Raw genomic sequence first — 55,639 nt, 5'->3', positions numbered from 1 at the left:
ACCCCGGGAGGGTACGCGGCGAACCACCGAACCGGCTGCGAGTCGCGCGACGTCCGAGGGGTCAGGAGACGCGCTGAGCCGAGACGACGACGTTGTCGACGTAGTGCCCGTAGGAGTCGTCGAACACCCCTCCACACGTGATCAGCCGCAGCTGCGCGGTGGGGGTCGGGCCGTAGACGTCCTCGGTCGGGAAGTCCTCCTTGGGCACGCTCACCGAGCCGGTCACCTCGAAGGTGCGGGTGCTGCCGTCCGAGAGCACGACGTCGACCGTGTCGCCGGGGACCAGCGCGGAGAGGTCGAGGAAGACTCCGGGGCCGATCCGCGAATCGACGTGGCCGGCGATGACCGCGGGCCCGATGTCACCCGGGACGACTCCGTCCCGGTACCAGCCCGCCCGGTCGACGGCGACGGGCGGCTGGATCCAGCCGGTCCCGTCCCGCGTCAGCGACTCCAGCGACGAGTCGACGCCGATCGCGGGGATGACCACGCGCTCGGGCACGACCGCCGAGCGGGCCGGAGCCGCGGCGGCGACCGGGTCCTGCAGGGCCGCCGCCGCGCCGGCGCCGGGGGTCGACCGCGCGGTCGTGGAAGCCGTCGCCGGAGCGGAGGCGGCGGGTCCGCCCTCATTGGCGGGCTCCGCCGCCGAGCAGCCGGCCAGCGCGAGCAGGGCCGCGAGGACGATCGCCGCGCGGGGACCGCGCCGCATCAGCTCGCGCGTCCGCCGACGCTCGAGCGCCGGGCGATCAGGGCGACCGCTCCGGCGATGAGGCCGTACACCGCCAGGACGGAGACCACTCCGAGGGCCCCGGAGACGATCGGAGCCGCACCGGTCGACGCGACGTGCACGGCGGTCGCTCCTCCGCCGGTCTGGATGCCTCCGGTGGGCAGATCGCCCACGGCGGCGGAGTCGAGCACGGGAGAGAGCACGAGGCCTGCGTTCGCGTCGTCGAGGACGAAGAGCGAGGCGACGGATCCGGGAGCGAGGTCGAGATCGGAGGTGGCGGAGACGGAGCCGGCCGAGACGTCGAGGCCGGACGGGCCCGCCGGCACGCTCGTGTAGGACGAGGCCGTGCCCTGCGCCGCGCCGGTCGCGAGCGGGATGCCTGCCGCGGTGGAGACGTCGACCCGGGACGCGGTGGTCGAGGCCTGGATCACGCGGACGCGGGCCTGCCCGTCGGCGGGCGGGGTGAGGTCGTCGGTGAACACGGTCGTGCTCAGGACGGCGTTGCGCCCGAGGGCCGCGACCGTGAGCGGTGTGCCGCCGGTGACGTCGACCGCCTGCTCGATCACGGGCGCGGTCCCCTCCGGAGCGTCCGAGGGGACCATCGAGACGACGTACGTCCCGGTGTCGAGAGTCCAGTACGGCGAGACCGCCCCGTAGGCGACGTCGTCGAGTTCGAACGCGGCTCCGCCTCCCGAGAGCGACGTCAGGGTCACGTCGACCGCCTTCGTGTCGGGCGAGAGGTGCGCGACCCGCACCCATCCCGTCTCCTGCTCGGCCGCCGAGGCGGGCGCGGCGCCGAGTGCGGCCAACGCGGACGCGGCGGCGAGGACGACCGCGGCGCGCGAGACGCGGCGGGGACGGGAGGAGCGGGTGGTCGGGAGCATGGCGGGTCCTTCGGGTGGAGGGGGACGTTCAGGGGGCGCCCGGGAGCAGCCCGGACGGCTCGTCGAGGTCGAGGGTCACGAGCAGGCCGGCGTCGGTGGACTCGACGGAGGTGGGGACGAAGTCGCCCGTCTGGCTGTCGAGCCACGCCCTGGCGGACGCGGTGGCGGCGGCGTCTCCGGGGAGATCGGCGCCGTTGAAGCCCGAGAGCAGCATCTGGTGGCGCACCCCGTCGGGCTCGCCGGCTGCGGCCGGGAAGTCGGCGACCGACAGCGGCGAGGCGGCGAGCTGCTGACCGAGCAGGAGGAGCAGACGGGAGTCGACCCGTCCCGCCTCGAGGAGCTCGCGGGCGGCCGGAGTCGCGGCGAGGGCGGGGTTCGTCGCCAGCTGCCCGCCGGCCGACGCGCGCGCCGCCGTGAGGACGGCGTCGTCGGCGGAGGCCTGATCCGCGCCGTCGGCGAGCACCTGGCGCACCTCGACCGCGGAGTCTCCGCTGCCGAAGCTCACGACCGCCTCGGAGTTCTCGAGCGCGGTCGCGGTCTCGCCGGACGCATCCGCGAGCAGCGCGGGGGTGGCGAGGACGTACTCGACCACGCGCCAGGCGGAGTCCGGCGCGGCGGCGGCGAGTGTCGACTCCGCGACGATCGTGTCGGCGGGGAACCCGGCGGCGGTGACGTCGGACACGAGGTCGTCCTCGACGAGCAGCACGGAGTCGGGGTCGACCGTGGAGGCGATCCAGGCGATCGCCTCCACGGTGGCGGCGGGGTCGCCGGCCGTCCCGGCGGTGCCCACGGCGTCGCCGTCGTCGGGGAGGAGGAGCGGGACGGCGACGAGGGCGCCGCCGATCACGAGGACGCCTGCCGCGATGCCGGCGCCGATCAGGAGGCGGCGGCGGCGGGGGCGGACGGGGACGACGGTGCCTTCGTCGTCGGAGTCCTGCTCCCTGCCGTGCCAGCGGTGCTCGGAGGCGGGCACGGGAGCGGGGAGGGCGGAGCGGTCGCCGCGATCGACGGGAGGCGCCGCGGGCGCGGCGCGCGGAGCGGGAGGCGCCGCGATCGGCAGGATGGGAGGTGCTGGGGGCGGGGGTGCGACGGGGGTCGCGGGCTCGGTCTCGGGCTCGGGCTCGGGCTCGGGCTCGAAGATCTCGATACCGATCGTCGTGTCGTCACCCGGAGACGTCTCGACCGGCGCGACCTCGGCCGGCTCGTCGTCGACCAGTTCGTCGTCGATCGGCTCGGCCTCGATCGGCTCGGCCTCGGTCGGCTCGTCGTCGATCGGCTCGGCCTCGGTCGGCTCGTCTTCGATCGGCTCGGCCTCGGTCGGCTCGTCTTCGATCGGCTCGGCCTCGGTCGGCTCGTCTTCGACCAGCTCGGCCTCAACCAGCTCGGCCTCAACCAGTTCGGCGTCGATCGGCTCGGCCTCGGCTGGCTCGGCCTCGACCGGATCGGCGTCGATCGGCTCGGCCACGATCGGGTCAGGAGACATCGGCTGCGCGTCGGAGGGCGCCTCCGACACGGGCTCGTGCACGGGCTCGTCTTGGGGAACCGACGCGACCGCGGGCGCAGAGGCGGCGGGCGGCTTCGGCGCGAATCGCGACTCCGGCCGGTGCGTCAGCGCCCCGAAGGGCGGAACCGGGACCGCCATGACGGGCGGCTCCGGCTCGGGCTCGGGCTCGGTGAGCGGTCCCGGCGGGGGTTCGATCGGCGCAGTCGGCTCCGGTTCGATCGGAGGAGCGGGCTCAGGCTCCGCGGGAGGGGTGGGCTCCTCGACTGGCTCGACGTCGGGCGACGTCTCCGGCTCGACGACCGGCGCGCGCTGGGGCTCGACGACCGGCGGAACGACCGACTCGGCGTCCGGATCGGTGTCCGGATCGGTGTCCGGCTCCTCGGCGGCGACAGCAGGCTCGGCGTCGGGAACCACGAAGGGTGCGAACGACTCCGCACCGGGACGTCGAGCGAGGGTGCGGTCGAGATCGGGCTCCTCGGGTGCGGCGTCAGTATCTACCTCGCGGGGTGGGGCCTCGGTCCCGGCTGCAGCGGACCGCGCGGCGGCGAGGTCGAGTTCGCGGGCGCGGCTCAGCACCGGAACGGCACTCCTGGGCAGGGTGTCGTCGGAGAGCGGCGACGCGGCCGTCTCGTCGGCGACCTCCTCCGTCTCGACGGGCTCCTCCGACGCGAAGATCGGCTCCGGATCGGCGGGGATCACCTTCCGCGTCGGCACCATGGTGATCGGCGGCGCCGCCTCCTCGCGGCCGCCGGTCAGGGACTGGACCTTCGAGAGCAGTCGCCGGGCCGCGGACGTCGGGCGCGCCATCAGCGCACGCTCCGTCCGGGCACGCTCGCGCGTCTGATGGTCATGACTCCTCTTCGGAGCCCTCGGCCCGATCGGATCGGTCCGTCGTGCGGTCGGGAAGCGCGCGCCCACGTGTGCATGCGCCCAGTCTCGCGGTGCAGTGGCGCAGAACGAAAGCCGAGTGGCGCGCGGGTGGCGGTGTCGGACGCGCCCGAAGGGGGTGCGCCGAGCCGGGGCGCCCGGGATGATCGCAGGATGGACCTCCCGTTCCCCCTCCCGATCGCCCCCATGCTCGCCAAGGCGGTGGCCGCCGTCCCCGCGCAGGACAGCGTCGCGGGCGGCTTCTCCTACGAGCCCAAGTGGGACGGCTTCCGCGCGATCGTCTCGGTCTCCGACGGCGTCGTCGAGATCGGCAGCCGCGGCTCCAAGCCGCTCACCCGCTACTTCCCCGAGCTCGTCGAGGCGCTCGGACGCCTCCTCCCCGACGGCTGCGTCGTCGACGGCGAGATCGTGCTGGCGACCGGGCCCGACGGCGCGCAGCGGCTCGACTGGGACCTCCTCTCGCAGCGGATCCATCCGGCCGCGAGCCGGGTCGCCACGCTCGCCGCCGAGACCCCGGCGATGCTCGTCGCCTTCGATCTGCTCGCCGTCGCCGGGCGCTCGCTGCTGGAGGAGGCGTACTCGGCCCGCCGCGCGGCGCTCGCCGACCTGTTCGAGGGCGTGCCGCATCCGCTGCACCTCGGGCGCAGCACCGACGACGAGGCCCTCGCCCGCGACTGGCTCGAGCGGTTCGAGGGAGCGGGCCTGGACGGAGTGATCGCGAAGCCGCTCGCGGCCCCGTACTCCCCCGGCAAGCGCACGGTGCTCAAGATCAAGCACCACCGGACGGCCGACGTCGTCGCGATCGGCTACCGCGAGCACACCTCGAAGCCCGGCGTCGGCTCCCTGCTGCTGGGCCTCTACGACGACGACGGCCAGCTACTGCAGGTGGGCGGCGCCTCCGCCTTCTCGGACGCGCGCCGGATCGAGCTCGTCGACGAGCTCGCGGACGCCGTGGAGCGCGACGAGTCGGGCGACCCCGTGCGCGGCGACGGCGAGCGGAGCCGTTTCTCGGGCGCCAAGGACACGTCCTTCGTCCGGCTGCGACCGATCCGCGTGCTCGAGGTGCGCTACGACCAGCGCGAGGGCGACCGGTTCCGGCACACGGTGCAGTTCGAGCGCTGGCGCCCGGATCGCGAGGCGCGCTCGTGCACGTTCGAGCAGCTGGAGCAGCCGGTCGCCTACGACCTGCAGGACGTCCTGGGCTGAGGGGCGGTCAGCCGACCGGCTTCTTCGCGCGGCTCGGCTGCACGCGCGGCGGCTCCCCCGGCATCTTCGGGAAGTCGGGCGGGAAGGGCAGCTCGCCGAGCCCCTCCGACACGTCCCGCTCCCACCAGCCGAGCAGGGTCTCGAGCGTGCCCGCGGTCTCGTGCATCCGCGCCCACGGGTCGCCCGTGGAGCGGAGGCGGTCCGGTACCGTGCGGATCGTGAAGGCGGCGGGGTCGACGCCGTCGAGCTCCTCCCACTCCACGGGGCACGACACCGGCGCGTGCGGCAGAGGACGCGGACTGTAAGCGCCGGCGATGGTGCGGTCGCGGTTCGCCTGGTTGAAGTCGACGAAGAGGCGCTCGCCGCGCTCCTCCTTCCACCATGCCGTGGTGACGTCCTCGGGCATCCGCCGCTCGAGCTCCCGGGCGGCGGCGATGACCGCGTGGCGCACCACGAGGAACTCGTGCTCGGGCACGATCGGCGCGAACACGTGGAGCCCGCGATTGCCGGAGGTCTTCACGAACGCCTCCAGCCCCGCCTCGCGGAGCACCTCGCGCAGGACGTGCGCGGCCCGCACCGCCTCGGCGACGCCGGTGCCGGGCTGCGGGTCGAGGTCGATGCGCAGCTGGTCGGGGTGGTCGGAGTCCTCCGCCCGCGAGGCCCACGGGTGGAAGACGAGCGTGTTCATCTGCGCGGCCCAGACCGCGACGGCGGGCTCGTCGATCACGAGCTGCGGATGCACGCGTCCGCTGGGGTAGGTCACCGGCACCGATCGGACGTACTCCGGTGCGCCCTTGGGCGGGTTCTTGGAGAAGAACTGCTCGCCGTCGATCCCGGAGGAGAAGCGCTGCAGCGAGATCGGGCGGTCGCCATTGGCCGCGACGAACGCGTCGCCGACGGCGATGAGGTACTCGGCGACCTCGCGCTTGGTGATCCCCGGCGCGGGGTAGAGCACCCGGTCGGGGCTCGAGAGCCGCACCTCGCGATCGCCGTGAGGTCCGGGGACGGTGAGGACGACGGCGTCACGGGGCATGCCCACACGCTAGCCCGCGGTGCCTCCGGGCGACAGGGGCCCTCCGCGGCGCCGTCGGAGCCGGATCGGGCCCTTCGCGCGCGACGGATCGACGACCTGCCCGCCCTGCACTATCTCGATCTCGCCGCGGTCGACGAGCCGGCGCGCCGCGCGGCGCACGGGCTCCATCAGGGGCCGCCAGTCCTCGCCGCCGACCTTCCGCGCGACCTCCGACGGGCAGGCGGTCGAGGACGCCGCCCGGGCGAGCAGGACGGTGCGGATCTCGTCCTCCAACCGCGCCTCCTCCGGGCCGACTCCCCGGCGACGGCAGGCGTCGGAGCAGTACTTGACGTCCTCCCAGTCGCGCGCCCACTTCGCGCGCCACTGGATCTCGCGGCCGCAGGAGGCGCAGACCTTGCTCTCGGGGCGGGCGGAGGACTCGCGGACACGGTGGGCCATCCTCCGAGTCTGCGCGGGCATCCGGTCTTCTGCCACCGGTTGCGGGATGCCGAGGGGACCTGCAGGCGCCGGTGTCATACTCCGCAATGCGGCCGAGGTCCCGGGGTCTGTACGACAGGCTGGAGGGACCGTGCTGCGGCACGAAGGCGGGCCGTCCCGGTCGCCGCGCCGCACCCCGAACGATCAGGAGTCTCCGATGAGCCGTGAGAACCTCGCCACCACCTCCGACGCCGACGCCGGCGCGCACCACCGCGCGGCCTTCGCCGGCCTGTCCCCGGAGGAGTTCAAGCTCGCGTTCCGCAACCACGCCGCGGGCGTCGCGCTGATCACGGCCGACCCGGGCACCGGCCCGGTCGCCCTGACCGCGACCTCGGTGTTCTCGGTCAGCGCCGAGCCTCCGCTCTTCGTCTTCTCGCTGTCGGCGGCCTCCTCGAGCACGCCCGCGATCCGCGCCTCCGAGACGCTCGTCGTGCACCTGCTCGGCGCGCAGCAGCTCGACCTCGCGCGGCTGGGCTCGACGAGCGGGATCGACCGCTTCGCCGACACGTCGCTCTGGTCGCGGCTGCCGACGGGCGAGCCCTACTTCCCGGCCGCCGCGGCGTGGATCCGCGGCACCGTCATCAACCGGATGGAGGCGGGCTCGTCCACGATCGTGGCCGTGCACGCCCTCGAGGCGCACGTTCCCGAGGACTCGGACGCCACGGCGCCGCTGGTCTACCACAACCGCACCTGGCACCACCTCGGCGAGCACTCGCGGCTCGGCTGACCTGCTCGAACGACGGAGCGGCCGTCCTCGGGATCCGAGGGCGGCCGCTCCGTCGTTCTGCGCGGCTCAGGCGTCGCCGACGGCGACAGGGCGGCCCGGCGTGTTGGACCACTGCGACCAGGAGCCCGGGAACACCTGCGGGGCGAAGCCCGCGAGCGTGAGGGCGACCGCATCGGCTGCGGCCGTCACTCCGGAACCGCAGTAGACGCCGACGGGCGCGTCGCCGGTGACGCCCAGGGACTCGAAGCGGGCGCGGAGCTCGTCGCCCGGCAGGAAGCGGCCGGAGTCGTCGACGTTCGCGGTCGCCGGAGCGTTGCGGGCGCCGGGGATGTGCCCCGCCCGCGGGTCGATCGGCTCGACGTCCCCGCGGAACCGCTCGGGTGCACGGGCGTCCAGCAGCACGCCGTGCCCGGGCAGGGCGGCGGCGGCGTCGATGTCGAGTACGGGCAGCGCGCCGTAGCGCAGCTCCACGTCCCCCTCCGGATGCTCGACCGGCCCGGTCGCGAGCGGGCGGCCCGAGCCGGTCCACGCGCGGAGCGAGCCGTCGAGCAGGCGCACGTCCGCCACGCCGGCGTAGCGCAGCAGCCACCAGGCACGGGCCGACGACAGGTTCTTGAGGTCGTCGTAGACGACGACGGACTGCCCCTGCCGCAGGCCCCAGCGGCGCGCCGCCTCCTGCAGCCGCTCGACGGAGGGCAGAGGGTGCCGTCCCTGCTCCGGTGCACCGTGCTCCGCCAGCTCGTGGTCGAGGTCGACGTAGACCGCGCCGGGCAGGTGGCCCTCCAGGTACGCCGGGCGCCCGTCGGGGCGGTCCAGCCGCCAGCGCACGTCCAGGACGAAGGGCGGCTCGGGCGAGGCGAGGGCCGCCTCGAGCTCGTCGGGGGCGACGAGGACGTCGCTCCGGGCGGGGGTGTCAGTCATGACGGTCCTTTCGAGGGGGCGCTCACAGCGCTGTTCCGGGATTCAGGATGCCCTGCGGATCGAAGGCCCGCTGCACCGCTCGCTGGAGGGCGACGACCTCGGGTCCGAGTTCGCGGCGGGCCCACTCGCGTTTGAGGGCGCCCACGCCGTGCTCGCCGCTGACGGTGCCGCCGAGCTCGAGAGCGAGGGCGAAGACCGCCTCCGCGGCGGCGTCGGCCTGCAGGCGGGCGGTGTCGGAGTCGTCGCGCACGCGGATGATCGGGTGCAGGTTGCCGTCGCCCGCGTGGGCGAAGACGTAGACGTCGGCACCGGTGTCCTCGGCGATCGCGTGCACCCGCCGGATCGCCTCGGCGAGCCGGGACCGCGGCACGGCGATGTCCTCGATGAGGACCCGGCCGCGCGCCTCGATCGCGGGGAGGGCGTCGCGGCGAGCGGAGGCGAGCGCGAGTCCCTCCGCGGGGTCGAGCGTCGTCTCGACGCTGAGGGCGGTCTCGGCGAGGACGGTGCGGACCGCCTCGATCTCGTCGGCCGCGCCGAAGCCGTCGGTCTGCACCAGGAGGAACGCGCCGCCGCGGAGGGCCAGCGCGGTGCCGCGGAGGGCGTCGATCGCCCCCAGCGTGCGGTCGTCGACCAGTTCGAGGACGCTCGGGCGCAGGCCCGCACGGGCGAGGGCGGTGGCGGCCTCGGCTCCGGTCGCGACGTCGGCGAAGTAGGCCGCGGCGGTGGCGACGGACCGGGGCCGCGGGAGGAGCCGCAGCGTGGCGCCGACGACGACGCCGAGACTCCCCTCCGAGCCCACGACGAGTGCCGTGAGGTCGAGACCGACGACGCCCTTCAGGGTGTCGCGCCCGAGGTGCACGAGCGATCCGTCGGCGAGCACGACGTCGAGGGCGAGGACCGCGTCGCGGGTGACCCCGTACTTGGCTCCGCGGAGGCCGCCGGCGTTCGTCGCGATGTTGCCGCCGACGGTCGAGATCTCCACGCTGCCGGGGTCCGGGGCGTAGAGGAGGCCGTGCTCGGCGGCGGCCCGGTCGAGATCGGCCGTGATCACGCCGGGCTCGACCCGCGCGACCTGGTCGACGGGGTCGATCGAGAGGATGCGGTCCAGTCCCGAGACGTCGAGGATCAGCGAGCCCTCCCCGGCGCTGGCGGCTCCCGCGAGCCCGGAGGCGGCTCCCCGCGTCACGACGGGGATCCCCTCCGCGGACGCCCGGGCGAGGGTCGCGCGCACCTCGTCGACCGAGCGGGCACGGACGACCTCCGCCGGGACTCCGCCCGGGGACCAGCCCGAGCGGTCGGCGCGGAGGGAGGGGAGATCGGGCGCGAGGGCGCTCACGCGTCGAGCCGCTCGACGATCGGCGCGGCACCCGCCGAGGCCCTGACCCGCTCGAGGAAGAGCACGACGGTCGCGGCGACGGAGCGGTGCGAGACGTCGTTCAGGACGTCGTGCCGGCCGCCCGCGACCAGATGGATCTCGGCGTGCGGGGCGGTGCGGTGCACGGCGACCGCCTCCTCCACGGGGCTGACCGGGTCGGCTTCGCCGTGCAGGGCGAGCAGCGGCACCGCGACGGCGCTCGCCGCCACCGCGAGCAGCTCGGGCGGCAGGACAGCGGTGGCGACGGAGCCGGTCTCGCGGGCGAGGACGCCGGCGTGGGCCGGGCAGGCGGTGCGATCGGCGACGGCCGCTCCCTCGGGGCGGACCGGGAGGCCCGCGACCACGACGGCGTCGACCGCGGTGGTGGCCGCGATCTCGAGCGCGATCGCCGCGCCTGCGTCGGAGCCGACGAGCACGACGGGGGCGACGAGGGACGGATCGGCGAGGAGCGCCCGCGCGGCATCGGCGACGCCGTCGGCCGTCGCCTCGCCGAGCACGCGGACCCGGTAGGCATCCCGTGCGAGGCGGGAGCCGAAGCGCTCGTAGACGGCCGGGGTCTCGCCCCGGCCTGCGAGCACGACGAGCGTGCCGCGCGGGGCGATCCCGTCGGGCTCGTCGAAGGCGAGGGGAGCGGGTGCGAGGGAGGGGGCGGTCATGCGGGAACTCTCTCTGAGGGAACGTTGTGGGGATGCAGGAGCTCGGCCAGCGCGAGCGGCGCGCGGGCCGCCTCCGCTCCGCGTCGGCCGAGGAGGGACTGGAGGCGCTCGTTCACGGGCGCGGGCACGCCGGTGCGCCGCGAGAGCAGCACGATCTCGCCGTTCAGCAGATCGACCTCGCTCCCGGCGCCGCGGGCGAAGCTCTGCCAGGTGGAGAGGCGCCCGGGGACGTGCCCGGGGACCGGATCGACGACGAGGCGCGTGCCGTCGTCCTCGGCGATCGCGCGGCCGTCGGCGAGCAGCACGGCCCGCGCCTCCGCTGCGAGCGCCGTGCGCGCCTGCGCCCTCTCGTCGTCCGTGCCGGCGAAGAGGTCGAGGCCGTTCGCCGTGTTGACGACGAGCTTCCGGGCCTTCCAGCCGCTGATGTCGCCGACGGCGCGGGCGGCGAATCCGGCTCGGCGGAGGATCGCGGCGTACTCCTCGGCGCGCGGGTCCTCCGCGTCCGGGTACCGGCCGATCCAGAGCACCCCTACGGTCGGGAAGGACGGCGAGACGACCTCGCCGGGCTCGAGGAAGCTCGCGGCGATGCCGATCGAGACGCCGAAGACGTCGCGGTAGCGGCGCAGCGCCGCGTCCTCGGCCGCGAGCCCGTTCTGCAGGGTGAGGACGGGCAGGTCGGCGCCCGCTCCCCCGTCGACCAGCGGTGTCCAGGCCCACTCGGCGAGCGCCGCCTCGGCGTCCTGCGCCTTGACCGCGAGCACGAGCACGTCGCCGCGGGTCGGCGCGACGCCCTCTGGGCCCGCGGCCACCGGCACGGCGACGGTCTCGTCGCCCGCCGGCCGGCGCACGGTGAGCCCGCTCCTGCGCAGCACGCGGAGCTGCTCTCCGCGGGCCACGAGGACGACGGGGTGTCCGGAGAGGTGGAGCTGCGCGGCGAGGACGGAGCCCACGGCGCCCGCTCCGATCACTACGAAGCGGCCGGTCATGCGACGGCTCCCGCGACGGTGGTGCCCGGCACGGCGGCCAGGAGCGCCCGGGTGTACTCCGCCTGTGGCGAGCCGAAGACCTGCCCGGTCGTCCCCGCCTCCTCGACGCGTCCTCGGTTCAGCACGACGACCTCGTGCGAGACCTCCGCGACGACCGCGAGATCGTGCGAGACGAACAGGTACGCCACTCCGAGGTCCTGCTGCAGCTCGACGAGCAGGTCGAGGATCTGCGCCTGCACCGACACGTCGAGCGCCGAGACCGGCTCGTCGAGGAGCACGAGGTCCGGGCCGAGGGTGAGAGCCCGGGCGAGGGCGACGCGCTGGCGCTGGCCGCCGGACAGCTCGACCGGCAGCCGGGAGAGGGACGACTCCGGCAGCCCGACGCGCTCGAGGAGCTCGCGGGCCCGCTGCAGCCGGGAGGAGCGGTCCCCGATGCGGAACGAGACCAGCGGTTCGATCACCGACTCGAGCACCGTGAACCGGGGGTCGAGCGCGGCGAACGGGTTCTGGTGCACGAGCTGGATCCGGCGGCGCAGCGGCCGCCACTCCCGCTCGCGCGCCCGGGTCACGTCGACGCCCTCGACGAGCACGCGTCCGCTCGTCGGCGCGACGAGTCCGAGCGCGATCCGCAGGGCGGTCGTCTTGCCCGATCCGGACTCCCCCACCAGGGCGAGGGTCTGCCCGGCGCGGATCGAGAACGACACGTCGTCCAGCGCGCGGAGGTCGGCACGGCGGCCCGGCAGGGCGAACTCGTGCACCACGTTCTCGATCCGGAGCACCTCCGGAGCGGGCTCCACCCGCGTGAAGCGCGGCACGATCGCGCCGCCGTGTCCGAGGCCCGGGGCGGCGGCGATCAGCGCCCGGGTGTACTCCTCGCGGGGAGCGACGAGGATCCGGGCGGGTGCCCCCTCCTCGACCACGCGGCCCGAGCGCATCACGAGCACCCGGTCGGCCCGGTCGGCGGCGACGGCGAGATCGTGGGTGATGATCAGGAGCGAGATGCCCTGCTCCCGGACCAGCGACTGCAGGTGGTCGAGGATCCGCTTCTGCACCGTGACATCGAGTGCCGAGGTGGGCTCGTCGGCGATGATCAGCCGTGGCTTCCCCGCGAGCGCGATCGCGATGAGCGCCCGCTGGCGCAGTCCACCCGAGAGCTCGTGCGGGTACTGCCGGGAGCGCAGCTCCGGGTCGTCGATGCCGGCCTCGGCGAGCGCCGCCAGCACCTCCGCGTCGACGGAGCGGCGGTCGACTCCGCGCAGGCGCACCGACTCGGCGACCTGCGCGCCGATGCGCAGCGTCGGGTTCAGCCCGACCATCGGATCCTGCGGCACGAGGGCGACGACCCGCCCGCGGAGTCGGCGCAGCTCCTTCTCTGACGCGGCGGTCACGTCGGAACCGTCGATCGTGATCGATCCGCCCCTCACGCGGCCGTTCGCCGGGAGCAGGCCCAGCACGGCGTTCGCGGTCGTGGACTTGCCGGAGCCGGACTCGCCGACCACCGCCACGATCTCGCCCGGGGCGATCTCGAGCGAGACGTCGTGCACCACGGGCCGGCCGTCGTAGGAGACCGAGAGGCTCTCGAGCCGCACCAGCGCGCTCATCGCTGCACCTCCTCGATCGTCTTGGCGACGTGGTTGAGCGAGAACACCAGCAGTCCGACGAAGAGGCCGGGCAGCAGGGACAGCCACGGGCTCGTCACCAGGTAGTTGCGGCCGGTCGAGATGAGCGTGCCCCACTCGGCCGCGGGCGGAGCGGCTCCGAAGCCGAGGAAGCTCAGCGCCGCGACCGCGATGATCGCCGTGCCGAGATCCAGGACGGCGAGGACGGCGACCGGGCCCCAGGAGTTGGGCAACACGTGCCGCACCAGCACCCGCAGGCGCGTGGCTCCGCCGGTGCGCGCCGCCTCGACGTAGGGCAGCGTCTTCACGCGGAGCACCTCCGCCCGCGTCGTCCGCGCGAATCCCGGCAGGATCCCGATCCCGACCGCGAGGGCGACGGGCAGTGTCCCGAATCCGATCGCCGTGACGATCGCCAGCGCGAGCAGCAGGCCCGGGACGGCGAGCAGGACGTCGACGATCCGCATGATCACGGCGTCCACGACTCCTCCTGCGTAGCCGGAGACGACCCCGAGTGTCAGACCGCCGACCAGCGCGATGGCCAGGGCGATCACGGTCGCCTGGATCGTGAGCGCTCCGCCGTGCAGGACGCGGGCGAACAGGTCGCGGCCGAGCTCGTCGGTGCCGAAGAGGTGCGCGGCGCTCGGCGCCTGGAGCTTGTCGATCGGAGCGGTCGCGTACGGATCGTACGAGGTGAACAGCGCGGGAGCGATCGCCGACACCAGCACGAAGACGGCGAAGGCGAGGGCGATCAGGAAGCCCGGTCGGCGCAGGAGCAGGCGGAGCGTCCGCCGCCGCCGCGCCCCGCGCCCGTGCGCGGTCGCGACGGGAGTCACGACGGGCGGCGCGGCCTCGACGGAGGTGTCGGGACGGGTGAGTGCGAGCGTCACGGTCGAGCCGCCTTCGGGGTGTAGGTGATGCGCGGATCCAGGAGCGGGTAGAGCAGGTCGACCAGGAGGTTCGCGCCCACGAAGACCGCGGCGGCGAGCACCACGATCGCCTGGACCACCGGCACGTCCTGGGTGAGCACCGACTCCTGGGCGAGAATGCCGATGCCCTGCCGGGCGAAGATCGTCTCGGCCACGATCGCCCCCGTCACGGTGTTGCCGGCGAGGACGCCGAGGATCGTCAGCGTCGGGAGCGAGGCGTTGCGGAACGCGTGCCGCCACTGCACCGCCGCCCGACCGAGCCCCTTCGCCCGCGCGGTCGTGATGTACGACTCCGCCTGCACGTCCGCGAAGCTGCGGATCAGCACCTGGGCGAGCATCGCCGAGGTCGGGATCGCCATCGTGACCGCCGGCAGGATCAGGCTCGCCGGCGTCGCGCTGCCCGTGGACGGCAGCAGGTGCAGCGTGAAGGCGAAGAACTGGATGAGCAGCAGCCCGATCCAGAAGCCCGGGAACGCCACTCCCGCCGAGGGGAGCCTCCCCAGCACGGTCTTGAGGGGCCGCCACTGCACGAGCGCCGCGAGGTATGCGAGCGCCGTGCCGCCGACCAGGGCGAGGCCGATCGCCAGAGCGCTGAGCTGCAGCGTGCCCGGCAGCTTCTCGGCGATCAGGTCGGTGACCGGGATCCCCTTCGTGATCGACGTGCCGAAGTCGCCCCGCAACGCGCTGCCGAGCATGCCCGCGTACTGCTGCCAGACCGGCTGGTCGAGGCCGTACCGCGCCTGCGCCTCGGCGAGCTGCTGCGGCGAGAGCGAGTCGAGCTCGACGTTGTTGGCCGACAGGAGGAGCGCCAGCGGATCGCTCGGCAGCAGCCACAGCACGGCGAAGGTCACCGTGTACGCGGCCCAGAGCACGAGGACCGCCTGAGCGACCCTCCCGAGGACGTACCGGCCGAGGCCGGAGGAGGCGGAGCGCGAGCCCGGCCTCCCGCCGACCGCGGCGGGCGGGGCCTCGAGGGTCGTCACGGCTGGATCCAGGCGTCGGCGAAGTCGCCGAACGACTCCGAGGTGAAGCGGAAGCCGTGCACGCGGGACGAGACGCCCGCCAGCTGCACCCGCTCGGCGAACGGGAACACGAGCGCGTCGTCGATCAGGTAGTCCTGCAGCTCGGCGTAGACCGCGGCACGGGCGGTCGGGTCGACCGTCTGCACGCCCTCGTCGAGCAGGGCCTGCACCTCGGCGGCTTGCTCCGGAACGAAGTTGTTGACCGCCTGCGCCTTCGACCCCGCGACGCGCGAGTCGACGATCCACTGGATCACTCCGGGATCGGCCCGGGTGTAGTAGGTCGAGATCAGATCGTACTGCCCGCTGCCGAGCACGTCGGCGCGCTGGGCATTGGTGATCACGTTCAGCTCGAGTTCGATGCCGACCTGCTTCAGCTGGTCCTGGATCAGCTGATCGCCCGCGCCGAACTGCGCGACGATCGGGACCGACAGCGTCAGCCTGCGGCCGTCCTTCGACCGGTACCCGTCGTCGCCGAGCTCCCAGCCGGCCTCGTCGAGCAGCTCCCCCGCGCCCTCGGCGTCGAACGCCAGAGCGTCCGACTCGTCGACCCAGTAGGGCGTGGTCGTGTTGTAGACGCTCGTCACCGCCGGGTAGTCGGCGCCGAACACCGTCGTCGCGTAGGTCTCGCGGTCGATCGCCTTCTGCACCGCCTGCCGCACCCGCTCGTCCGAGAGGATCCGCCCCTCGGCGACGTTGGGGTAGTAGTTGCTCGCGGGCCCCGGCAGTGCGCGGCTCTCGACCGTGTCGCCGCCGCCCGTGATCACGGCCTGGTCGTTCTCGGTGATCGGGTTGCGCGGCCAGGCGACGTCGATCTCGTCGCTGGTGAGCTGTCCGACGCGGACGCTGTCCTCGGCGACGTAGGTGACGTCGATCCCGTCCAGGTGCGCCTCCCCCGTGTTCTCGCGCAGCGCCGAGCCCCAGGCGTACCCGTCGCGCTTGTCGAGCGTGATGCCCGTGCCCGGGGTGTAGTCGGTGAGGGTGAAGGGGCCCGAGCCGACGACGTTCCCGAGGCAGCGCTCCTCGGGGGTCGCGGCGTACGAGGAGGCCGCGAGGATCGCCAGGTTCGTGGTCGAGGTGCCCTGCAGGAACGAGGCGTTCGGAGCGGCGAAGCGCACGGTCACGGTGTCGGCGTCGACGACATCGGTGCCGGCGTAGCCCGCGAGGTAGACGCCTCCGTAGGCGGAGGGCAGCTCGGCGAGCGTCGCCTGCGCGCTGTCGAAGGCGGTCTTGACGCTGTCGGCGGTGAACGCGGTGCCGTCCGAGAAGGTCACGTCGCTCCGCAGGTCGAAGGTGTACTCGGTTCCGGAGTCGTTCACCGTCCAGTCGGTCGCGAGCCAGGGCCGGATCTCGCCGGTCTCGGGGTCCTGGTCCGTGAGGGAGTCGGCGACGTTGCGGATCACCGTGCGGTGCTCGATCCAGTAGGTCTGGAAGGGGTCGACGCACGAGAACGCCGCGTTGTCGGGGAAGAACGCGAGCCGGAGGCGGCCCCCGTCGACCGGGGCGGAGTCGCCCGAGCCGGTGCCCGCGTCGGAGGCGCCGGAGCAGGCGGTGAGGGCGAGCGCGGAGGCGAGGGCCAGCGCTGCGGCGGACGCCGCGCGGGATCGTCGGAAGGGTGCGGTCATGTCGGTGTCTCCAGAGAAGGGTGGTGCGGGAGGGAGGGCCGGTGCGCGCGGTCAGCGCACGGCGGCCGCGAGGCTGCGGGTGCCGAGGATCACGAGGGCGGCGTCGTCCTGCGGAGGGTGCACGCGCGAGGCGAGCACGTCGCGCAGGTGCCGCTCGAGCGGGTGGTGCCGGGTGAGGCCGGGATTGCCGAGGGCGGCGACGGCGGTCTCGACCGCCGCGACCGCGGACCTGGTGGCGAGGAGCTTGCCGGCGAGGACGCGCTCGGCGGCCTGCGGGTCCCCCGCGTCGACGCGGGCGGCGAGCGAGAGGAGCACCTCCTCCGCCTGCACGAGCTGCGCCTCGATCTCGCCGGCGACGGAGCGGATCCGCTCGGTGGTCGCGATGGGCCGCCCGAGGGAGGTCGGCACCCGCTCGTTCGCGAAGCGCACGAAGAAGCTCTGCGCGGCGCGGCCGACCCCGACGTAGAGCGCGGCGACCGCGAGGCCGAAGCCGCCGGCCGCACCCGCCTCGGGAGGCAGCTGGGAGCGCGGGGTGCCGCGGAAGTGCTCGATCGGGATCCGCACGCGGTCGTAGACGACGTCGTGGGTGCTGGAGGCGCGCTGACCGAGGTGGTCCCAGGTCCGCTCGATCCTGACGCCGGCGGCGTCGCCGGGCACGATCGCGTGGCCGAGCTCCGGCTCCCCCGACGGACCCTGCGGGTCGACCGCCCAGACGAGGTGGTACGCCAGGCCCTCGGAGCCGGTGGCGAAGCCCTTGCGCCCCTCCAGCACCCAGTGGTCGCCGTCGCGGCGGATCGTGGTGGCGGGCAGTCCGCCGCGGGCCGGCGCGCCCCACTCCGGCTCGGCCCGCACCGCGTTCAGCAGCACGGGGCGCTCGCGCGAGTCCTGGAGGACCGAGCGGTAGAGCTCCTCCGGCCAGATCCCGGAGCGGTCCTGCGCCGCGTGCTGCAGCGCGGTCATCGCCGAGATGAGCGCGACGGCCGGGTCGCCGGCGCCCAGTGCGCCGAACACGCGCACCAGATCGACGGTCGAGGCGGGGGTGCCGCCGTAGCGGGTGCCGACGGCGAGGGTCAGCAGTCCTGCGTCGTGGACGGCCCGGATCCCCTCCCACGGGAACTCGGCGGTGCGGTCGTAGTGCTCGGCCGTCTCGTCGAGGAGCGCGGTGACGCGGGCGAGGGCGCGGTCCGACAGGTCCGGCGCGTCGATCAGGGGCGCGGTCAGGAGGCTCACGCCGACACCTCCGCGAGCTCGCGCTCGGCCTCGAGCGGCGGTTGCGCGACGACCTCACCGCGGCGCCCGGTGGCGTCGCGGTGCGCGAGCTCCTGCCGCACGAGCGGGATGAGGTAGCGGCCGTAGTCGATCGCGTCGTCGAGGTTGTCGTACCCGCGGATCGAGATCAGGTCGGCGCCCAGGTCGACGTAGTCGAGGATCGCCGCCGCCACCGTCTCGGGCGTGCCGACGAGCGCCGTCGAGGCGCCCTGCGCTCCGGTGGCCGTCGCGGTCGGGGTCCAGAGCGCGCGGTCGTGCAGATCCTTGCGCTTCGCGATGTCGAGCAGGCGCTGGGACCCCACGTTCGCCGGGCCCGAGGCGCCGGGCGTCTGGACCCACAGCCCCTTCTCGCCCTTGCGCGGGGTCCCGGTCGTCGCCGAGCGCCCCTGCAGGATCCCGAGGATGCGGTGCGCCTTCTCCCAGGCGAGCTCCTCGGTCGGCGCGATGATCGGGCGGAACGTGACCCACGTGCGCGGCGCGTCCGCACGCCCGGCCGCGAGGGCCGCGTCCGCGATCCGGTCGATCTGCTGCTGCGTGTCGGCCAGGGGCTCGCCCCACAGGCCGAAGATGTCGGCGAGAGCCCCGCCCTGCCGGTAGGCCTCGTCGCTCGATCCGCCGACCGAGACCGGGATGTCCCCGCGCACCGGGCGCACCCGGGAGACGAAGTCCTCGAACCGGTAGTAGCGGCCGTCGTGGTCGAACGGCTCGGTCGCCGACCAGACGCGGCGCAGGATCCGGATGTACTCCTCCTGCCGCGCGTAGCGCTCCGCCTTGCCGAGGCGGTCGCCCTCGCGGGCCTGCTCGTGGTCGCTCCCTCCGGCGATGAAATGCACGACGGCGCGGCCGCCCGACAGCTGGTCGAGGGTGGCGAGCGCCTTGGCCGCGACGGTCGGGTACACCGTGTTCGGGCGCAGGGCCACGATCGGCTTCAGGTGCTCGGTGTACTGCGTCACCGCCGCGGCGATCGTGAACGGGTCGTGCCCGGCCGAGCCGTACGGGACGAGGGTGTAGTCGAAGCCGCCCTCCTCGAGGATCCGGGAGTAGCGGCGCAGATGGGCGACATCGACCGCGCTCTCGGCGAGGCCGTTGACCTCGTTCGAGCGGTTGACGTTGATGGCGGAGATGAACTCGACGACCACGGTGGGTCCTTTCGGAGGGTGCGTGCGGGCACGGCGGAGAGACCTCGCTGCGGAGGCCGGAGGCGCCCGGGAGCGGGGCGCGGAGGGATTCGGGCCGGACCGGAGGTCGCGACTCGACAGGTGCGACGGAGCGAGCGCGCGAGGCGCCGCGCGTCGGACGGAGCGGCTGGAGCGGAACGCCCGGAGGGGCGCGTCAGCAGCGGTGCGTCAGACGGAGGCCGGACAGGAACATCCGCGCACCGGCGCGAAGGTGTTCCCGTCCTGGCGCATTCGCGCGGGGATCGCTCCGTCGACTCCGCGGGGCGTCGCACGGCGGGCGCCGAGGGGCGCGGCCGGGGCGAGGGCACGGGAGGAGGTCATGGGCTCGACGCTACGGGGAGCCGTGTCGGGGCGTCCAACGATGATTCCGGATGCGTTCCGATCGGCACTCCCGATCGTTGGTAACTTCCCGACTTGTTCGCGTGCGCCCGGCGTGGGAGCCCTCACTTGCGGGCCTCGGCGGGCACCGGCGTCGGTCTCGAGCGGACCGCTCCGAAGACCTCGGCGAGCGCCGCGAGCGCGGTCTCCTCGATGTCCGGGGCCAGGCCGCGGCGCGAGACGAGCCGGAGGTTGACCGATCCGAGCGCGGGCAGATCGCGGCGCACCTCGAGCCCCTCGGCGAGCGTGCCCGTGTGGGCAGTGGGCAGAGCGGCGACTCCGATGCCGGCGCGGGCCGCGGCGATCACGCCCTCGAGCCCGGCCGACTCGGCGACCACGTGCACCTCGTGCCCGAACGCTCCGAGCTGCTGGAGGGCCCTCCGGCGCATCCCGCAGGGTTCGGAGTAGGCGACGAGCGGCAGGGGGCCGCCCTCGGGGGCCTCCCATCCGGGCGCTGCGTACCAGTCCAGCGGGAGCGTGGCCACCTGGCGGCCCGGGAGGTCGCCGCCGACTCCGAGGATCAGCGCGAGGTCCACGACTCCGCGGGCCACCGCCCCCGCCAGCTGGGTCGAGCGGTCGAGCGTGAAGCTCACCGGGCGGTCGTCGAACGCGCGGCGCAGCGTCCCGAGCAGTCGCGGGAGCAGCTGCTCGGCGGCCGGCTCGGTGAGCCCCAGCGCGAGCGGGTTCTCGGTCGCGGCGTCGAGCGTCTCGAGCGCGTCGTCGTGGACGGCGAGGATCCGCCGGGCCTGCACGAGCAGGCGCTCGCCGGCCGGGGTGAAGCGCGCCTTCCGCCCGGCCTTCTCGATGAAGGTCCGCTCGAGGCGGCGCTCGAGGGTGCGCACGTGCTGCGACACCGTGGGCTGGCTGATGTGCAGGGCGACCGCCGCGCGGCCGAAGCCGCCGCAGTCGGCGATCGCCACGAGCGTGCGCAGGTGGACGATGTCGAGGGTCTCCGGCATGCTGCGAGGCTAGACAGGCGTTCGCCGCGGAGCGACCCGGAGCGCAACACGACGACACGGCGACGCCCTCCCCCGCGGGGCCGGAGCCGGGCGGAGGAGGGCGTGCGGGGTCGATCAGTGCGCGAGCACGGGCTCCCCGGTCGGGTCCGCCGCCACCGCGGAGCGACGGCGGAAGAGCAGCACCGACAGCACGGCGCCGAGGGCGAAGAAGCCGGCGCCCCATCCGTACGCCACGGCGTAGCTCTGCACCGCGGCCTCGGCGGCGACCGCCGCGGTGACCGGCGAGTTCGCGGCCACGTAGTCGGTGACAGCGGTGGCGGCGAGCGTGTTCAGCAGGGCGGTGCCGATCGATCCGCCGACCTGCTGGCTCGTGTTGACCATCGCGGAGGCGACGCCGGCGAAGCGCGGATCGACTCCGCGCGTCGCCGTCTGCATCGACCCGGGCATGATCGAGCCCATCGCGAACCCGAGCACCATGAGCGCCGGCAGCACGTCGGCCGCGTAGGCGCTGTCGAGGTCCAGGCGGGTGAGCAGGAGCATGCCGACCACTCCGAGCACCATGCCGAACGGCACCATGATCTTCGGGCCGAAGCGCGGCAGCAGCAGGTTGGTCGAGAGCTGGGCCGCGAGGACGAGCATGCCGATCATCGGGAGGAACGACAGCCCGGTGCGGATCGGCGAGTAGCCCAGCGAGACCTGCAGGTAGTAGGTGACGAAGAGGAAGATGCCGAACATCCCGGCGCCCGCGATCAGCACCGAGAGGTAGGCGGCGCCGCGGTCGCGGTCGATCACGATCGGCAGCGGCAGGAGCGGGTGCTCGGTCGTGCGCTGGCGCTGCACGAAGGCGGCCAGCAGCACCACCGCCGCGGCGAGGGGCACCCACGTCATCGGCGAGTCCCAGCCGTCGGTCTCGGCGTTCGCGAAGCCGAAGACCAGGCCGAACAGGGCACCCGAGACCAGCAGGGTGCCGGGCACGTCGAGGCGGGGCCGCGGACCGGTGCGGTCGATCGGCGGCACGAAGACGATCGCGCCGATGACGGCGACGACCGCGATCACGACGTTGATGTAGAGGTTCCAGCGCCAGTCGAAGCTCTCGGTGAGCACGCCGCCCAGGAGGAGTCCGACCGCGCCGCCGGCGCCGGCGATCGCACCGAAGACGCCGAACGCGCGCGCCCGCTCCTTCGGCACGGTGAACGTCGTGGTGAGCACCGCGAGGGCGGTGGGAGCGAGGAGCGCGCCGAACACGCCCTGCAGCGCGCGGGCCGCGATCAGCAGCTCGAACGTGCCGGCGGCCCCGCCGAGAGCGGAGGCGATCGCGAAGCCGATCAGGCCGATCACGAACGTGCGCTTGCGCCCGAGCAGGTCCGAGAGGCGGCCGCCTAGCAGGAGGAGGCTGCCGAAGGCGAGCGAGTAGGCGGTGACGACCCACTGGCGGTCGCCGTCCGAGAAGCCGAGATCGGCCTGCGCGGCAGGGAGGGCGATGTTCACGACGGTCGAGTCGAGGACGACCATCAGCTGGGCGAGGCCGACGGCCACGAGGGTCCACCAGCGGCGGTTCGAGGGGGCCCTGGCCGCGGAGGCGGCGGGCACCGGCAGGGAGGAGGTCTGCGTCATGAAGGAGAACATATACGAGACCGGGCGGTTCCGATACTGAGAAGTCTCGAAACTCTGCGGTCTCGGAATCCCAGGAGCGCTCGACTAGCCTCGACACCGTGGACCGCCGAACGAACGGCTCCCCCGGCACCAGACAGGAGACGCTGCGATGACGCCGCCCCCTCCCCCCTCGCTCGACTCCGAGGCGCCCGCCCGCCCCGGTCGCCGCCGCGATCCGAGCCGCGACGGCGAGATCCTCGCAGCCGCGCTCGACGTGCTCGCCGAGACCGGCTACGACGGCATGACGATCGACATGGTCGCCGCTCGCGCCCGCGCCGGCAAGGCGACGCTCTACCGCCGGTGGGACTCCAAGGCCGAGCTCGTCGTCGACGCCCTCGCCTGCCTCAAGGGCGCCGACCTCGCACCGGACCGCCTCCCCGACACCGGCACCCTGCGCGGCGACCTCGTCGCCCTCATCCGGCCGCAGACCATCGAGGACGCCGAGCGCAAGCTCCGCATCATGGCCGGCGTCGTCGCCATGATCTCGAAGTCGCCCGAGCTCTCGGACGCCGTCCGCGCCGCGATCATCGAACCGCGGGCCGAGGCGAACCGCATCCTGATGCGCCGGGCGATCGACCGCGGCGAGATCCCCTCGGACGTCGACGTCGAGACCCTCGCGCTCGTCACGCCCTCGATGGTCGCCTACCGCGTGCTGCTGCTGCGCATCCCGGTCGACCGCGCGTTCCTCCTGTCGCTGATCGACGGGATCGTGCTGCCTGCCGTGGGGCTGAGGACCTAGGACCGCGACCAGCCGTTCCACTTCGCCCAGGAGTGCGGTGCGAACGACGATGCGGGGTAATCCGACGCAGGACCGGTAACGGCCCGCCACCTGGAGGAGGCGAGCCGCTACCGACGGCGATCCCGGTCAGTAGTTGTACGACTCGCAGGCCGTGCCGTCGTTGTCCCCGTCCAGGCGTCCCGGATCCCCGTACGCCCTGTAACGGAGGAACCACGCCTGAGCAGCGGGTTGCGAGGCAAAATCCCCGCAGTTGACGATGTCACCGGGGCTCCCGTCAGGTGCAGGTGCAGGTGCAGGTGCAGGTCCCGGAGCCGGGGCCGGAGCCGGAGCCGGAGCCGGACGGTTGCTCTGCCACAGCGGCCGGCCCGACGACGAGTAGACGACGAGGTTCCCGTCGTTCTGCATGACCATGCGAGCGCCCGCGTTCCCGCTCGTGGCCGACTGCCAGACCGGTCGGTTCGCGGGGCTGTAGACGACGGCGTTGCCGTCCGCCTGCATCACGAGGCGGCTCCCCGCCGCGGAGGTGCCGGTGAACCAGCGGACCGCGCCGCGGCTGTAGACGACGAGATTTCCGTCCGCCTGCATCGCGGCCTCGCTGCCGCCGTCCGCCGAGCGCAGACCGCGGCCGGACGCGAGCTCGCTGCCGGAGGTGAGGACGTCGGCGATCACAGGAGCGGGGGGCGCCGGAGGCGCGGGCGGCACGTACGTCGACCAGAGCGGACGACCCGCGGTGGAGTAGATCACCAGGTTCCCGTCGTTCTGCATCAACAGGCGGGCCCCGGCGTTGCCGCTCGTGCCCGACTGCCAGCGGACTCCTCCCGCCGCGGCGTAGACCACGGCGTTGCCGTCCCTCTGCATCACGAGGCGGTTCCCGGGACCCGAGATGCCCGAGTTCCAGTTCACACCGCCTCGCCCGTAGACGACGAAGTTGCCGTCGGCCTGCATGACCGCCTGGGAGCCCCCGTCACCGGAGGTGAGCCGCTGGTCCGAGCGCAGCTCGCCGCCGCCCTGGAGCGTGTCTCCGACCACGGCAGGCGGCGGCGCCTGGTATCCCGTCGCCCAGGCGGGCGAGCCGTCGGCACGGTAGATCACGAGGTTGCCGTCGCTCTGCATGACCAGGCGGGCTCCCGGGTTGCCGCCGGTGCCCGAATTCCAGACCGCGGAGTTCGAGGAGGAGTAGACGACGAGGTTGCCGTCCGCCTGCAGGACGATCCGCGACCCGGCGACGGAGGTGCCCGTGTACCAGACCGGACGGTTCGAAGCGTCGTAGACGACGGCGTTGCCGTCCGTCTGCATCACGAAGAGGAAGGCACCGTTGGCGGAGACGAGCGACTCCCCCGCGGCCAGGGCTCCGTCGGCGACGAGTCGATCACCGGGCACCGCCGGCGGTCGAGGGGGCGTGGGGGCGGGAGGTCGAGTGGGAACCGGAGCCGGCGCGGGTGTCCGCGTCGGCGCGACGGTCGGAGTGGGAGACGCCGTCGGAGCGACGGTCGGCTCGGCCGTCGCGGTCGGCTCCGCAGTGGGCTCCGGCACCTCGGTGGGCTCGCCCGTCGGCTCAGAGGTGGGTGCGACGACGGCGGGGAGTGCCGAGGCGGTGGGCGCCAGGGAGGCGATCCCTCCGATCGCGATGAGACAGGACAAGGTGATCGCGGTGACGCGAGGGTGGTGCGGCTGGGGCACTGGCGGGCCTTTCGGGCGGAGGAGGGAGCGGAGGCTCGTCGTCGAGCCGTCCTGGGCGGAGCCTGGCATGCGCAGGCGAAGCCCGTCCACTCGACCGCGGGGAAACGCTCAGCGCCGGTGCGTCACTCCACGAGGGCGGCGAGCTGGGCCGCGACCGTCCCCCAGCCCTCCGCGAAGCCGAGGCGCTCGTGCTCGTCGCGCGTCGCCGGGTCCTTGTGCATCACGTGCGCCCGGTACAGCGTGCCGTCGGGGTGGTCCTCGAGCGTCACCACCGCCGTGATGAACGGCGTGGCGGACGGGCGCCAGCCCTCGAGCAGGGCGGTCGTGAACACGAGCCGCTCCTCCGGATCGACGGCGAGATAGCAGCCGGAGAGGTGCGGCGCGAACTCCCCGCCGTCGCTCATCGAGGTCTCCAGCCCGCCGCCCGGCCGCACGTCCATCGCGTCGACGCGGCACCGCATCGGGGCCGGGATCCACCACTGCGCGAACAGCTCGGGGGTGGTCCACGCCGCCCAGACCGACGAGCGGGGGGCGCGGATCACGCGCGAGATCTCGAGGTCGAGATCGGGGTCGAAGGCGGTCATGATGCTGTCCTCTCGTCGGACGGTCGCGGTGTCGCCGGACGGCGGCGCTCGGGGTCGGCCTGCCCGGAGGCCACCCGCTCGAGGCGGTCGGTGCGCTGCTCCCACTCCGAGCGCTGCTCGCCGAGCCAGTCCTCCACCGCGGCGAAGGCCGCCGGCTCGAGTCGGCAGGTGCGCACGCGCCCCTGCTTCGCGGTGCGGATCCAGCCGCCCTGCTCGAGCACGCGCAGGTGCTTGAGGAACGAGGTGAGCGCCATCGGGAAGGGCTCCGCCAGCTCGCCGACGGTCGCCGGACCTCGGCGGAGGCGGCTCACGACGGCCCTCCGTGTCGGATCCGCGAGCGCGCGGAACGCCGTGTCGAGCACGTCGCCATGGTGAGCCATACGGCTCAGTATGGCATCGGCGGCACGAGAGGGGGCGCGGACCCTCCTAAAATCGGAGCCATGTCGAAAGTGTTGAGCAGTCTGCCCGTGGGCGAGCGTGTCGGAATCGCATTCTCGGGAGGCCTCGACACATCCGTCGCTGTCGCCTGGATGCGCGAGAAGGGTGCGGTGCCCTGCACCTACACCGCCGACATCGGCCAGTACGACGAGCCCGACATCGACAGCGTCCCGTCGCGCGCCGCGCAGTACGGCGCCGAGATCTCGCGTCTCGTGGACGCGAAGAGCGCCCTCGTCGAGGAGGGCCTCGTGGCGCTCCAGTGCGGCGCGTTCCACATCCGCTCCGGCGGCAAGACCTACTTCAACACCACCCCGCTGGGCCGCGCCGTCACCGGCACCCTCCTGGTGCGCGCGATGCGCGAGGACGGCGTCGACATCTGGGGCGACGGCTCCACCTACAAGGGCAACGACATCGAGCGGTTCTACCGCTACGGCCTGCTCGCGAACCCCCGCCTGCGCATCTACAAGCCGTGGCTCGACGTGCAGTTCGTCAACGAGCTCGGCGGCCGCACCGAGATGTCGGAGTGGCTCGTCGCCCGCGGATTCCCGTACCGCGACGCCACCGAGAAGGCCTACAGCACCGACGCGAACATCTGGGGTGCCACCCACGAGGCCAAGCGGCTCGAGGAGCTGAGCTCCGGCATCGAGCTCGTCGAGCCCATCATGGGAGTCGCCTCCTGGCGCGAGGACGTCGAGATCGTCTCCGAGGTCGTCACGGTGCGCTTCGAGGCCGGCCGCCCCGTCGCGATCAACGGCACCGAGTTCTCGGACCCGGTGGCGCTCGTGCTCGAGGCGAACGCCATCGGCGGCCGCCACGGGCTCGGCAGCTCGGACCAGATCGAGAACCGCATCATCGAGGCGAAGAGCCGCGGCATCTACGAGGCCCCGGGCATGGCCCTCCTCCACCTCGCCTACGAGCGCCTGCTGAACGCGATCCACAACGAGGACACGATCGCGCAGTACCACTCCGAGGGCCGCCGCCTCGGCCGCCTGATGTACGAGGGGCGCTGGCTCGATCCGCAGTCGCTCATGCTGCGCGAGTCGATCCAGCGCTGGGTCGGCTCCGCCGTCACCGGCGAGGTCACCGTGCGCCTGCGCCGCGGCGACGACTACACGATCCTCGACACCGCCGGGCCCGCGCTGAGCTACCACCCCGACAAGCTCTCGATGGAGCGCGTCGGCGATGCCGCGTTCGGCCCCGAGGACCGCATCGGTCAGCTGACCATGCGCAACCTCGACATCGCCGACTCGCGCTCGCGCCTCGAGCAGTACGCCGCCGCAGGTCTCGTGGGAGGCCCGACCGCCGAGCTCGTCGGCCACCTCGAGATCGGCGAGGGCGAGGCCATCACCGAGGGCGGCGGCTCGGCCGCGGCCGATGCCCTCGGCCGCGCGACCGACCTCGCCTCCGAGGGCGCGGCGTTCGACGCCGGCACCGACTGACGCGACACCGCACGACGGGAACCCCCTGGCGCCTCTCCGGAGCGTGCCGGGGGGTTGCTCCGTTCCGGGGCCGTCGCGAGCCGTCCCTGGTCAGGAGGCGGGGCCGCGCACCAGGGCGAGCGCCGCGTCCACCGTCGCCACCGACTGAGCGGAGTCGACCCGGGCGAGCACCAGCGCGGCGACCAGCAGCGACACGAGCACGTCGGCCTGGCCCGAGCGTCGAGCGGAGGCGGCGTGCGGCCAGCGCGCGTCGGCGCCGGCGCGCATCGCCCGCAGCAGCTCCGCCCGGTAGTCCGCGATCACCTCGCGCACCGCCTCGTCCCGCGCGATCGGCGCGCCCGCGGCGTTGAGCAGGAGGCAGCCGCTGCGGGCGGAGATCGTCCGCGCATCGCTCAGCGCGGCCCGGAGCCCCGTGAAGTACGCCTCCAGCGCGTCCGGAGCGACGACGTCGGCCCGCAACGGCGCGAGCCGCGGTCGCACCACCTCGTCGAGGTAGCTCTGCACGGCCGCATCGAAGAGCCCGCGCTTGCTGCCGAACGCGTGGTAGAGGCTGGAGCGGCGCAGCCCGGTCGCCGCCTCGAGCTCGGGGACGGACGCCTCCTCGAAGCCGCGCTCCCAGAACACCGATCGCGCGGCGCGCACGACCTCGTCGGTGTCGAACCCCTGCGTGCGTCCCACGGAAGCCCTCTTTCTGTATCGGTCGTTCCATTATGCACCGCGCAGGCCTATAGTGGATCGAACGTTCCACAATCAGGAGGTCTCGTCGTGATCGTCATCGGACTCGTGCTCGCGGCCCTCGCCGCTCTGCTGCACGTCTACATCTTCGTGCTGGAGTCGCTGCTCTGGACGACCCCGCGGGCCCGCTCCACCTTCGGCACCTCCGAGGACGAGGCGCGCGCCACGAAGGAGCTCGCCTTCAACCAGGGCTTCTACAACCTGTTCCTCGCGATCACGACGATCGTCGGCCTGGTCGTCCTCGCGTCCGGAGCGACCGCCGTCGGCGCCGCTCTCGTCTTCACCGGCACGGGCTCGATGGTCGCCGCGGCGCTCGTCCTCCTCCTCTCCTCCCCCGCCAAGCGCCGCGCGGCGCTCACCCAGATGGCACCCGGACTGCTCGCGATCCTCGTGCTCGCGATCGGCCTCGCCGCCTGACCCCGCCGCCCGCGCCCGACCTCCTCCGGAAGGCTCCATGACCACCGCCACCAGCACCCAGATCCAGCTCGTCCGCCGTCCCGAGGGCTGGCCCGTCGCCGACGACTTCCGCACCGTCCGGGTGTCGTACGACGCGCCGGCCGCCGGCGAGATCCGCGTCGAGAACGCCTTCGTCTCCGTCGACCCGTACATGCGCGGCCGGATGAACGACGTGAAGAGCTACACGCCGCCCTACGCCCTCGGCGAGACCATGACCGGAGGCGCTATCGGCCGGGTCAGCGTCTCCTCCGACCCCGCGTTCCCGGTGGGCGCGGTCGTGCTCCACCAGCTCGGCTGGCGCGACGTCGTCCAGGCCCCCTCCTCCGCGTTCCGCGTCGTCCCCGAGATGCCCGGCGCCCCTCTCTCACTGCGGCTCGGGATCCTCGGCATGACCGGCCTCACCGCGTTCGTCGGACTGACCGCGATCGCCGGGATGAAGGAGGGCGACACCGTCTTCGTCTCGGGCGCCGCGGGAGCGGTCGGCTCGGCCGCCGGGCAGATCGCCCGCCTCCTCGGAGCGGGCCGGGTCGTCGGCTCGGCCGGATCGGCCGAGAAGGTCGCGCTCCTCACCGGGAAGTACGGCTACGACGCCGCCTTCGACTACCACGCCGGCCCCGTGCGCGAGCAGCTCGCCGAGGTCGCCCCCGACGGCATCGACGTCTACTTCGACAACGTCGGCGGCGATCACCTCGAAGCCGCTCTCGACGCCTTCCGCGACGGCGGCCGCGCCGCGCTCTGCGGAGCGATTGCGGGCTACAACAGCACCGAGAAGCCGACCGGGCCGGACAACATGGCGAACATCATCACCCGGGGGCTGACCCTCCGCGGGTTCACCCTGTCGGGCTACCTCGACCGCGCACCCGAGTTCGACCGGCTGATGTCCGGCTGGTTCCAGGAGGGACGGATCGCCTACGACGAGACGGTCGTGGACGGGATCGAGAACAGCGTCGGGGCGTTCCTCTCGATGATGCGCGGCGGCAACACGGGGAAGATGGTCGTCCGGGTCTGACGTCCGACGGGGTGCGCTGTCGCGGGGATGCCGCGGCGCCGCGCCGGTGGCAGACTCGGCGCATGTCGTCCCTGCTCAGCCGTCCGAGCGCCGCGGCGCTCGCGCTCCCCGTGCTCCTGGCCTCCGTGCTCCTGGTCGCCGGATGCGCGGGGCGAGCCGACGTGGCGGCGTCGCGGACCCCGCTCCCGACGCCGGTGAGCTCCTCGACCGCGGAGTCGCCGACTCCGACTCCTGCCGTCAGCGCGACCGCGGTTCCCACTGCAAGCCCCGCGCCGACCGAGTCGGTGCCGGAGGCGGTCCCCTCGGAGCCGGCGCCGACGACGGCCGTCCCCGTCGAGCCGGCACCTGCGCCGGTACCGGCTGCAGTCGAGCGCTGCCACGGGAGCGACCTCGCACTCGAGTACGTCCCCGACCCGGAGGCGTCCGGCGCGGGCAGCAGCGCCTTCGACCTCGTGTTCATCAACGTCTCCGCCGCTCCCTGCGCCCTGGCCGGCATCCCGGGCGTGTACCCGACCGACGCCGACGGCGTGCGCATCGGAGCGGTCGCCTCGTCGTACGGGCCGAACCCGGCCGAGCCCTTCACGGTGCAACCGGGCGGCCGCGCCGACGTCCGCGTGCTCTGGCACGCGCCGGGCGCCTACGGCTGCCCCTCCGCCCGGTCGAGCCGGATCGTCGCGGAGGTGGTGGACGACGTGGATCCCGCGGTCGCCGCGCCGGCGGAGATCGAGGTCTGCACCGACGGCACGGTGATGCTCGAGGCGTCGACGTACACGCTGCTCGGCTGACGCTCCGGGAGCCGGCGCGGACGTCCCGTGCCGCCCTGCTGCTTCCGGAGCCGCTCCGCGACCCCTTGACCGGGACTCCGCGACCCGCGACTCTCACTAGCACGCTCGCTCCCCATCACCAGGAGGTCCCCATGAAGGTCGGCTCGCTCGTTCTCCGTCTCGCCGTCGGCGGTCTGTTCGTCGGACACGGACTGCAGAAGCTCCGCGGCTCGTTCGGCGGTCCGGGTCTGGAGGGCACCTCCCAGATGATGGAGAGCCTCGAGATGCACCCGCCCCGCCGGAACGCGCTCGCGGCCGCGGTCACCGAGACGGCCGGCGGAGCCGCCCTCGCCCTCGGAGCGGCCACGCCGCTCGCCGCGGCCGGTCTCGTCGCGACCATGGTCACGGCCGTCCGCAAGGTGCACTGGAGCAACGGCCTCTGGAACGCGGGCGGCGGGTGGGAGTTCAACGGCCTGCTCGTCGCGGCGACGGCGGCGATCGTCGCCGACGGTCCGGGCCCGCTCTCCTTCGACGCGCTGGTCGGGAAGAAGAAGTGGGGTGCCGGATGGGCGCTGTTCGCGCTCGTCGCGGGCGCCGCCGCCTCCACCGCCGCCATCGAGGCGGGACGCCGCGCTGTCAGCACCTCGGAGGAGCCCGGAGCGACGAGCGACTCGTCCACCACTCCCGACTCCCCCACCTCGGCGGCCGACGGCACCGCCTGACCCGACCTGGGTCGACGTCGGGCGATAGCGTCGGAGCTGTGACCGATCCGCTGCCGCCCGCCGCCACCCATCCGTCCCGCTCGGTCGACGTCGACGCCTGGCAGCGCGCCGCCGACCGTCTGCACTGCGACGGCGACGACGTCGTCGAGCGGATGCGCGTGCTCGCCGCCCGGTATCCCGGGACGGACGGCCGCGGCCGCTTCGAGCTGGCCGGCGCCCTCGACAGCGCCGGCCACGAGGCGGAGGCCGCCGCCCAGTACGAGGAGGCGCTCACCCTCGGTCTCGACGAGGAGCGGCAGGCGCAGCTGAGCATCCAGTACGCCTCGACGCTGCGGAACCTCGGCCGCCACGACGAGGCCGTCGCCCTGCTGAGCGCGGCCGCGCCGCACCCGTCGGTGGGAGCCGCCCGCGAGGTTTTCCTCGCGCTCGCCCTGCACAGCGCGGGCCGACCCGAGGAGGCGCTCCGCACCGCCCTCGAGGCGCTCGTGCCGGCGCTGCCCCGCTACCGCCGCTCGGTCTCCGCGTACGCGGCGGCGCTGACGGACTGATCCGTCACCCTTCCCGATCCGTCACTCCTGGAGCAGGGCGTCGATCTGGCCCATCGCCTGCCGCATGCCCTCCTCCATGCCCATCTGGACCATCTGCTCGAGCTGCTCGATCGACTCGAACGACGAGCGGACCGTCATCCGGGTCCGTCCGCCCGCCTCCTCGAGGGTGACGACCGCATGGGTCGTCCCGTACGAGTCGTCCGGATTCCCCTCGTCGTCGGCGAAGCCGTCGTCGAACTCGAAGCGCACCGGCTCGTCGACCGCGGTCACGAGCCACCAGCCGCGTGCCTTCTCGCCATCGGGCCCGGTCATCACGTAACTGCTCCGGCTTCCGACGACGGCGTCGTGCCGCTCGAACGTCGCGGGCCAGGTCGGCGGCCCCCACCAGCGCTCGAGCTGGCGGGGGTCGGACCAGATCCGCCAGACGCGGTCGATGCCGGCGTCGAACTCCGCGGTGAGGGTCAGGGTCAGGTTCTCGACGTCCTTCACGGACTCCAGCACGGTCATGGTGCGCTCCTTCTCGATTCTCCGGACGGCTGCGGATCCTCCTCGGCGAGGAGATCGGCGATGCGGTCGGCACGTCCGCGCCACAGCTCCTCGTAGGCGTCGAGGAGACGGGCCGCTGTGCGCAGCCCCGCCACCTCTCCCCGCACGAGCTGCTCTCTGCCCCGCCGCCGCTTGCTCACGAGCGACGCGCGCTCGAGCACGGCCACGTGCTTCTGGACGGCGGCGAACGACATCTCGTACTGCGAGGCGAGCGCCGTGACGGACTGCTCACCCTGCAGCACTCGCGCGACGATGTCGCGCCGGGTGCTGTCGGCGAGCGCCTGGAATAGGCGGTCCACCTCGGTGCTGCTTCCCGTATCTACAACCATAGGGTTGTAGATTAGCTCGGTCGGCCCGCCGGGGGAAGGGTCACGTCCTCCTCGCCTGCACCGGATCGGTCACGGGAGGGCCGCGGCCGACACGAGCCTCCGCGACGTGCTCTCGAGAACCCAGTCCGGTACGGAGCGCGCCGAGAACAGCGACTCGTAGAGCAGCGCCATCGAGTAGTCGGGGTCGAGCCTCCTGGCCTCCGCCAGGTGGGCCGCGGCGAGCGAGGCCGCTCCGCGTGCCCACCAGCACCACGCCAGCACGGTCAGCACCGGCGCACGGGCCTCCACGGGCGCGAGGGCCGCCGTCCGCGCGAGTGCTCGCGTCGCGAGCGCGAGCCGCGCGGGATCCGGCCCCGGGCCCACTCCCATCAGGAGCTCCACCTCCGCCAGGTCGTCGTCGCCCGGGAGTCGCAGGGCGTCGTGCCGCTCGACGAGCGCCTCCATCGTCTCGCCCGTGAGCGCCTGCTCCGCCTGCTCGCGGATCATCCTGACTAGGGCCGGAGCCGCACCGATCGGCCCGAGGGCGATCTGGAGCGCCAGCTGGTCGCGTAGCGGAGGCGACTGCAGGAACTGCACGATGCGCCCCTCCCGGCGGGCGACCGACGGACCGGCCAGCCACCGCTCGATGACCGGAGTGAGACCCGCGATCCCCCCGACCGGACCGTGCGCGAGGACCGCCGCGACCACGGCGCGATCGTCCTCCTCGACCACCGGCAGCACGGCCTGCTCCGCCACATCGAGCGGCTCGTCCGCGACCGCGCGCGAGAACAGGCCCGATTCGCTGCCGTGGATCTCGTCGAGCCGACGCGGCGAGCGCCGTTCGGCCGCGATCGTGTAGCGGCCCCAGCCGTCGGAGGCGACGCAGGCGACCCCGACGATGCCGTGCCGGGTGCGCTCGAGCCGTCGGACCACCGCTCGCCCCAGGGCCGCGAGCGGGATGCCGCGCTCCTCGGCGTAGCTCCGCTCCGAGTAGACGACGACGAGCACCGCGTCGGCCTCGGGCACCGCGGTGAAGGCCTGGATGCAGGCCCCGGCGAGGGCGGCGGTCTCGGACTCCCCGAGCCGCCCCGGCAGCGCAACCCGGAAGCCTCCGACCGCGCGTCGTCCGAGGAACGGCACGATGACGAGCGAGTCCTTCGGGTGCACTCCGACGAGGGACGGGATCACCGACAGGAGGTCGGCGAAGCCCGGGGCGCGGATGAGCTCGGGGCCGGGGTGCGGGTCGAGGGGAACGGAGGTGCGGTCGTGATCTGCCATGCGCCACACCGTCCTCTCCAGCGCACCGTCACGCAGGCTGAGGAGGATGATCCGTGGACAGCGGCCGCGATGCCCACTCTGGGGAGGAGGCGCCCGGCGCTCCCGGCACTGGGACGAGTTCGTCCACTTCGCCGACCCCGACGGCGACACCTGGGCTCTGCAGCAGATCGTCATCCCCGGCCGAGGGACCGGGCCCGGCGGCGGCTCAGAACTCGATGCGGTCGAGCTCCCGCCCGAGGTACGGCGCCAGCGTCCGGGCGTAGGTCTCGGTCAGGTGCCCCATGTCGCGGTACACCTTCACTCCGCCGATCACGAACGGGCAGATCTCCTCGTCGCAGAAGTAGCGGGTGAGGTCGACCGCGTTCGCCCCCTCCCAGCCCTCGGCCGCGGCGGCCATGAGCTCCCGCTCGGCGAACGCCTCGTTCGTCGGGACCCCGCAGACGTCGGCGGTGCCCGGGCGCTCGCTGCACGCCAGATCGTGCACCGTCTCGACGACGGGGTTGTCGCGGATCGCGACGACCTCGGTCCCCCGGGCGATCAGGGGAGCCCACGACTGGCGGAACCCGTCGATGCCCGCCTGCTCGTCGGGTTCGCCGGACGAGTCGATGAACACCGACTTCTTCGCGGAGTACGCCGTGACCATCAGGTCGTAGGGTTCCTGCGCCGCCAGTTCCTCCTGCAGCTTCTCGACCCAGGTCGCGCACGACGAGCGGGACACGGACGAGTCGTCGCGGCGCGACGCGGTCGTGAAGACGCAGCCCGTCTTGTAGTAGGTGTGCAGATCCCAGCCGCGCTCCTCCGCGACCCCCCGCAGCGCCGGGAAGAACGACGCGGCGTGGGAGTTCCCGATCAGCAGGACCCGGCGGCCGTCGGGATCGCCGAACCGGCACTCCTTCAGCTCGACGCCCGCGTTGTTGGTGCTGCACTCCCTGGTGTTGATCTCGGAGCCGTCCTCGGACGCGTCGAAGGCGGGCACGCTCGTCGTCCAGGAGCGGGCCTGCTCGCAGGCCGACGCGTTCTCGATCGCCGCGGCACCGAAGCAGCCGTCGGTGGAAGCGGGGATCGCGCTCGCGCGGGCGAGATCGGCGCTGATCGCTGCACTCGTGGCCGCGATCGCCCCTCCGCCGGCGAGGACCGCGACCAGCATCATCGCCGTCGGAGCGAGCGCCCGCCAGCGCGACCCGGTCGGTGCCCGCCGATGCAGCGGATCCTCGAGGACGTGCTTCGACAGAGTCGCCAGCACCACCGCCGCCGCCACGATGGAGAGTCCGGCGAGCAGCCCGGGCTCCTGCCCCGAGATCTCCTCCCAGAACACGAGCAGCGGCCAGTGCCACAGGTAGAGCCCGTAGCTGACGCCGCCGAGCCAGACCAGCGGCCGCAGAGCGAGCAGCCGCGCGACGCCGAACGTCGGAGCGGGGCCTGTCCCCGCGATCAGGACGAGGACCGCCGAGAGCGTCGGCCAGAGGGCGGCCACTCCCGGGAACGCGCTCGACACCTGCAGGACGATGCCGCACGAGATCACGCCGACGAGGCCCAGCCACCCCGCGATCACCCGGATCGCCGTCGGCAGCGTCCGCCCGGTCAGCACGAGAGCGCTGAGCGATCCGAGCCCGAACTCCCACGTCCGCGCCAGCACGCTGTAGTACGCCGACGGCTGGTCGCGCTGCACCAGCAGCACGGAGTAGGCGAAGGAGACGATGCTCACGACGGCGACCACGACGAGCAGCACCCGGAGCAGCTCCACCCGACGCCGCAGGACGACGACGACCGCCGTCGCGGCGAACGCGAGGAGCAGCCAGACCAGGTAGAACTGCCCCTGCACCGACATCGCCCAGAAGTTCTGCACCGGCGAGTGGAAGTTGTCCTGCGCGAGGTAGTCCACCCCCGCCCGGTCCAGGACCACGTTCTCGACGTAGAGCGCCGACCCGAGCACCTCGGTGAAGGTCTGCTTCAACTGGGAGGGGCGCAGGAGGAACGGGCTCACCGCCGCGACCACCACGAGCACCACGGCCGCCGCGGGGAAGAGCCGCGACGCGAGCCGCGAGACGAACACGACGGGGCGGACGCGCCCGTAGCGGCGAACCTGCCCCATCAGCGTCACCGTGGTCAGGAACCCGGCGACGACGAAGAAGACGTCGACGCCTCCCGAGACCCGGCCCAGCCAGATGTGGAACGACGCGACCAGAAGAGAGGCGACGGCGCGCAGACCCTCGATCTCGGGCCGGTAGCCCGCGGAGTCGGACTTCTTTGAGACCGCGGGGGCCGACCGGCCGCCGGGCGTCGCGCGGTCCGAGGGAGGGGCGATCGGCATGGGCGGGAGGATCCTTCGAATGGCGGAGGGGCGGGACTGGCCGCAGCGTCCGGCGTTCGGGTCGCCGGGGCGGATTCGTTCCCGTTCAGGACATCCGTGTCCGAGGAAGGGGCTGGAGCCGTGACTCGACGTCGTTCGCGGACAATCTAGCGGCGCTCCTCCGCTAGCACAAAGTTGAAGGACACGTAGTCCCCTGGCGCTTCGCTGGCGCATCGCTGGCGGGTCAACGGATCCGACGCACGATCGAGACGATCCCGCTCCTGCCGACACTGTCACAGTGAGAGCAGGCGGAGGAGGCCCGATGATCACCGAGACGACCACCGACGCCGAGCTGGTCCGGCGGGCCGCCGCGGGCAGCGAGGCGGCCTTCCGCACGCTCTACCGCGCCTACGTCCGCCCCGTCTACTGGCTCGCGCACGGCGTCCTCCACGATCCCGCCGAGGCGGAGGAGGTCACGCAGGAGACCTTCGTCGTGGCCTGGAGCAAACTCGACGGTCTCGACCTGATCGGCGACTCCCTCCTCCCCTGGCTCGTCACGATCTGCCGTTTCCAGGCGGCGAACCGGGTGCGCGCGCTGCGACGCGAGCGCGAGCGCACCGCGCCGACGGAGGAGGAGCCCGCCTGCCCCCACGACCTCGAGCAGCAGGTGGTCACCGCCGCCCTGGCCGAGGCCGTCCTCCGGGCGACCGAGGGGCTCTCCGAGCTCGATCGGGCCGTGTTCCGCCTGTGCGCGACCGAGGGGCGGGGCTACGAGGAGGCCGCGCGCGAGCTCGGCGTCTCGCACGCCACCGTCCGCAACCGCCTGTCCCGCGTCCGCCGGCGCCTGCGCCTGGTGGTCGACGACTTCCGAGGAGCAGAACAGCCGTGACCGAGACTCCCGATCTCCTCCCGCCTCTCGACGAGCACCGCGTCTCCGCGATCGAGGCGCGCGTCTTCCGCTCGCTCGCCGCTGCGCGCGCCGCGCGGGCGGCGCACCGTCGGAGGGCGCTCTCGATCGGGGGTGCCGCCGCAGGCCTCCTCGTGCTCGCCGTCGTGGTCGGTCCCCTCGTGAGCGTGAACGGCCTGTCGGTCGGCTCCTCGGACTCCGCTGCGATCGCACCCGACTCGGCCGCCGACTCCGCCGCCGGTGCCGGCGCGGAGTCGTCCGAGGGGTCCGCGCCGGAGGGAGCGGGCATCGCCGGCACCCTCCCCGCTGCGGGCTCCCCTGCGTCGAGCACTCGCGAGATCGCGTCGACCGCCGCCGCGACCGTCCGCGTCCCGTCCGTCGCCGACGCGATCGCGGCCCTCTCCGCGAGCGCCGTGGAACTCGGCGGCTACGTCGAGAGCTCGAGCACGTCCGACACCGGCGGATCCACGACGGCGGACGATTCCGTCGACGAGCGGATCGAGCCCTCCTTCCCCGCACCGCTCCCGTCGGGTGCAGGCTCCGTCACCCTCCGCGTCCCCGCCGATCGACTCTCCGACGCGCGGGAGTCCCTGACCGAGCTCGGCACCGTCACCGAGTCGACCGTCGAGAGGCAGGACGTCACTCTGCAGACCGTCGACCTCCGGGCGCGCGCCGCCGCGACGCAGGCCTCGGTCGATCGCCTCACGGAGCTCGTGGCGCAGGCCGGAGATCTCGCCGATCTGCTGGCGGCCGAGTCCGCACTCACGCAGCGCCAGGCCGAGCTCGAGTCGACCCGGCAGCAGCTCACCGCACTCGAGAGCCGCGTGTCGCTCGCCTCCCTGAGCGTCACGGTGCTCCCGGAGGAGACCGCCGCGCCGGCCGACCCCGCCGGCTTCCTCGACGGGCTCCTCAGCGGCTGGAACGGCCTCGTCGCGGCCGCGAACGCCGCCCTGATCGGCATCGGGTTCCTGCTCCCCTGGCTGCTCGTCGCCGCCGTCGTCGCCGCGGTCGTGCTGGCCGTCCGTCGCCGACGGGCACCGCCCGCGCCCGACTCCGACTAGTCTCCAGGGTGGCCTCCGCGCCTGTCGTCCCACCAGAGAGAACCACCGTGAGCCTCCTCCGCACCAAGTCCGTCGAGCAGTCGATCGCCGACACCGACGAGCCAGAGTTCCGCCTCAAGAAGTCGCTGTCCGCCCTCGACCTCACGGTCTTCGGCGTCGGCGTCGTGATCGGGGCCGGCATCTTCACTCTCACCGGACGCGCCGCGCACGACATCGCCGGACCCGCCATCGTCCTGAGCTTCGTGGTCGCCGCCTTCGCGTGCGCCCTCGCGGCCATGTGCTACGCCGAGTTCGCCTCCACGGTCCCCGTCTCGGGCTCCGCCTACACCTTCTCCTACGCCTCCCTCGGCGAGCTGTTCGCCTGGATCATCGGCTGGGACCTCATCCTCGAGCTCTTCCTCGGCGCGAGCGTCGTCGCCCAGGGCTGGAGTGCCTACCTGGGCTCGCTGCTCGGCCAGCTGGGCGTCGTGCTGCCCCCCGCGATCTCCTACGGCGGAGTCGTCGACCTGCCCGCGATCCTCCTGGTGCTCGTGCTCGGCGGCCTCATGACCTTCGGGATCAAGGAGTCCCTCCGCGTGAACCTCGTGCTCGTCGCGGTCAAGCTCTTCATCGTCCTGTTCGTCATCATCGCCGGGATCCAGTTCATCGACTCGGCGAACTACTCGCCCTTCGTCCCGCCGTCGGCGCCCACGGAATCGGCCTCCGGTCTCACCCAGCCGCTCCTCCAGTTCCTCTCGGGCATCGAGCCCGCCACGTTCGGCATCGGCGGCATCATCGCCGGCGCCTCCCTCGTCTTCTTCGCCTACATCGGCTTCGACGTCGTCGCGACGACGGCCGAGGAGACGCGGAACCCGCAGCGCGACATGCCCATCGGCATCATCGCCTCGCTCGCGATCTGCACCGTCCTCTACTGCGCGGTCGCCCTCGTCGTCACCGGCATGGTCCCCTACCGCGAGCTCGACCCCTCCGCGGCCCTGGCCAACGCCTTCGCGTACCACGGCCAGACCTGGATGGCGACGGTCATCTCGGCCGGCGCCGTAGCCGGCCTCACCACCGTCGTGCTCACGCTGCTGATCGGAGCGACGCGCATCATCTTCGCGATGTCGCGCGACGGCCTGCTCCCCCAGCGCCTCGCCACCGTGCACCCGCGCCTGCGGACCCCGTGGGTCACCTCCCTCGCCGTGACCGTCGTCGTCGCGCTGCTCGCGGGTCTGACCCCGATCGGCGTCCTGGAGGAGATGGTCAACATCGGCACGCTGTCGGCGTTCGTGCTCGTCTCGGTCGGCGTCATCGTCCTGCGGCGCACGCGCCCCGATCTGAAGCGCGGCTTCCGAGTCCCGCTCAACCCGTGGCTCCCCGGACTGTCGGCGCTGATCTGCACCTACCTGATGCTCAACCTCTCGATCGAGACCTGGCTGCGGTTCCTGATCTGGCTGGCCATCGGCTTCGCGATCTACTTCGCCTACTCCCGTCGCCACGCGAAGATCGGGAAGTAGGCGCTACGGAGCCGGGAGTCAGGACACCGCGGTCGGCGTCGGCCGCAGCACCTTCTCCATCGCCTTCCCCCGCGCGAGCTCGTCGACGAGCTTGTCGAGGTACCGGATGCGCTGCATGAGCGGATCCTCGACGTCCTCGACGCGGATCCCGCAGATCACGCCGGTGATCAGCACGGCGTTCGGGTTCAGATCCGACGCCGCGAAGAAGTCCTCGAACGTCGTCCGCTCGGCGAGGTGCCTCTGCAGTTCGGCCTCGTCGAAGCCGGTCAGCCACCGGATGACCTCGTGGAGCTCCTCGACGGTCCGCCCCTTCTTCTCCACCTTCGCCACGTAGTGCGGATGGACGTCGGCGACCGCCGTGCGGAAGATCCTGCTCATGGCGGAAGGGTAGTCCGGCCGGGCGCCTGCGCGCACTCCCGGAGCCGCGCGGGAATGCCGGGTCGCCGCCGGCTCTTGCACCCCGTATGAGAGCGATCGTCTACACCTCCACCGGCCCCTCGTCCGTCCTGTCCCTCGTCGACCGCGAGCCCGCCGCTCCCGGCGACGGCCAGGTGCGCGTCCGCGTCGTCGCCTCGGGAGTCAACCCGACCGACTGGAAGGCGCGGGCCGACGGCGACCTCGCGTTCGACGAGGTGGTCCCGAACCAGGACGGCGCCGGAGTGGTGGACGCCGTCGGTGCCGGTGTCGCCGACCTCGCCGAGGGCGACCGCGTCTGGTTCTTCCTCGCCGCGCACCAGCGCCCCACGGGCAGCGCGCAGGAGTACACGGTGCTTCCCGCCGACCGCGTCGTCCGCCTCCCCGCGGGCATCGGCTTCGACGTCGCCGCGAGCCTCGGAGTCCCGGCGATGACCGCGCACCGCGCCCTGACGGTGCACGAGGAGGGTCCGGCGCGGCTCTCCCCCGGCGCCCTCTCCGGCCGCACCGTCCTCGTTCAGGGCGGAGCCGGTGCCGTCGGCCACGCCGCGATCCAGCTCGCCGCGTGGGCCGGAGCGACCGTCATCGCCACCGTGAGCAGCGACGCCAAGGCCGCTCTCGCGACCGCGGCCGGCGCTCACCACGTCCTGCAGTACCCGGACGACGCCCTCGCCGACCGCATCCGCGAGATCGCTCCCGACGGCGTCCAGCAGATCGTCGAGGTGGCTCCGGCGCAGAACGCCGCCCTCGACGTCGACGTGCTCGCCAACCACGGCAGCATCGGCTACTACGCGAACAACAACGGCGACGAGTTCACGATCCCGATCGTCCCGAGCTTCGCCAAGAACGCCCGCTGGCAGGGCCTGCTCCTCTACACCGTCGGCGCGGAGCCCCTCCGAGCCGCCGCCGAGGACATCACCGCGGCGCTGGTCGACGGAGCACTCCCCGTCGGCGAGGACGCAGGCCTCCCCCTCACCTGGTTCCCCCTCGAGGAGACCGCCGCCGCGCACGACGCCGTCGAGGCCGGCACCACCGGCAAGATCCTGATCCGCGTCTCCGCGGAATAGACGGCGAGCAGCACGTCGGCCGGGAGCGGCCGCGGACCGCCCCGCTCGGGCGGCCACCGCTCCCGGCCGACACCGCTCATGCGGCGGATGGCCGCTGAGCGCGTACCGCCGGCCCCGCGGGCAGATCACCGCCCGAGGCGGCACGCGGAACGCCCCCGGACACAACGAAGCCCTGGTGGAAGAGGCTTCTCACCAGGGCTTGCTGTCGGGCTGACAGGATTTGAACCTGCGACCCCTTGACCCCCAGTCAAGTGCGCTACCAAGCTGCGCCACAGCCCGTGGCAGACCGGGCACGTGGCCCGGGCAACTCGACTATCTTAGCGGGTCGCGACGCCGGAAGTGAAAACGAGCCGGGCCCGCGCCTGCGTAGAATCGCTGAGCGCCTGCGCCCCGGAACCACCGGGTGCCGGACGGGCGGCACGGGAGGCGGCATGGACGCGCGGCAGAGGCGATCGCAGGAGTCGCTGCACAGGGCGATCATCGAGCTCGCCACCGAGCGCGCCGTGTCGGGCCTGACCGTCTCGGACATCACCGACCGCGCCGGAGTGAACCGGTCGACCTTCTACGCGCACGCGGCGTCCGCCGCCGAGCTGCTGACGGCGGCGCTCCTGACCGATCTCGAGCGCATCCGCGTCGCCTATGTGACGCGGCTCGGCGACGGCGATCCGGCGGGCGCGTCCAACCGCGAGGCGACGCTCCGCATCCTCGACCACCTCGAGCGCCACCGCGACCTCTACCTCGGCGCCTTCGACGACGTCGGAGGGGACTCGGGTATCCGCGTCATGCTGGCCGCTCAATTCCGCCGATCCGTCAGCGAGGCCGTCGAGAGCGGTGCGGTGACGGTTCCGCACGAGAGCCGCCTCCCCGGCGGCGCGGCGTCCTACATCTCGGCCGGCTCGGCCGCGCTGATGGAGGAGTGGCTGCGACTGCCCGCTCCTCGCGACCCCGATCTCTATCTCGACGCCTTCGCCCAGGTCCTGCCGGCGTGGTGGCCGCTCACGGCGGACGCGCCCGAGACCGCGAACGCCTGAGCCGCACGAACGTCTGCACCGCCCCGACGCCGGAACCGCCTCCGGCCCGCGGGATCCGAGGATCCCGGCGGGCCGGAGGCGGGAAGAACCGGGGTCAGCGCGCCCGCTTCTCGCGCACGCGCATGTTGACGTTCACCGGCGACCCCTGGAAGCCGTAGATCTCGCGCAGTCGGCGCTGGATGTAGCGGCGGTAGCCGGGGTCGAGGAACCCGGTCGTGAACAGCACGAATGTCGGCGGCCGCGAGGACGCCTGGGTGCCGAACAGCACGCGGGGCTGCTTGCCTCCACGCAGGGGGTGCGGATGCGCCGCGGTGAGCTCGGCGAGGAAGGCGTTGAACTTGCCGGTCGGGATGCGCGTGTCCCACGACTCGAGCGCCAGCTCCAGCGCGGGGACCAGCTTCTCGAGGTGGCGACCGGTGCGCGCCGAGATGTTGACGCGGGGAGCCCAGGCGACGTGCGCCAGGTCCTTCTCGATCTCGCGCTCGAGGTAGCGGCGGCGCTCGTCGTCGAGCAGGTCCCACTTGTTGAAGGCGAGGACCAGAGCGCGACCGGATTCGAGCACGAGGTCGATGATGCGGACGTCCTGCTCCGAGATCGGCTCGGAGACGTCGATCACGACGACCGCGACCTCCGCCTTCTCGAGCGCGGTCGAGGTGCGCAGCGACGCGTAGAAGTCGGCGCCCTGCTGGAGGTGCACGCGACGGCGGATGCCGGCGGTGTCGACGAAGCGCCACACCTTGCCGGCGATCTCGACCTGCTCGTCGACCGGGTCGCGGGTGGTGCCGGCGAGCTCGTTGACGACGACCCGCTCCTCCCCCGCGGCCTTGTTCAGGAGGCTCGACTTGCCGACGTTGGGCCGACCGAGGATCGCGACGCGGCGCGGTCCGCCGACCTCGCGCTTGGCGACGGCGGACTCGAGCGGCAGGGTCTTCAGGACCGTGTCGAGCAGGTCCGCGACGCCGCGGCCGTGGACGGCCGAGACGGGGTACGGCTCGCCGAGGCCGAGCGACCACAGCGTGGTGGCGTTGGGCTCCTGGCGCGCGTCGTCGACCTTGTTGGCCGCGAGGAACACCGGCTTCTTCGTCTTGCGGAGCAGCTTCACGACGTGCTCGTCGGTCGCGGTCGCTCCCACGTTCGCGTCGACCACGAAGATCACGGCGTCGGCGAGGTCGATCGCGATCTCGGCCTGCGCGGCGACGGAGGCGTCGATGCCGCGGGCGTCGGGCTCCCAGCCGCCGGTGTCGACGATCGTGAAGGCGCGATCGATCCACTCGGCGCGGTAGGAGACGCGGTCGCGGGTCACTCCGGGGGTGTCCTCCACGACTGCCTCGCGGCGCCCCAGGATCCGGTTGACGAGCGCCGACTTGCCGACGTTCGGCCGGCCGACGATCGCGACCACCGGCAGAGCCGGCAGGTAGCGGACCTCGTCCGAGTCCTCGCCCGAGTACTCGAGGAGGGTGAGGTCCTCGTCGTCGAGGTCGTAGTCCTCGAGTCCGCTCCGGAGCGCGTTCGCGCGCGAGGAGACGAGCTGCTCGTCGAGGTCGCCGAGGCGCTCGACGAGGTCGTCGTCTCCGAAGTTCAGCTCGTCGTCACCGACGCGCGTGTCCTGTGCCATGATCGGCCCTTGCTCTCGAGGTATTGACCTCGGCGATGACCGCGTCGACGGTCTGCTCGAAGTCGAGATGAGTGGAGTCGAGAAGAGTGACTCCTTCTGCGGCGTTGAGGAAATCGACCACCTGGGAGTCGGCGCGGTCCCTCGACCGCAGTGCCTGACCCGTCGCTTCCGCGGATTCCGTGGTGACTTCGCGCGAACGCCTCGCCATTCTAGCCTCTTCGCTCGCGGTGAGCAGGATCCGGACCGCCGCCGTCGGTGCGACCACGGTGGTGATGTCCCGTCCCTCGACGATGATGCCCGCTTTGCGAGTCTCGCCGATGATCCGCCGGAAGAGCAGAGTGACCCGTCGACGCACCTCCGGCACCTTCGCCACGGCCGACACCCGGCCCGTCACGCGGGGCTCCCGGATCGCCGCGGTCACCTCGGTCCGGCCGACCCAGACGGAGTAGGACTCCGGGTCGGTGCCGATGGAGTAGTCGAAGCCGTCGAGCGCGTCGACGATCGCGTCCTCGTCGTCGAAGTCGAGCCCGACCTCCAGCGCGTGCCAGGCGAGGGCCCGGTAAGCGGCGCCCGTGTCGAGGAACTCGAAGCCGAGGCGGCGGGCCGCCTCGCGCGAGACGCTCGACTTGCCGCTCCCGGCGGGGCCGTCGACGGCGACCACGACCGCGTCGCCGAAGTCGGCGGACTCGTCGGCGCGCGCACCGCGGGTCGACGACGGAGCGGCTCCGCCCTCCTCCGGCATGCTCTGCTGGGCCCTGCGGGCGGGCGTCATCCTGTTCAGGCCGCCCTCCTGCCTGTTCTGCTCCGTGCTCATCCGGCGATCCTCCAGCCGCGTGCGGTCAGTTCCTCGGTCAGCGGCCCGACCGCCTCGGGCACCACCGAGATCTCGGCGAGGCCCACGCGGCGCCCCTCCGCGTGCTCGAGGCGCACGTCCTCCATGTTGACGCCGGCCTCGCCGATCTCGACGAGGAGACGGCCCAGGGTTCCGGGCACGTCGTCGATCAGGACGATGAGGGTCGCGAAGCGCTGGTCCTGGCCGTGCTTGCCGGGCAGGCGGGCGACCCCCGCGTTGCCGGCGGCGAAGTGCTCGGCCAGCAGGCGTCGCGCTCCGGGAGCGTCCAGGTCGCGCAGGGCGTCGGCGAACGCGGCGACGTCGTCCCGGAAGGCGTCGAGCACCTCGACCACGTTCCCGCGGTTGGCCGCCAGGATCTGCACCCAGAGCTCCGGAGCCGACGACGCGAGCCTGGTGACATCCCGCACCCCCTGCCCGGCGAGGCGGAGCGACGCGTTCGGTGCATCGAGCAGCCGCGCACCGAGGAGCGAGGACACGACCTGGGGCACGTGCGAGACGAGGCCGACCGACAGGTCGTGCTCCTCCGGACCCATCTCGACGATCGCGGCACCGAGATCGAGCGCGAGGGCCTCGACGCGGGCCAAGGCCTCCGCGGTCGTCTCGCCGTCGCGGCAGATCACCCACGGTCGTCCGACGAAGAGGTCGCCGCGCGCGGCGACGGGGCCACCGCGCTCGCGGCCGGCCATCGGGTGCGAGCCGATGTAGCGCGTGAGGTCGATGCCTCGCGCGCGGAGGTCGCGCAACGGCTCGGTCTTGACGCTCGCGACGTCCGTCACGACGGCGTCGGGGTGCGCGGCGAGCTCCCGCTCGACGACCCCCGCCACCACGTCCGGAGGCACGCAGACCACGACCAGTGCGGGGCGGTCCTCGGCGGAGGCGGCACGACCCGCCCCGTAGTCGATGGCGAGCGAGAGGCTGGCCGGCGACGCGTCGTCGAGCACGACGTCGACCCCGCGCGAGGCGAGGCCGAGGCCGATGCTCGCACCGAGCAGTCCGGAGCCGACCACCCGCACCGTCCCCGTCGTCCGCATCGCGGGCGGGGCGGGGTGCAGGAGCTCGTTCACCCCGACAGCCTACCGATCCGGTCGTCGCTGCTTGTCCGGGCCGGAGCGCCGACCGGCCGCGGGACGTCGATCCGCGCTCGGGGAGGAGCGTCGGTCGTCGGAGGGCCGCCGGTCCCCGCTGTCGCGCCGCTCGCCGGTCGGCCGCCGGTCCTCCCGGCGCTCGGCGGGCAGCCGGTCCTCGCGGCCTTCGGCGGGACGCCGGTCCTCCCGGCGCTCGTCCGGTCGGGGCCGCCGCGCTCCCGCGCTCGCCTTCCGCGTCGGCTCGGGCTTCTCGGCCACCTTCTCGCCGCCCTGGCGCGAGATCGTCAGCAGGGCGCCCAGCTCCTCGCGGGTCAGATCCCGCAGATCCCCGGAACGCAGCGTGCCCAGGTGCAGCGGTCCGAACTGGCGCCGGACGAGTTCGAGCACCGGGTGCCCGACGGCCGCCATCATGCGCCGCACCACGCGGTTCCGCCCCGAGTGCAGGGTGAGCTCGACCAGGGAGGCGTTCGACTTCCCCTCCGGACGGCCCAGCAGCCGCGCCTTGTCGGCCGCGACGGGGCCGTCGTCGAGCTCCACGCCGGCGGTCAGCGCCGCGATGGTCTGCGGCAGGACCTGCCCCTGCACCTTGGCGATGTACGTCTTGGTCACTCCGAACGACGGATGCGCGAGCACGTGGGCCAGCTCCCCGTCGTTGGTCAGCACGAGCAGCCCCGACGTCTCGGCATCGAGCCGGCCGACGTTGAACAGCCGCTCCTCGAAGTTCTGGGTGTAGGTGCTGAGATCGGCGCGGCCGTTCTCGTCGGCGAGCGAGCTCACGACTCCGACCGGCTTGTTCAGCATCACGTAGCGGCGCGTGGTGTCCAGCTGCACCGCCACTCCGTCGACCTCGATCGAGTCGGTCGCCGGATCGATGCGGCGCCCGAGCTCCGCGGCCACCTCGCCGTTCACCCGGATCCGCCTCGCGACGATCATCTCCTCGACGACCCGGCGGGAGGCGACCCCCGCCGCGGCGAGGACCTTCTGCAGTCGTTCGCCCTCGGGCCCGCTGTCAGGCGTGCTCATCGAATCCGTCCCGTCCGTCGCTCAGAAGTGGTGAGATCTTCGGCAGCTCGTCGAGCGAGGCGAGGCCGAGATGCACGAGCAGCTGCTCCGTCGTGCCGTAGAGGATCGCGCCGGTCTCGGGGTCGTTGCCGACCTCCGCGATCAGTCCGCGACCCAGCAGTGTGCGGGCGACCGAGTCGACGTTGACGGCGCGGATCTGCGCGACCTGTCCGCGCGAGATCGGCTGCTTGTAGGCGATGACGGCGAGGGTCTCCAGCGCCGCCTGCGAGAGCTTCGTCGGGTTCTGCGTCAGCACGAAGTCCGACACCACGGGGTCGTACTCGCGGCGGACGTAGATCCGCCAGCCCGCACCGACCTCGCGCAGCTCGAAGCCGCGTCGGACGCCGCCGGTGACGCCGTCGAAGTCGGCGACGAGCCGCTCGATCGACTGCCGCACGACCGCGATCGGTCGGGACAGCGCCGTTGCGAGGGCGACGAGCGACTGCGGCTCGTCGGCGACCATCAGGATCGCCTCGATAGCCCGGTCGATCTCGAACGCCACGGTGCCGAGCGCAGCCTGCTGGGTCTCAGCCGTCATAGTCGGCTCCCAGGTGCGCCAGGTTCGCATCGGACCACGACGGAGCGACCCACTGCAGGGTGAGCTCCCCGAGCGGCTCCGGCTGCTCGAAGGCGACTGCGGCGTGCCGGTAGAGCTCGAGGACGGCGATGAAGCGGGCGACGATCACGCCCTTCTCCTCGGCGGTCGCGATCAGCTCGCGGAAGGTGGCGGTCGACCGCTCCCTCAGCACCGCGACGACGTAGGCGGCCTGCTCCCGGATGCTGATCAGCGGCGCGTGCAGGTGATCGAGGCCGACCGTCGGGATCTCCCGGGGAGCGAGGGCGAAGGCGGCCAGCGCGCCGAAGTCCTCCGCCGACAGCGTCCAGACGAGCTCGGGCTTCCGCGCCCGGTACTCCTCCTCGAGCGGGACGTCGCGCACGTGGCGCGACGTCTCGATCTCGATCCGCTCGGCGAACCAGCTCGACACCTGCTTGAACGCGCGGTACTGCAGGAGTCGCGCGAACAGCAGGTCGCGGGCCTCCAGCAGCGCGGCGTCCTCGGCGTCGACGAGCTCGCCCTGCGGCAGCAGCCCGGCGATCTTGAGGTCCAGGAGCGTCGCTGCGACGACCAGGAACTCCGACGCGCGGTCGAGCCCCTCGAGCGTGTCGATGCCGTGCAGGTACGACAGGAACTCGTCCGTCACCGCGCTCAGCGCGATCTCGGTGATGTCGACCTGCTGCTTGGCGATGAGGCTCAGCAGCAGATCGAAGGGTCCTTCGAAGTTCGCCAGCGCGACACGGAAGCCGCCGGCGGCCTCGACCACCGGCTCCTGGACGAGGACCGACTCAGGCGACCGCGCCACGCGAGATCAGCTCCCTGGCGAGCTGGCGGTACGCCGCCGCGGCCTTGTGCTCCGGCGCGAACTGCGTGATGGGCACACCCGACACGCTGGCGTCGGGGAACTTCACCGTGCGGCCGATCACCGTCTCGAGGACGCTGTCCCCGAACGCGTCCACGACGCGGTCGAGCACCTCGCGGGAGTGCAGGGTGCGCGAGTCGTACATCGTCGGCAGGATCCCGTCGAGCTCGATCGCCGGGTTGAGGCGATCGCGCACCTTGTCGATCGTCTCGATCAGCAGCGCCACACCGCGCAGGGCGAAGAACTCGCACTCGAGCGGGATGAGCACGCCGTGGCTCGCGGTCAGCGCGTTCACGGTCAGCAGCCCGAGCGAGGGCTGGCAGTCGATCAGGATCACGTCGTAGTCGGCGCTCACCTTGCGGAGCACGCGCGCCAGGATCTGCTCGCGGGCGACCTCGTTGACGAGGTGGACCTCGGCGGCCGACAGGTCGATGTTCGCCGGGATGACGTCGAGTCCGGGGACCCTGGTCGAGCGGATCGCCTCGGAGGGGTCCTTGACCGTGCCGAGCAGGAGGTCGTAGATGGTGATCGCGTCGTAGGTGGCGACACCGAGGCCCGCGGACAGGGCGCCCTGCGGGTCGAAGTCGATGGCCAGCACGCGGCGGCCGTACTCGGCGAGGGTGGCGCCCAGGTTGATGGTGGTCGTCGTCTTGCCGACGCCGCCCTTCTGGTTGCAGAGCGAGATGATGCGCGCCGGTCCGTGGCCCGTCAGCCCGACCGGGAGGGGGAACTCGCGCAGGGGGCGGCCGGTCGGGCCGAGCGTCGGAGCTTCGAGGCCGGTGAGCTCCGTCGTGTCGTCCGTCTTGCCTGTCACCTGCGTCGTCCTCGCTTCCCGGGGCGTGCGCTCCCGCGCGGCCTGCCCTCGAGTCTACCGACCCCCTCCGCCCCCGGAGCCGCGCCCCGCCGCGTGCGCCCGTCTCAGCGCCGCGCTCGCGGATGCGCCGTCGTGTACACGTCCCGCAGCGTGTCCGCCGTCACCAGCGTGTAGATCTGCGTCGTCGCGACGGAAGCGTGCCCGAGCAGTTCCTGCACCACGCGGACGTCCGCTCCTCCCGCGAGCAGGTGCGTCGCGAACGAGTGCCGGAAGGTGTGGGGGGAGATCTCGCGGTCCAGGCCCGCCTTCTCGGCGACCGCGCGGATCACGAGCCAGGCGCTCTGCCGCGACAGCCGTCCGCCGCGCACGCCGAGGAAGAGCGCCGGAGTCGCGCGCCCGCGCCGCGACAGCTCCGGCCGCGCCCGCACGAGGTAGTCGTCGACCGCCTCCCGCGCGTAGCGCCCGAGCGGCACCATCCGCTGCTTGGCGCCCTTGCCGGTCAAGCGCACCACGTCCGCGTCGAGGACGTCGTCGACGGTGAGATCGACCGCCTCCGAGATCCGCGCGCCGGTCGCGTAGAGCAGCTCCAGCAGCGCCCGGTCGCGCATCTGCGCCAGCTCCTCTCCGCGGGACGCCTCGAGGAGCGCGCTCATCTGCTCCACCGTGATCGCCTTCGGGAGGGTCGTCGGGAGCTTCGGCGGCACGACGTCGTGCGCCACGTCGTCGACGACGAGTCCCTCCTCCAGCGCGAAGCGGTGCAGACCTCGCACGCTCGACAGGATGCGCGCGCGCGAGGACGCGGCGAGCGGACGCCCGGGCCGCGCGGCCAGCCACGAGGCGAAGTCGCCGACGTCCGAGCGGCGCAGCTCGGCCAGGTCGCCGATGCCGAGCTCGTCGAGGCGGCTCAGGTACAGCTCGAGGTCGCGGCGGTAGGCGGCGATCGTGTGCGCGGACAGCCCGCGCTCGACGCTCGCCTGCCGGAGGAACGCCTCGACGCTCGCCCTCGGGGTCATCCCCGGGGGTGCCGCACCCTCGGGTGCCGCGTCCACGGCGACGACGCGTCGCCGAGGCCCGCCCAGCCGCGCGAGCGGAAGGCGTGGGCCGCGAGCGCGGCGATCGTGAGCGACGGGTTCTGCACCCGGCGCGCGAGGACGGCGTCGACGAGCTCGTCGAGCGCGACCCAGCGCAGCTCCATGTCGGCCTCCTCCGCCTCCCGGTCGAACACCGAGCCGGTGCTCGAGAGATCGCGGGCGAGGTAGATGCGAATGACCTCGTCGCTGCCTCCGGGCGAGGTGGCGAACTCCGCGAGCAGGTCCCACCGGCCGGCCTGCAGGTCGGTCTCCTCGGCGAGCTCGCGCTGGGCGGCGACGAGCGCGTCCTCGCCCTCGATGTCCAGGAGCCCGGCGGGGATCTCCCACTCGCGGGTGCGGACGGGGTGGCGGTACTGCTTGATCAGTGCGACGCGGTCCTCGTCGTCCAGGGCGAGCACCGCGACGGCGCCCGTGTGGTCGAGGAACTCGCGGCGCAGCTCGCCGTCGCCGTAGCGGAAGGTCTCGGCGCGGACGCCCCAGACCATGCCGTCGAAGACGCTCTCGCTCGTCAGGATCTCGGGCTCGACGAGCTCGTCCGAGAGGCCGGAGTCACTCATCGGCTCCGGCCTCCGAGGCCGGGAAGAGGCGCGAGGCCTCCTGGCGCTCCAGCGCCGCCGTCACCAGGCCGCGGAACAGCGGGTGCGCGTCGTTCGGACGCGAGCGCAGCTCGGGGTGGGCCTGGGTGCCGACGTAGTAGGGGTGCTTGTCGCGCGGCAGCTCGACGTACTCGACGAGGCGGCCGTCGGGCGAGGTGCCCGAGAACCACAGGCCGGCCTCGGCGATCCGGTCGCGGTACGCGTTGTTGACCTCGTAGCGGTGGCGGTGCCGCTCGGCCGCCTCGGGCGCTCCGTAGACCTCGGAGACGATGGAGCCCTCGGCGAGCTCCGCGGTGTAGAGGCCCAGGCGCATCGTGCCGCCCATGTCTCCGGACGCGAGGATCTCGACCTGCTCCGCCATCGTCGCGATGACGGGGAACTCGGTTCCCGGGTCGAACTCCGACGACGACGCCCCCTCGAGCCCCGCCTCGTTCCGCGCGTACTCGATCACCATGCACTGCAGGCCGAGGCAGAGTCCCAGCGTCGGGATCCCGTTCTCGCGGGCGAAGCGCAGAGCACCGAGCTTGCCCTCGATGCCGCGGATGCCGAACCCGCCGGGCACGCAGATGCCGTCGAGCTCCGAGAGCGCCTTCGACGCCGCCTCCGGGTCCTCGAGTCCGTCCGAGGCGATCCAGCGGATGGTCACCTTGGTCTGCTGGGCGAAGCCTCCGGCGCGCAGCGCCTCGGTCACCGAGAGGTACGCGTCGGGCAGGTCGATGTACTTCCCGACCAGACCGATGGTGACCTCGTGCTTGGGCTCGTGGACCGCTTCGAGGAGCTTGGACCAGCCGTCCCAGACGACCTCTCCGGCGTCGAGCCCGAGCTGGTCGATGATGTAGGAGTCGAGCCCCTGCTCGTTCAGCATGCCGGGGATCTCGTAGATCGAGGCGACGTCCTTGGCGTTCACGACGGCCTGCTCGTCGACGTCGCACATCAGCGCGATCTTGCGCTTGTTCGACTCCGAGACGGGCCGGTCGCTGCGCAGCACGAGCGCGTCGGGCTGGATGCCGATCGAGCGCAGCGCAGCGACGGAGTGCTGCGTCGGCTTGGTCTTCTGCTCGCCGGAGGCGCCCATGAACGGCACCAGGGACACGTGCACGAAGAAGACGTTCCGGCGCCCGAGCTCGTGCCGCACCTGACGGGCGGACTCGATGAACGGCTGGCTCTCGATGTCGCCGACCGTGCCGCCGATCTCGGTGATGATCACGTCGGGCTGCGGGTCGTCCTCGGCCTGCAGCCGCATGCGGCGCTTGATCTCATCGGTGATGTGCGGGATGACCTGCACCGTGTCGCCGAGGTACTCCCCCGCCCGCTCGCGCGCGATGACCCGCGAGTAGATCTGCCCGGTCGTCACGTTCGCGGCCTGGTTCAGGTTGATGTCGAGGAAGCGCTCGTAGTGCCCGATGTCGAGATCGGTCTCGGCGCCGTCGTCGGTGACGAACACCTCGCCGTGCTGGAACGGATTCATCGTTCCCGGATCGACGTTCAGGTAGGGGTCGAGCTTCTGCATCACGACGCGCAGCCCGCGGGCGGTCAGCAGGTTGCCGAGGCTCGCGGCCGTGAGGCCCTTGCCCAGCGACGAGACGACGCCACCCGTGACGAAGATGTGCTTCGTGACCTTCGAGGGGGCGGAGTGCCCGGCCGTCGAGGAGTCGGAAGAGGAGTCTGAAGGGCCCGCGTTCGAAATGTCCACCACGGGCTTCCACCCTAACAGCAGTTCCCGGGAGGGGGGCCAGGTCGGCCGGATCGGTCAGCCGCGCCGGCTCGTCTCGAGGAGCTCCCGCGCGTGCGCCAGCGCGTTGGCCGAGTCGGTCAGCCCCGAGAGCAGTCGCGCCATCTCGGACACGCGCTCGTCGGCGTCGAGCTGGGTGACCGCACTGGAGGTGACGCTGCCGTCCGAGCCCTTCTCGACCCGCAGGTGGTTGTTCGCGAACGCGGCGACCTGCGCGAGGTGCGTCACGACGATGACCTGGGAGGTCTCGGCGAGCCGGGCGAGCCGACGTCCGATCTCGATGGCCGCGGCTCCGCCCACCCCGGCGTCCACCTCGTCGAAGACGAAGGTCGGCACCGGGTCGTTGGCCGCGACGACGACCTCGATCGCGAGCATCACCCGCGAGAGCTCACCACCGGAGGCGCCCTTGCCCAGCGGCCTCGGCGTCGCGCCCGTGTGCGGCTCGAGCAGCATCTCGATCGTGTCCCGGCCGTGCGCGGTCGGCTCGCCGGTGCTCGTCACGCGCACGTGCAGGCGGGCGTCGCCCATGGCGAGGGCGGACAGCTCGTCGCTGACCCGCTCCCCCAGCTCGGCCGCCGCGGCCGTGCGCAGAGCGCTGAGCGTCGTCGCGAGACGGTCGACCAGATCCTGATCGGCCGCGGTGTCCGACTCGAGCGCGGCGATGCGCTCGTCGTCGCCGTCGAGCTCGAGCAGCCGCAGACCCGAGGAGTCGACGAGGTCGAGGACGTCGTCGAGCGTGGGCCCGTAGGTGCGCGCGAGCAACGACAGCTCGGCCCGCCGGTTCTCGATCAGCTCGAGGTCGTGCGCTCCGTCGAGGTCGAGCTCGGCGAGGTAGGAGGAGAGGCTGCCCGCGACGTCGACGAGCAGCACGGAGGCCTCGTTCAGCGTCTGGACCGTCGGCTGAAGGACGGCGTCGTGCTCGGCCGCCCGCTCGAGGACCCGACGCGCGAGGTCGAGCAGACCGAGGGCGTCCCGGCCGTCGAGCTCCTCGGACGAGATGGCCTCGCGCGCCTCGCCGGCCGCGAGCCGCAGCTGCTCGATGCTGCCGAGCCGCTCCGACTGCGCCGCGAGCTCCACGTCCTCGCCGCGCTGCGGCGCGACCACCTCGATCTCGGCCAGGGCGCTCCGGAGTCGTTCCGCCTCACGCGCCCGCGCCTCACGCGCCGCAGTCAGTTCGTCGAGCTCCTCGCGGTTCGCGCGCCAGCGCTCGAACGCGCTCCCGTAGTCGCGCAGCGCCTCGGCGAGCTCGGCACCGCCGAAGCGGTCGAGAGCGTCGCGCTGCGCTGCGGCCGACCGCAGGCGGATCTGATCCGACTGGCCGTGAACGACGACGAGCTGGTCGGCGAGCTCCGAGAGCACGCTGACCGGCGCTCCCCTGCCGCCGACGACCGCGCGGCCGCGACCCTCCGCCGAGACCGACCGGGCCAGCAGGAGCTCGGGGCCGTCGAGGTCGCCGCCGGCGTCGCGGACCCGCTCGGCCACCGCTCCGTCCTCCGGCACGATCCAGCGGCCCGACACCCACGCCTGCGGGCGGCCCGAGCGGACGGCGGAGGCGTCGGACCGGGCACCGAGCACCAGCCCGAGCGCCGTCACCACCATCGTCTTGCCGGCACCGGTCTCTCCGGTCACGGCGGTGAAGCCGGGGCCGAGCGGGAGGGTCGCCTCGGCGATGACGCCGAGGTCGCGGATCTGCAGCTCTTCGAGCATCGGGGGGACTACTCCGTCTCCGTGGACCCCCGCCATCCGCGGATGGGGAGGCCGAACTTGTGCACCAGGCGGTCGGTGAAGGGGGCGTCGTGCAGGCGGGCCAGGCGCACGGGATAGGGCGAGCGCCGGAACACGACCCGAGCGCCGGGGGGCAGCTCGTACGTCCGGCGGCCGTCGGCCCAGAGCACGCCGACACCGTCGGTGCGCTCCTTCACCTCGACCGCGAGGCTCGACCCGGGCCCGACGACCAGCGGACGCGCGAACAGCGCGTGCGCGCTGAGCGGCACGAGCAGCATCGCCTCGAGGGTCGGCCACACGACCGGGCCTCCTCCCGAGAACGCGTACGCGGTCGAGCCGGTCGGAGTCGACACCACGATCCCGTCGCAACCGAAGCTCGACAGCGGCCGACCGTCGACACCGACCATCACCTCGAGCATCCGCTCGCGGCTGCCCTTCTCGACGGTGGCCTCGTTGAGCGCCCAGGTCTCGTAGACGACCTGCTCATCGATCTTCACCCGCACCTGAAGCGTCATCCGCTCCTCGACGCCGTAGTCGCCGTCGAGCGCACGGGCGACGGCGTCGTCGAGATCGTCGCGCTCGCTCTCGGCCAGGAAGCCGACGTGCCCGAGATTGACGCCCAGCAGTGGAGCCGTCCCGGTGCGCGCAATCTCAGCGGCGCGGAGGATCGTCCCGTCGCCGCCGAGGACGAAGACGAGCTCCACGTCGGCGAGCAGGACGTCGGTGCCGAGAACGGCCACGTCCGACAGGGACGGGGACGCAGCGACGATGTCGCCCTTGTCGTCACCGCACAGAACGGGCCGGGCTCCGGAGCCGCGCAGCCGCTCGATCACGAGGATCGCCGCTTCGAGGGAGTCCGTCCGGCCGGTGTGGGCGACGACGAGGATGTTGCGCTCCTGCGGAGGGGACTGCATCGAGAGGGTGTCCTCCAGGTAGATCGACGTCGGTCGACCGCCCGCTTCACCCGGTGGTGAGCGCGGTGACCGCGTCCCTCCATTCTGTCGGAATCGTCCCGCGGTCGCGGTGGAGGTGAGCCAGATACTCGTGATTCCCAGCGCTTCCGGGTAATGGGGAGGACGCGAGTCCGACCACTCCGAGGCCGAGATCCCAGGCCGCCCAGAGCACGTCCGACAGCGCTTCACGGCGCAGCTCCGGATCGCGCACGATGCCCTCCTTCACACCGGTCCGACCGACCTCGAACTGGGGCTTCACCAGCACGACGAAATCGGCGAGCGGAGAGACGGACGCCGCGACGGCGGGCAGCACCATGGTGAGTGAGATGAAGGAGACGTCCGAGACCACCAGATCGGGCACGACCGTCGTTCGAGCAGCTGACGCAAGCGAGGCCGGCGTCATGTCCCGGGCGTTGAAGCCCTCCACGACGTGCACACGGTCATCCGAGCGGATGCGCGGCGCGAGTTGAGCATGTCCGACGTCGAGCGCGATCACCGAGGCGGCCCCGCGCTCGAGGAGCACCTGCGTGAATCCGCCCGTCGAGGCTCCGACATCGAGCGCGTTCGCACCCTGCACGGAGACGGTGGGAAAGCTCTCCAGCGCTCCGAGCAGCTTGTGCGCCGCCCGACTCACGTAGTGATCGAGTCCGGCGACCGCGACGTCCTGATCGGGCCGCACTCGGAGGGACGCTTTCAGCGCAGGGGCTCCGTCGACCGTGACGAGAGCATCCGCGATGAGACGAGCGGCGTGAGTGCGCGAGCGCGCGATACCCCGCGCGGCGAGTGCCGCATCGAGGCGCGTGTCCTCCGAAGGAGCGTCCGAGACGGAGCCACTCATCGGCGTTCGTCCGCGCCCTCGAGTCGCGCCCGCAGCCGATCCTGCACCGCGATGTAGGACGATGCCCGAGCGGAGAGCGGCTGCTCTTCGATCACTGCGAGCGTCTCGACGAAGTCACCGACAGGGACCTCGTTCTCCCCGTATCGAACAGTGTCATCTGACGTCATGCATTCCACCCTAGATCGCTCCGGCCAGCCCGGAGCGACTCCTCGTCGAGTCGTCCGAGAGCCACGACGCACGTCTTCTGCGTGTGCAGGGCCTGGTGGTGCGGGTGGTGGGTTAAACAGCGATGGCCACCCATTTCTGGGTGGCCATCGTGAATGGTGTCCGGCGGTGTC

The 55,639-nt window shown here is 72.9% G+C and carries 52 protein-coding genes, 1 tRNA gene and 1 pseudogene; 14 read left to right on the top strand and 40 right to left on the bottom strand.

The genetic code is table 11. From position 1 onward, the window contains the following. Positions 1 to 61 precede the first annotated feature (61 nt). The 3 genes from ASF48_RS18445 to ASF48_RS18435 are packed head-to-tail and all read right to left on the bottom strand — an operon-like array spanning position 62 to position 3,919. Positions 62 to 706: a class F sortase gene (locus ASF48_RS18445; RefSeq protein ID WP_055794828.1), complete on the bottom strand. Its 645-nt coding sequence runs from the start codon at positions 704 to 706 to the stop codon at positions 62 to 64. After that, entirely contained in the window at positions 706 to 1,608 is a 903-nt protein-coding gene (locus ASF48_RS18440) for a DUF4397 domain-containing protein (RefSeq protein ID WP_055794826.1), read from the bottom strand. Before ASF48_RS18440 ends, ASF48_RS18445 begins: the two co-directional genes overlap by 1 nt. 28 nt (positions 1,609 to 1,636) lie before the next feature. Next, the gene (locus ASF48_RS18435; RefSeq protein WP_055794824.1) at positions 1,637 to 3,919 is read right to left on the bottom strand and encodes a hypothetical protein; all 2,283 of its coding nucleotides are present in this window, start codon (positions 3,917 to 3,919) and stop codon (positions 1,637 to 1,639) included. 234 nt (positions 3,920 to 4,153) lie between these two features. Between ASF48_RS18435 and ASF48_RS18430 the strand changes: the two genes are divergently transcribed. Next, positions 4,154 to 5,206, top strand: coding sequence for an ATP-dependent DNA ligase (locus ASF48_RS18430; protein WP_055794822.1), 1,053 nt, complete (start codon positions 4,154 to 4,156; stop codon positions 5,204 to 5,206). 7 nt (positions 5,207 to 5,213) lie between these two features. Here the strand turns inward: ASF48_RS18430 and ligD are convergent, their stop codons facing one another. Further along, positions 5,214 to 6,239, bottom strand: a complete 1,026-nt coding sequence (ligD, locus tag ASF48_RS18425) for a non-homologous end-joining DNA ligase (RefSeq protein ID WP_200931051.1) — start codon at positions 6,237 to 6,239, stop codon at positions 5,214 to 5,216. 9 nt (positions 6,240 to 6,248) lie between these two features. Next, positions 6,249 to 6,677 carry a DUF2256 and DUF3253 domain-containing protein gene (locus tag ASF48_RS18420; RefSeq protein WP_055794820.1) on the bottom strand — a complete coding sequence of 143 codons (429 nt, stop codon included), beginning with the start codon at positions 6,675 to 6,677 and terminating at the stop codon, positions 6,249 to 6,251. 196 nt (positions 6,678 to 6,873) lie between these two features. Here ASF48_RS18420 and ASF48_RS18415 point away from each other — a divergent pair, with 196 nt between their 5' ends. Beyond that, entirely contained in the window at positions 6,874 to 7,443 is a 570-nt protein-coding gene (locus tag ASF48_RS18415; protein WP_055794819.1) for a flavin reductase family protein, read from the top strand. A gap of 66 nt (positions 7,444 to 7,509) precedes the next feature. Here ASF48_RS18415 and ASF48_RS18410 read toward each other — a convergent pair whose 3' ends face one another. The 12 genes from ASF48_RS18410 to ASF48_RS18355 all read right to left on the bottom strand — a co-directional run bounded on the left by ASF48_RS18410 (position 7,510) and on the right by ASF48_RS18355 (position 21,968). Next, a complete protein-coding gene (locus tag ASF48_RS18410; RefSeq protein ID WP_055794817.1) occupies positions 7,510 to 8,364 on the bottom strand; it encodes a sulfurtransferase in 855 nt (284 codons plus the stop codon). Positions 8,365 to 8,386: 22 nt separating this feature from the next. Then, positions 8,387 to 9,700 carry an FAD-binding oxidoreductase gene (locus ASF48_RS18405; RefSeq protein WP_055794815.1) on the bottom strand — a complete coding sequence of 438 codons (1,314 nt, stop codon included), beginning with the start codon at positions 9,698 to 9,700 and terminating at the stop codon, positions 8,387 to 8,389. Beyond that, complete coding sequence (locus tag ASF48_RS18400; protein ID WP_055794813.1) at positions 9,697 to 10,395, bottom strand: alpha/beta hydrolase; 699 nt, start codon at positions 10,393 to 10,395, stop codon at positions 9,697 to 9,699. The genes ASF48_RS18405 and ASF48_RS18400 overlap by 4 nt, the downstream gene beginning before the upstream one ends. Beyond that, the gene (locus ASF48_RS18395) at positions 10,392 to 11,381 is read right to left on the bottom strand and encodes a ketopantoate reductase family protein (protein ID WP_055794811.1); all 990 of its coding nucleotides are present in this window, start codon (positions 11,379 to 11,381) and stop codon (positions 10,392 to 10,394) included. Before ASF48_RS18395 ends, ASF48_RS18400 begins: the two co-directional genes overlap by 4 nt. Further along, positions 11,378 to 12,982: a dipeptide ABC transporter ATP-binding protein gene (locus tag ASF48_RS18390; RefSeq protein WP_055794808.1), complete on the bottom strand. Its 1,605-nt coding sequence runs from the start codon at positions 12,980 to 12,982 to the stop codon at positions 11,378 to 11,380. The genes ASF48_RS18395 and ASF48_RS18390 overlap by 4 nt, the downstream gene beginning before the upstream one ends. Continuing rightward, positions 12,979 to 13,887 carry an ABC transporter permease gene (locus tag ASF48_RS18385; RefSeq protein WP_082481799.1) on the bottom strand — a complete coding sequence of 303 codons (909 nt, stop codon included), beginning with the start codon at positions 13,885 to 13,887 and terminating at the stop codon, positions 12,979 to 12,981. The genes ASF48_RS18390 and ASF48_RS18385 overlap by 4 nt, the downstream gene beginning before the upstream one ends. Further along, positions 13,884 to 14,909 (bottom strand): ABC transporter permease, encoded by a 1,026-nt coding sequence (locus ASF48_RS18380; RefSeq protein WP_082481797.1) that lies wholly within the window; start codon positions 14,907 to 14,909, stop codon positions 13,884 to 13,886. The genes ASF48_RS18385 and ASF48_RS18380 overlap by 4 nt, the downstream gene beginning before the upstream one ends. Continuing rightward, the gene (locus tag ASF48_RS18375) at positions 14,906 to 16,570 is read right to left on the bottom strand and encodes an ABC transporter substrate-binding protein (protein WP_055794806.1); all 1,665 of its coding nucleotides are present in this window, start codon (positions 16,568 to 16,570) and stop codon (positions 14,906 to 14,908) included. The genes ASF48_RS18380 and ASF48_RS18375 overlap by 4 nt, the downstream gene beginning before the upstream one ends. A gap of 51 nt (positions 16,571 to 16,621) precedes the next feature. Next, complete coding sequence (locus tag ASF48_RS18370; protein ID WP_082481795.1) at positions 16,622 to 17,800, bottom strand: acyl-CoA dehydrogenase family protein; 1,179 nt, start codon at positions 17,798 to 17,800, stop codon at positions 16,622 to 16,624. Then, entirely contained in the window at positions 17,797 to 18,978 is a 1,182-nt protein-coding gene (locus ASF48_RS18365; RefSeq protein ID WP_055794803.1) for an LLM class flavin-dependent oxidoreductase, read from the bottom strand. The genes ASF48_RS18370 and ASF48_RS18365 overlap by 4 nt, the downstream gene beginning before the upstream one ends. 482 nt (positions 18,979 to 19,460) lie before the next feature. Beyond that, complete coding sequence (locus ASF48_RS18360; RefSeq protein WP_055794801.1) at positions 19,461 to 20,354, bottom strand: LysR family transcriptional regulator; 894 nt, start codon at positions 20,352 to 20,354, stop codon at positions 19,461 to 19,463. Between the two features lie 114 nt (positions 20,355 to 20,468). Beyond that, the gene (locus ASF48_RS18355; RefSeq protein ID WP_055795006.1) at positions 20,469 to 21,968 is read right to left on the bottom strand and encodes an MFS transporter; all 1,500 of its coding nucleotides are present in this window, start codon (positions 21,966 to 21,968) and stop codon (positions 20,469 to 20,471) included. Between the two features lie 148 nt (positions 21,969 to 22,116). On the opposite strand from ASF48_RS18355, the gene ASF48_RS18350 reads away from it, so the two are divergent. Next, positions 22,117 to 22,746, top strand: a complete 630-nt coding sequence (locus tag ASF48_RS18350; RefSeq protein ID WP_055794799.1) for a TetR/AcrR family transcriptional regulator — start codon at positions 22,117 to 22,119, stop codon at positions 22,744 to 22,746. 126 nt (positions 22,747 to 22,872) lie between these two features. Here the strand turns inward: ASF48_RS18350 and ASF48_RS18345 are convergent, their stop codons facing one another. From ASF48_RS18345 to ASF48_RS18335, 3 genes are all read right to left on the bottom strand, one after another. Beyond that, complete coding sequence (locus ASF48_RS18345; protein WP_162238053.1) at positions 22,873 to 24,126, bottom strand: excalibur calcium-binding domain-containing protein; 1,254 nt, start codon at positions 24,124 to 24,126, stop codon at positions 22,873 to 22,875. A 422-nt stretch (positions 24,127 to 24,548) separates the two neighbouring features. Next, positions 24,549 to 25,010, bottom strand: coding sequence for an SRPBCC family protein (locus ASF48_RS18340; RefSeq protein WP_055794795.1), 462 nt, complete (start codon positions 25,008 to 25,010; stop codon positions 24,549 to 24,551). Next, positions 25,007 to 25,390 (bottom strand): ArsR/SmtB family transcription factor, encoded by a 384-nt coding sequence (locus tag ASF48_RS18335; RefSeq protein ID WP_055794793.1) that lies wholly within the window; start codon positions 25,388 to 25,390, stop codon positions 25,007 to 25,009. The genes ASF48_RS18340 and ASF48_RS18335 overlap by 4 nt, the downstream gene beginning before the upstream one ends. Before the next feature lie 60 nt (positions 25,391 to 25,450). Here ASF48_RS18335 and argG point away from each other — a divergent pair, with 60 nt between their 5' ends. Next, the gene (gene argG, locus ASF48_RS18330) at positions 25,451 to 26,887 is read left to right on the top strand and encodes an argininosuccinate synthase (protein WP_055794791.1); all 1,437 of its coding nucleotides are present in this window, start codon (positions 25,451 to 25,453) and stop codon (positions 26,885 to 26,887) included. Between the two features lie 90 nt (positions 26,888 to 26,977). Here the strand turns inward: argG and ASF48_RS18325 are convergent, their stop codons facing one another. Further along, positions 26,978 to 27,565 carry a TetR/AcrR family transcriptional regulator gene (locus ASF48_RS18325; protein ID WP_055794789.1) on the bottom strand — a complete coding sequence of 196 codons (588 nt, stop codon included), beginning with the start codon at positions 27,563 to 27,565 and terminating at the stop codon, positions 26,978 to 26,980. An 87-nt stretch (positions 27,566 to 27,652) separates the two neighbouring features. Here ASF48_RS18325 and ASF48_RS18320 point away from each other — a divergent pair, with 87 nt between their 5' ends. The 5 genes from ASF48_RS18320 (at position 27,653) to ASF48_RS18300 (ending at position 31,121) form a co-directional block, all read left to right on the top strand. Next, a complete protein-coding gene (locus ASF48_RS18320) occupies positions 27,653 to 28,039 on the top strand; it encodes a DUF1304 domain-containing protein (protein WP_055794787.1) in 387 nt (128 codons plus the stop codon). Positions 28,040 to 28,076: 37 nt separating this feature from the next. Next, a complete protein-coding gene (locus ASF48_RS18315) occupies positions 28,077 to 29,087 on the top strand; it encodes an NADP-dependent oxidoreductase (protein ID WP_055794784.1) in 1,011 nt (336 codons plus the stop codon). 62 nt (positions 29,088 to 29,149) lie between these two features. Further along, on the top strand, positions 29,150 to 29,872 hold the full coding sequence (locus ASF48_RS18310) for a DUF4232 domain-containing protein (protein WP_055794782.1): 723 nt from the start codon (positions 29,150 to 29,152) through the stop codon (positions 29,870 to 29,872). Positions 29,873 to 30,003: 131 nt separating this feature from the next. Beyond that, positions 30,004 to 30,573: a DoxX family protein gene (locus tag ASF48_RS18305; RefSeq protein ID WP_055794780.1), complete on the top strand. Its 570-nt coding sequence runs from the start codon at positions 30,004 to 30,006 to the stop codon at positions 30,571 to 30,573. Between the two features lie 38 nt (positions 30,574 to 30,611). Then, positions 30,612 to 31,121 carry a tetratricopeptide repeat protein gene (locus ASF48_RS18300; protein ID WP_230670306.1) on the top strand — a complete coding sequence of 170 codons (510 nt, stop codon included), beginning with the start codon at positions 30,612 to 30,614 and terminating at the stop codon, positions 31,119 to 31,121. 21 nt (positions 31,122 to 31,142) lie between these two features. Here ASF48_RS18300 and ASF48_RS18295 read toward each other — a convergent pair whose 3' ends face one another. From ASF48_RS18295 to ASF48_RS18280, 4 genes are all read right to left on the bottom strand, one after another. After that, the gene (locus tag ASF48_RS18295) at positions 31,143 to 31,628 is read right to left on the bottom strand and encodes an SRPBCC family protein (RefSeq protein ID WP_055794778.1); all 486 of its coding nucleotides are present in this window, start codon (positions 31,626 to 31,628) and stop codon (positions 31,143 to 31,145) included. Then, positions 31,625 to 31,996: an ArsR/SmtB family transcription factor gene (locus tag ASF48_RS18290; RefSeq protein WP_055794776.1), complete on the bottom strand. Its 372-nt coding sequence runs from the start codon at positions 31,994 to 31,996 to the stop codon at positions 31,625 to 31,627. The genes ASF48_RS18295 and ASF48_RS18290 overlap by 4 nt, the downstream gene beginning before the upstream one ends. A gap of 69 nt (positions 31,997 to 32,065) precedes the next feature. Continuing rightward, positions 32,066 to 33,253 carry a DUF4192 family protein gene (locus ASF48_RS18285; protein ID WP_055794774.1) on the bottom strand — a complete coding sequence of 396 codons (1,188 nt, stop codon included), beginning with the start codon at positions 33,251 to 33,253 and terminating at the stop codon, positions 32,066 to 32,068. Between the two features lie 205 nt (positions 33,254 to 33,458). Further along, positions 33,459 to 35,564 (bottom strand): acyltransferase family protein, encoded by a 2,106-nt coding sequence (locus ASF48_RS18280; RefSeq protein WP_055794772.1) that lies wholly within the window; start codon positions 35,562 to 35,564, stop codon positions 33,459 to 33,461. 301 nt (positions 35,565 to 35,865) lie between these two features. Between ASF48_RS18280 and ASF48_RS18275 the strand changes: the two genes are divergently transcribed. The 3 genes from ASF48_RS18275 to ASF48_RS18265 are packed head-to-tail and all read left to right on the top strand — an operon-like array spanning position 35,866 to position 39,007. Beyond that, positions 35,866 to 36,432, top strand: coding sequence for an RNA polymerase sigma factor (locus tag ASF48_RS18275; protein WP_055794770.1), 567 nt, complete (start codon positions 35,866 to 35,868; stop codon positions 36,430 to 36,432). Beyond that, a complete protein-coding gene (locus ASF48_RS18270) occupies positions 36,429 to 37,511 on the top strand; it encodes a DUF4349 domain-containing protein (RefSeq protein ID WP_055794768.1) in 1,083 nt (360 codons plus the stop codon). Before ASF48_RS18275 ends, ASF48_RS18270 begins: the two co-directional genes overlap by 4 nt. A gap of 47 nt (positions 37,512 to 37,558) precedes the next feature. Next, positions 37,559 to 39,007, top strand: coding sequence for an amino acid permease (locus ASF48_RS18265; RefSeq protein ID WP_055794766.1), 1,449 nt, complete (start codon positions 37,559 to 37,561; stop codon positions 39,005 to 39,007). A gap of 18 nt (positions 39,008 to 39,025) precedes the next feature. Here ASF48_RS18265 and ASF48_RS18260 read toward each other — a convergent pair whose 3' ends face one another. After that, on the bottom strand, positions 39,026 to 39,385 hold the full coding sequence (locus ASF48_RS18260; RefSeq protein WP_055794764.1) for a DUF2200 domain-containing protein: 360 nt from the start codon (positions 39,383 to 39,385) through the stop codon (positions 39,026 to 39,028). Between the two features lie 86 nt (positions 39,386 to 39,471). Here ASF48_RS18260 and ASF48_RS18255 point away from each other — a divergent pair, with 86 nt between their 5' ends. Then, positions 39,472 to 40,488, top strand: a complete 1,017-nt coding sequence (locus ASF48_RS18255) for an NADPH:quinone reductase (protein WP_055794763.1) — start codon at positions 39,472 to 39,474, stop codon at positions 40,486 to 40,488. 205 nt (positions 40,489 to 40,693) lie between these two features. Here the strand turns inward: ASF48_RS18255 and ASF48_RS18250 are convergent. After that, a tRNA-Pro gene (locus ASF48_RS18250) sits at positions 40,694 to 40,767 on the bottom strand. Positions 40,768 to 40,919: 152 nt separating this feature from the next. Between ASF48_RS18250 and ASF48_RS18245 the strand changes: the two genes are divergently transcribed. Further along, positions 40,920 to 41,519 (top strand): TetR/AcrR family transcriptional regulator, encoded by a 600-nt coding sequence (locus tag ASF48_RS18245; protein WP_055794761.1) that lies wholly within the window; start codon positions 40,920 to 40,922, stop codon positions 41,517 to 41,519. A 94-nt stretch (positions 41,520 to 41,613) separates the two neighbouring features. Here the strand turns inward: ASF48_RS18245 and der are convergent, their stop codons facing one another. From der to ASF48_RS18180, 13 genes and pseudogenes are all read right to left on the bottom strand, one after another. Then, entirely contained in the window at positions 41,614 to 43,134 is a 1,521-nt protein-coding gene (gene der, locus ASF48_RS18240) for a ribosome biogenesis GTPase Der (RefSeq protein WP_055794759.1), read from the bottom strand. Further along, entirely contained in the window at positions 43,109 to 43,948 is an 840-nt protein-coding gene (gene cmk, locus ASF48_RS18235; RefSeq protein WP_235577284.1) for a (d)CMP kinase, read from the bottom strand. The genes der and cmk overlap by 26 nt, the downstream gene beginning before the upstream one ends. Next, positions 43,945 to 45,018, bottom strand: coding sequence for a prephenate dehydrogenase (locus tag ASF48_RS18230; protein WP_055794995.1), 1,074 nt, complete (start codon positions 45,016 to 45,018; stop codon positions 43,945 to 43,947). Before ASF48_RS18230 ends, cmk begins: the two co-directional genes overlap by 4 nt. A gap of 297 nt (positions 45,019 to 45,315) precedes the next feature. Continuing rightward, positions 45,316 to 46,095 (bottom strand): annotated as a pseudogene (locus ASF48_RS18225) (pseudouridine synthase); the annotation flags it as partial. Then, entirely contained in the window at positions 46,082 to 46,672 is a 591-nt protein-coding gene (gene scpB, locus ASF48_RS18220; RefSeq protein ID WP_055794757.1) for an SMC-Scp complex subunit ScpB, read from the bottom strand. The pseudogene ASF48_RS18225 and the gene scpB, both read right to left, overlap by 14 nt. Next, positions 46,662 to 47,495 (bottom strand): segregation and condensation protein A, encoded by an 834-nt coding sequence (locus ASF48_RS18215; RefSeq protein ID WP_055794752.1) that lies wholly within the window; start codon positions 47,493 to 47,495, stop codon positions 46,662 to 46,664. The genes scpB and ASF48_RS18215 overlap by 11 nt, the downstream gene beginning before the upstream one ends. After that, positions 47,479 to 48,366: a ParA family protein gene (locus ASF48_RS18210; protein ID WP_055794751.1), complete on the bottom strand. Its 888-nt coding sequence runs from the start codon at positions 48,364 to 48,366 to the stop codon at positions 47,479 to 47,481. Before ASF48_RS18210 ends, ASF48_RS18215 begins: the two co-directional genes overlap by 17 nt. Positions 48,367 to 48,470: 104 nt before the next feature. Beyond that, on the bottom strand, positions 48,471 to 49,379 hold the full coding sequence (gene xerD, locus ASF48_RS18205; protein ID WP_055794749.1) for a site-specific tyrosine recombinase XerD: 909 nt from the start codon (positions 49,377 to 49,379) through the stop codon (positions 48,471 to 48,473). Then, a complete protein-coding gene (locus ASF48_RS18200) occupies positions 49,376 to 50,014 on the bottom strand; it encodes an NUDIX domain-containing protein (protein ID WP_055794748.1) in 639 nt (212 codons plus the stop codon). The genes xerD and ASF48_RS18200 overlap by 4 nt, the downstream gene beginning before the upstream one ends. Next, the gene (locus ASF48_RS18195; protein WP_055794746.1) at positions 50,007 to 51,749 is read right to left on the bottom strand and encodes a CTP synthase; all 1,743 of its coding nucleotides are present in this window, start codon (positions 51,747 to 51,749) and stop codon (positions 50,007 to 50,009) included. Before ASF48_RS18195 ends, ASF48_RS18200 begins: the two co-directional genes overlap by 8 nt. A gap of 54 nt (positions 51,750 to 51,803) precedes the next feature. Then, positions 51,804 to 53,492 (bottom strand): DNA repair protein RecN, encoded by a 1,689-nt coding sequence (recN, locus tag ASF48_RS18190; protein WP_055794744.1) that lies wholly within the window; start codon positions 53,490 to 53,492, stop codon positions 51,804 to 51,806. An 8-nt stretch (positions 53,493 to 53,500) separates the two neighbouring features. Next, on the bottom strand, positions 53,501 to 54,424 hold the full coding sequence (locus tag ASF48_RS18185) for an NAD kinase (protein ID WP_055794742.1): 924 nt from the start codon (positions 54,422 to 54,424) through the stop codon (positions 53,501 to 53,503). A 46-nt stretch (positions 54,425 to 54,470) separates the two neighbouring features. Further along, complete coding sequence (locus ASF48_RS18180; RefSeq protein WP_055794740.1) at positions 54,471 to 55,301, bottom strand: TlyA family RNA methyltransferase; 831 nt, start codon at positions 55,299 to 55,301, stop codon at positions 54,471 to 54,473. Positions 55,302 to 55,639 lie beyond the last annotated feature (338 nt).

It is taken from the genome of Rathayibacter sp. Leaf299 (assembly GCF_001423055.1).
Lineage (GTDB): Bacteria > Actinomycetota > Actinomycetes > Actinomycetales > Microbacteriaceae > Rathayibacter > Rathayibacter caricis.
Note: the sequence above shows the minus strand (reverse complement) of the source record. Positions and strands in the feature narration are given on the sequence as shown.

What these genes read in the sequence shown, in the direction of transcription:
- ASF48_RS18285 (WP_055794774.1), bottom strand. Translation starts at nt 33,253, where the DNA reads ATGGCAGATCACGACCGCACCTCCGTTCCCCTCGACCCGCACCCCGGC.
- ASF48_RS18305 (WP_055794780.1), top strand. Translation starts at nt 30,004, where the DNA reads ATGAAGGTCGGCTCGCTCGTTCTCCGTCTCGCCGTCGGCGGTCTGTTC.
- ASF48_RS18350 (WP_055794799.1), top strand. Translation starts at nt 22,117, where the DNA reads ATGACGCCGCCCCCTCCCCCCTCGCTCGACTCCGAGGCGCCCGCCCGC.
- ASF48_RS18335 (WP_055794793.1), bottom strand. Translation starts at nt 25,390, where the DNA reads ATGGCTCACCATGGCGACGTGCTCGACACGGCGTTCCGCGCGCTCGCG.
- ASF48_RS18430 (WP_055794822.1), top strand. Translation starts at nt 4,154, where the DNA reads ATGGACCTCCCGTTCCCCCTCCCGATCGCCCCCATGCTCGCCAAGGCG.
- ASF48_RS18280 (WP_055794772.1), bottom strand. Translation starts at nt 35,564, where the DNA reads ATGCCGATCGCCCCTCCCTCGGACCGCGCGACGCCCGGCGGCCGGTCG.
- ASF48_RS18390 (WP_055794808.1), bottom strand. Translation starts at nt 12,982, where the DNA reads ATGAGCGCGCTGGTGCGGCTCGAGAGCCTCTCGGTCTCCTACGACGGC.
- ASF48_RS18230 (WP_055794995.1), bottom strand. Translation starts at nt 45,018, where the DNA reads ATGCGGACGACGGGGACGGTGCGGGTGGTCGGCTCCGGACTGCTCGGT.
- ASF48_RS18245 (WP_055794761.1), top strand. Translation starts at nt 40,920, where the DNA reads ATGGACGCGCGGCAGAGGCGATCGCAGGAGTCGCTGCACAGGGCGATC.
- ASF48_RS18295 (WP_055794778.1), bottom strand. Translation starts at nt 31,628, where the DNA reads ATGACCGTGCTGGAGTCCGTGAAGGACGTCGAGAACCTGACCCTGACC.
- ASF48_RS18275 (WP_055794770.1), top strand. Translation starts at nt 35,866, where the DNA reads ATGATCACCGAGACGACCACCGACGCCGAGCTGGTCCGGCGGGCCGCC.
- ASF48_RS18375 (WP_055794806.1), bottom strand. Translation starts at nt 16,570, where the DNA reads ATGACCGCACCCTTCCGACGATCCCGCGCGGCGTCCGCCGCAGCGCTG.
- ASF48_RS18185 (WP_055794742.1), bottom strand. Translation starts at nt 54,424, where the DNA reads ATGCAGTCCCCTCCGCAGGAGCGCAACATCCTCGTCGTCGCCCACACC.
- xerD (WP_055794749.1), bottom strand. Translation starts at nt 49,379, where the DNA reads ATGACCCCGAGGGCGAGCGTCGAGGCGTTCCTCCGGCAGGCGAGCGTC.
- der (WP_055794759.1), bottom strand. Translation starts at nt 43,134, where the DNA reads ATGGCACAGGACACGCGCGTCGGTGACGACGAGCTGAACTTCGGAGAC.
- ASF48_RS18445 (WP_055794828.1), bottom strand. Translation starts at nt 706, where the DNA reads ATGCGGCGCGGTCCCCGCGCGGCGATCGTCCTCGCGGCCCTGCTCGCG.
- ASF48_RS18340 (WP_055794795.1), bottom strand. Translation starts at nt 25,010, where the DNA reads ATGACCGCCTTCGACCCCGATCTCGACCTCGAGATCTCGCGCGTGATC.
- ASF48_RS18395 (WP_055794811.1), bottom strand. Translation starts at nt 11,381, where the DNA reads ATGACCGGCCGCTTCGTAGTGATCGGAGCGGGCGCCGTGGGCTCCGTC.
- ASF48_RS18400 (WP_055794813.1), bottom strand. Translation starts at nt 10,395, where the DNA reads ATGACCGCCCCCTCCCTCGCACCCGCTCCCCTCGCCTTCGACGAGCCC.
- ASF48_RS18310 (WP_055794782.1), top strand. Translation starts at nt 29,150, where the DNA reads ATGTCGTCCCTGCTCAGCCGTCCGAGCGCCGCGGCGCTCGCGCTCCCC.
- ASF48_RS18440 (WP_055794826.1), bottom strand. Translation starts at nt 1,608, where the DNA reads ATGCTCCCGACCACCCGCTCCTCCCGTCCCCGCCGCGTCTCGCGCGCC.
- argG (WP_055794791.1), top strand. Translation starts at nt 25,451, where the DNA reads ATGTCGAAAGTGTTGAGCAGTCTGCCCGTGGGCGAGCGTGTCGGAATC.
- cmk (WP_235577284.1), bottom strand. Translation starts at nt 43,948, where the DNA reads ATGAGCACGGAGCAGAACAGGCAGGAGGGCGGCCTGAACAGGATGACG.
- ASF48_RS18420 (WP_055794820.1), bottom strand. Translation starts at nt 6,677, where the DNA reads ATGGCCCACCGTGTCCGCGAGTCCTCCGCCCGCCCCGAGAGCAAGGTC.
- ASF48_RS18255 (WP_055794763.1), top strand. Translation starts at nt 39,472, where the DNA reads ATGAGAGCGATCGTCTACACCTCCACCGGCCCCTCGTCCGTCCTGTCC.
- ASF48_RS18290 (WP_055794776.1), bottom strand. Translation starts at nt 31,996, where the DNA reads ATGGTTGTAGATACGGGAAGCAGCACCGAGGTGGACCGCCTATTCCAG.
- ASF48_RS18315 (WP_055794784.1), top strand. Translation starts at nt 28,077, where the DNA reads ATGACCACCGCCACCAGCACCCAGATCCAGCTCGTCCGCCGTCCCGAG.
- ASF48_RS18410 (WP_055794817.1), bottom strand. Translation starts at nt 8,364, where the DNA reads ATGACTGACACCCCCGCCCGGAGCGACGTCCTCGTCGCCCCCGACGAG.
- recN (WP_055794744.1), bottom strand. Translation starts at nt 53,492, where the DNA reads ATGCTCGAAGAGCTGCAGATCCGCGACCTCGGCGTCATCGCCGAGGCG.
- ASF48_RS18260 (WP_055794764.1), bottom strand. Translation starts at nt 39,385, where the DNA reads ATGAGCAGGATCTTCCGCACGGCGGTCGCCGACGTCCATCCGCACTAC.
- ASF48_RS18180 (WP_055794740.1), bottom strand. Translation starts at nt 55,301, where the DNA reads ATGAGTGGCTCCGTCTCGGACGCTCCTTCGGAGGACACGCGCCTCGAT.
- ASF48_RS18355 (WP_055795006.1), bottom strand. Translation starts at nt 21,968, where the DNA reads ATGACGCAGACCTCCTCCCTGCCGGTGCCCGCCGCCTCCGCGGCCAGG.
- ASF48_RS18360 (WP_055794801.1), bottom strand. Translation starts at nt 20,354, where the DNA reads ATGCCGGAGACCCTCGACATCGTCCACCTGCGCACGCTCGTGGCGATC.
- ASF48_RS18435 (WP_055794824.1), bottom strand. Translation starts at nt 3,919, where the DNA reads ATGGCGCGCCCGACGTCCGCGGCCCGGCGACTGCTCTCGAAGGTCCAG.
- ASF48_RS18415 (WP_055794819.1), top strand. Translation starts at nt 6,874, where the DNA reads ATGAGCCGTGAGAACCTCGCCACCACCTCCGACGCCGACGCCGGCGCG.
- ligD (WP_200931051.1), bottom strand. Translation starts at nt 6,239, where the DNA reads ATGCCCCGTGACGCCGTCGTCCTCACCGTCCCCGGACCTCACGGCGAT.
- scpB (WP_055794757.1), bottom strand. Translation starts at nt 46,672, where the DNA reads ATGACGGCTGAGACCCAGCAGGCTGCGCTCGGCACCGTGGCGTTCGAG.
- ASF48_RS18200 (WP_055794748.1), bottom strand. Translation starts at nt 50,014, where the DNA reads ATGAGTGACTCCGGCCTCTCGGACGAGCTCGTCGAGCCCGAGATCCTG.